Origin of the sequence: Streptococcus infantis (assembly GCF_047463315.1) — a bacterium.
Lineage (GTDB): Bacteria > Bacillota > Bacilli > Lactobacillales > Streptococcaceae > Streptococcus > Streptococcus infantis_AB.
This window is the reverse complement of sequence record NZ_JASHEB010000003.1, coordinates 1-57,671: the sequence shown is the minus strand read 5'-3', so window position 1 is coordinate 57,671 and position 57,671 is coordinate 1. Positions and strand designations below refer to the sequence as shown.

Annotated in this window: 50 protein-coding genes and 1 tRNA gene (1 of these 51 running past the window's edge); 38 read left to right on the top strand and 13 right to left on the bottom strand. The window is 40.6% G+C overall.

The window, feature by feature from the left end:
• On the top strand, positions 1-462 hold the 3' portion of the coding sequence (locus tag QM857_RS03905; RefSeq protein WP_414275123.1) for an ABC transporter substrate-binding protein. Its footprint begins 102 nt before the window's first position; 462 of the gene's 564 nt are visible here — the last part of the coding sequence; the start codon falls outside the window, past its left edge; the stop codon is at positions 460-462.
• Positions 463-643: 181 nt separating this feature from the next.
• On the opposite strand, the gene QM857_RS03900 is transcribed toward QM857_RS03905, so the two are convergent.
• A complete protein-coding gene (locus QM857_RS03900) occupies positions 644-1,177 on the bottom strand; it encodes a hypothetical protein (RefSeq protein WP_414275122.1) in 534 nt (177 codons plus the stop codon).
• Positions 1,178-1,415: 238 nt separating this feature from the next.
• Here QM857_RS03900 and QM857_RS03895 point away from each other — a divergent pair, with 238 nt between their 5' ends.
• The 3 genes from QM857_RS03895 (at position 1,416) to QM857_RS03885 (ending at position 5,119) form a co-directional block, all read left to right on the top strand.
• Complete coding sequence (locus QM857_RS03895) at positions 1,416-2,075, top strand: hypothetical protein (protein ID WP_254726722.1); 660 nt, start codon at positions 1,416-1,418, stop codon at positions 2,073-2,075.
• A 656-nt stretch (positions 2,076-2,731) separates the two neighbouring features.
• Positions 2,732-4,021, top strand: a complete 1,290-nt coding sequence (locus tag QM857_RS03890) for a DUF308 domain-containing protein (RefSeq protein WP_414275121.1) — start codon at positions 2,732-2,734, stop codon at positions 4,019-4,021.
• Positions 4,022-4,030: 9 nt separating this feature from the next.
• A complete protein-coding gene (locus QM857_RS03885; RefSeq protein WP_414275120.1) occupies positions 4,031-5,119 on the top strand; it encodes an AI-2E family transporter in 1,089 nt (362 codons plus the stop codon).
• 271 nt (positions 5,120-5,390) lie between these two features.
• Here the strand turns inward: QM857_RS03885 and QM857_RS03880 are convergent, their stop codons facing one another.
• The 3 genes from QM857_RS03880 to QM857_RS03870 all read right to left on the bottom strand — a co-directional run bounded on the left by QM857_RS03880 (position 5,391) and on the right by QM857_RS03870 (position 8,708).
• Positions 5,391-5,906, bottom strand: coding sequence for a DUF308 domain-containing protein (locus tag QM857_RS03880; protein WP_049509307.1), 516 nt, complete (start codon positions 5,904-5,906; stop codon positions 5,391-5,393).
• Between the two features lie 650 nt (positions 5,907-6,556).
• On the bottom strand, positions 6,557-7,702 hold the full coding sequence (locus QM857_RS03875) for a low temperature requirement protein A (RefSeq protein WP_000209242.1): 1,146 nt from the start codon (positions 7,700-7,702) through the stop codon (positions 6,557-6,559).
• Between the two features lie 163 nt (positions 7,703-7,865).
• Positions 7,866-8,708: an aldo/keto reductase gene (locus QM857_RS03870; RefSeq protein ID WP_414275119.1), complete on the bottom strand. Its 843-nt coding sequence runs from the start codon at positions 8,706-8,708 to the stop codon at positions 7,866-7,868.
• Positions 8,709-9,251: 543 nt separating this feature from the next.
• Here QM857_RS03870 and QM857_RS03865 point away from each other — a divergent pair.
• Positions 9,252-9,791: a DUF6609 family protein gene (locus QM857_RS03865; protein WP_414275118.1), complete on the top strand. Its 540-nt coding sequence runs from the start codon at positions 9,252-9,254 to the stop codon at positions 9,789-9,791.
• A 219-nt stretch (positions 9,792-10,010) separates the two neighbouring features.
• Here QM857_RS03865 and QM857_RS03860 read toward each other — a convergent pair whose 3' ends face one another.
• The 3 genes from QM857_RS03860 to QM857_RS03850 form a co-directional block, all read right to left on the bottom strand.
• On the bottom strand, positions 10,011-10,424 hold the full coding sequence (locus tag QM857_RS03860) for a helix-turn-helix domain-containing protein (RefSeq protein ID WP_414275277.1): 414 nt from the start codon (positions 10,422-10,424) through the stop codon (positions 10,011-10,013).
• Between the two features lie 95 nt (positions 10,425-10,519).
• A tRNA-Lys gene (locus tag QM857_RS03855) sits at positions 10,520-10,592 on the bottom strand.
• A gap of 262 nt (positions 10,593-10,854) precedes the next feature.
• Positions 10,855-12,126, bottom strand: a complete 1,272-nt coding sequence (locus QM857_RS03850) for a replication-associated recombination protein A (protein ID WP_414264331.1) — start codon at positions 12,124-12,126, stop codon at positions 10,855-10,857.
• Between the two features lie 115 nt (positions 12,127-12,241).
• Between QM857_RS03850 and QM857_RS03845 the strand changes: the two genes are divergently transcribed.
• From QM857_RS03845 to QM857_RS03815, 7 genes are all read left to right on the top strand, one after another.
• Positions 12,242-12,712, top strand: coding sequence for a DUF3013 family protein (locus tag QM857_RS03845; protein WP_006150882.1), 471 nt, complete (start codon positions 12,242-12,244; stop codon positions 12,710-12,712).
• Positions 12,713-12,721: 9 nt separating this feature from the next.
• Complete coding sequence (locus tag QM857_RS03840) at positions 12,722-13,150, top strand: NUDIX hydrolase (RefSeq protein ID WP_004250760.1); 429 nt, start codon at positions 12,722-12,724, stop codon at positions 13,148-13,150.
• 137 nt (positions 13,151-13,287) lie between these two features.
• Positions 13,288-14,238 carry a 50S ribosomal protein L11 methyltransferase gene (gene prmA, locus QM857_RS03835; RefSeq protein WP_006150835.1) on the top strand — a complete coding sequence of 317 codons (951 nt, stop codon included), beginning with the start codon at positions 13,288-13,290 and terminating at the stop codon, positions 14,236-14,238.
• Position 14,239: 1 nt separating this feature from the next.
• The gene (locus QM857_RS03830) at positions 14,240-14,983 is read left to right on the top strand and encodes a 16S rRNA (uracil(1498)-N(3))-methyltransferase (RefSeq protein ID WP_414275117.1); all 744 of its coding nucleotides are present in this window, start codon (positions 14,240-14,242) and stop codon (positions 14,981-14,983) included.
• A gap of 10 nt (positions 14,984-14,993) precedes the next feature.
• Positions 14,994-16,790 carry an oligoendopeptidase F gene (gene pepF / locus QM857_RS03825; RefSeq protein WP_414275116.1) on the top strand — a complete coding sequence of 599 codons (1,797 nt, stop codon included), beginning with the start codon at positions 14,994-14,996 and terminating at the stop codon, positions 16,788-16,790.
• Positions 16,791-17,038: 248 nt separating this feature from the next.
• Positions 17,039-17,830 (top strand): DUF2785 domain-containing protein, encoded by a 792-nt coding sequence (locus tag QM857_RS03820; protein ID WP_414275115.1) that lies wholly within the window; start codon positions 17,039-17,041, stop codon positions 17,828-17,830.
• A gap of 109 nt (positions 17,831-17,939) precedes the next feature.
• Complete coding sequence (locus tag QM857_RS03815; protein WP_006150854.1) at positions 17,940-18,608, top strand: MIP/aquaporin family protein; 669 nt, start codon at positions 17,940-17,942, stop codon at positions 18,606-18,608.
• Positions 18,609-18,697: 89 nt separating this feature from the next.
• Here QM857_RS03815 and trxA read toward each other — a convergent pair whose 3' ends face one another.
• The 3 genes from trxA to QM857_RS03800 form a co-directional block, all read right to left on the bottom strand.
• Positions 18,698-19,012 carry a thioredoxin gene (gene trxA / locus QM857_RS03810; RefSeq protein ID WP_001029581.1) on the bottom strand — a complete coding sequence of 105 codons (315 nt, stop codon included), beginning with the start codon at positions 19,010-19,012 and terminating at the stop codon, positions 18,698-18,700.
• A gap of 14 nt (positions 19,013-19,026) precedes the next feature.
• Positions 19,027-19,248, bottom strand: coding sequence for a DUF4649 family protein (locus tag QM857_RS03805; protein WP_223333888.1), 222 nt, complete (start codon positions 19,246-19,248; stop codon positions 19,027-19,029).
• Between the two features lie 94 nt (positions 19,249-19,342).
• A complete protein-coding gene (locus tag QM857_RS03800; protein ID WP_414275114.1) occupies positions 19,343-19,723 on the bottom strand; it encodes a MarR family winged helix-turn-helix transcriptional regulator in 381 nt (126 codons plus the stop codon).
• A 181-nt stretch (positions 19,724-19,904) separates the two neighbouring features.
• Here QM857_RS03800 and QM857_RS03795 point away from each other — a divergent pair, with 181 nt between their 5' ends.
• Both QM857_RS03795 and QM857_RS03790 read left to right on the top strand, forming a co-directional pair.
• Entirely contained in the window at positions 19,905-20,279 is a 375-nt protein-coding gene (locus tag QM857_RS03795; protein ID WP_004250774.1) for a CidA/LrgA family protein, read from the top strand.
• The gene (locus QM857_RS03790) at positions 20,276-20,971 is read left to right on the top strand and encodes an LrgB family protein (RefSeq protein ID WP_414275113.1); all 696 of its coding nucleotides are present in this window, start codon (positions 20,276-20,278) and stop codon (positions 20,969-20,971) included. Before QM857_RS03795 ends, QM857_RS03790 begins: the two co-directional genes overlap by 4 nt.
• 82 nt (positions 20,972-21,053) lie before the next feature.
• Here QM857_RS03790 and QM857_RS03785 read toward each other — a convergent pair whose 3' ends face one another.
• Genes QM857_RS03785 through QM857_RS03775 form a run of 3 tightly spaced genes read right to left on the bottom strand, consistent with a single transcriptional unit; the run spans position 21,054 to position 22,865 of the window.
• The gene (locus QM857_RS03785; protein WP_414275112.1) at positions 21,054-21,785 is read right to left on the bottom strand and encodes a hypothetical protein; all 732 of its coding nucleotides are present in this window, start codon (positions 21,783-21,785) and stop codon (positions 21,054-21,056) included.
• Positions 21,786-21,800: 15 nt separating this feature from the next.
• Complete coding sequence (locus tag QM857_RS03780; protein ID WP_263394366.1) at positions 21,801-22,496, bottom strand: ABC transporter ATP-binding protein; 696 nt, start codon at positions 22,494-22,496, stop codon at positions 21,801-21,803.
• Positions 22,497-22,499: 3 nt separating this feature from the next.
• Complete coding sequence (locus QM857_RS03775) at positions 22,500-22,865, bottom strand: GntR family transcriptional regulator (RefSeq protein WP_006149409.1); 366 nt, start codon at positions 22,863-22,865, stop codon at positions 22,500-22,502.
• A 143-nt stretch (positions 22,866-23,008) separates the two neighbouring features.
• On the opposite strand from QM857_RS03775, the gene nrdR reads away from it, so the two are divergent.
• From nrdR to QM857_RS03655, 24 genes are all read left to right on the top strand, one after another.
• Positions 23,009-23,482: a transcriptional regulator NrdR gene (gene nrdR / locus QM857_RS03770; protein ID WP_004250782.1), complete on the top strand. Its 474-nt coding sequence runs from the start codon at positions 23,009-23,011 to the stop codon at positions 23,480-23,482.
• A complete protein-coding gene (locus QM857_RS03765) occupies positions 23,483-24,652 on the top strand; it encodes a DnaD domain protein (protein WP_263394367.1) in 1,170 nt (389 codons plus the stop codon).
• Positions 24,653-25,549 carry a primosomal protein DnaI gene (gene dnaI, locus QM857_RS03760; protein WP_414275111.1) on the top strand — a complete coding sequence of 299 codons (897 nt, stop codon included), beginning with the start codon at positions 24,653-24,655 and terminating at the stop codon, positions 25,547-25,549.
• Positions 25,546-26,259 carry an NADPH-dependent oxidoreductase gene (locus tag QM857_RS03755; RefSeq protein WP_414275110.1) on the top strand — a complete coding sequence of 238 codons (714 nt, stop codon included), beginning with the start codon at positions 25,546-25,548 and terminating at the stop codon, positions 26,257-26,259. The genes dnaI and QM857_RS03755 overlap by 4 nt, the downstream gene beginning before the upstream one ends.
• A 13-nt stretch (positions 26,260-26,272) precedes the next feature.
• A complete protein-coding gene (gene der, locus QM857_RS03750; RefSeq protein ID WP_414275109.1) occupies positions 26,273-27,583 on the top strand; it encodes a ribosome biogenesis GTPase Der in 1,311 nt (436 codons plus the stop codon).
• 191 nt (positions 27,584-27,774) lie between these two features.
• A complete protein-coding gene (locus tag QM857_RS03745) occupies positions 27,775-28,617 on the top strand; it encodes a TPM domain-containing protein (protein WP_414275108.1) in 843 nt (280 codons plus the stop codon).
• A gap of 39 nt (positions 28,618-28,656) precedes the next feature.
• Complete coding sequence (locus tag QM857_RS03740; protein ID WP_414275107.1) at positions 28,657-29,250, top strand: LemA family protein; 594 nt, start codon at positions 28,657-28,659, stop codon at positions 29,248-29,250.
• A 178-nt stretch (positions 29,251-29,428) separates the two neighbouring features.
• Positions 29,429-31,942, top strand: a complete 2,514-nt coding sequence (secA, locus tag QM857_RS03735; protein WP_414275106.1) for a preprotein translocase subunit SecA — start codon at positions 29,429-29,431, stop codon at positions 31,940-31,942.
• An 80-nt stretch (positions 31,943-32,022) separates the two neighbouring features.
• Positions 32,023-33,054 carry a 3-deoxy-7-phosphoheptulonate synthase gene (locus tag QM857_RS03730; protein WP_414275276.1) on the top strand — a complete coding sequence of 344 codons (1,032 nt, stop codon included), beginning with the start codon at positions 32,023-32,025 and terminating at the stop codon, positions 33,052-33,054.
• 1 nt (position 33,055) lies between these two features.
• Complete coding sequence (locus QM857_RS03725; RefSeq protein WP_178894569.1) at positions 33,056-34,087, top strand: 3-deoxy-7-phosphoheptulonate synthase; 1,032 nt, start codon at positions 33,056-33,058, stop codon at positions 34,085-34,087.
• A 45-nt stretch (positions 34,088-34,132) separates the two neighbouring features.
• Positions 34,133-34,495: a holo-ACP synthase gene (gene acpS / locus QM857_RS03720; RefSeq protein WP_025173302.1), complete on the top strand. Its 363-nt coding sequence runs from the start codon at positions 34,133-34,135 to the stop codon at positions 34,493-34,495.
• Positions 34,485-35,588: an alanine racemase gene (gene alr / locus QM857_RS03715; protein WP_414275105.1), complete on the top strand. Its 1,104-nt coding sequence runs from the start codon at positions 34,485-34,487 to the stop codon at positions 35,586-35,588. The genes acpS and alr overlap by 11 nt, the downstream gene beginning before the upstream one ends.
• A 24-nt stretch (positions 35,589-35,612) precedes the next feature.
• Entirely contained in the window at positions 35,613-37,628 is a 2,016-nt protein-coding gene (gene recG, locus QM857_RS03710) for an ATP-dependent DNA helicase RecG (protein ID WP_414275104.1), read from the top strand.
• Between the two features lie 310 nt (positions 37,629-37,938).
• On the top strand, positions 37,939-38,922 hold the full coding sequence (locus QM857_RS03705) for an acetylxylan esterase (RefSeq protein ID WP_414275103.1): 984 nt from the start codon (positions 37,939-37,941) through the stop codon (positions 38,920-38,922).
• A gap of 346 nt (positions 38,923-39,268) precedes the next feature.
• The gene (locus QM857_RS03700) at positions 39,269-42,760 is read left to right on the top strand and encodes an SIALI-17 repeat-containing surface protein (protein WP_414275102.1); all 3,492 of its coding nucleotides are present in this window, start codon (positions 39,269-39,271) and stop codon (positions 42,758-42,760) included.
• A gap of 290 nt (positions 42,761-43,050) precedes the next feature.
• On the top strand, positions 43,051-43,749 hold the full coding sequence (locus QM857_RS03695; protein ID WP_414275101.1) for an N-acetylmannosamine-6-phosphate 2-epimerase: 699 nt from the start codon (positions 43,051-43,053) through the stop codon (positions 43,747-43,749).
• Positions 43,750-43,865: 116 nt separating this feature from the next.
• Positions 43,866-45,182 (top strand): ABC transporter substrate-binding protein, encoded by a 1,317-nt coding sequence (locus QM857_RS03690; protein WP_414254028.1) that lies wholly within the window; start codon positions 43,866-43,868, stop codon positions 45,180-45,182.
• A gap of 237 nt (positions 45,183-45,419) precedes the next feature.
• Complete coding sequence (locus QM857_RS03685) at positions 45,420-46,286, top strand: carbohydrate ABC transporter permease (protein WP_053092415.1); 867 nt, start codon at positions 45,420-45,422, stop codon at positions 46,284-46,286.
• A 16-nt stretch (positions 46,287-46,302) separates the two neighbouring features.
• On the top strand, positions 46,303-47,142 hold the full coding sequence (locus QM857_RS03680) for a carbohydrate ABC transporter permease (protein ID WP_006153157.1): 840 nt from the start codon (positions 46,303-46,305) through the stop codon (positions 47,140-47,142).
• 200 nt (positions 47,143-47,342) lie between these two features.
• Positions 47,343-47,795: a YhcH/YjgK/YiaL family protein gene (locus tag QM857_RS03675; protein WP_414254027.1), complete on the top strand. Its 453-nt coding sequence runs from the start codon at positions 47,343-47,345 to the stop codon at positions 47,793-47,795.
• A 20-nt stretch (positions 47,796-47,815) separates the two neighbouring features.
• Complete coding sequence (locus tag QM857_RS03670) at positions 47,816-48,466, top strand: DUF624 domain-containing protein (RefSeq protein ID WP_414254026.1); 651 nt, start codon at positions 47,816-47,818, stop codon at positions 48,464-48,466.
• Positions 48,467-48,629: 163 nt separating this feature from the next.
• The gene (locus QM857_RS03665) at positions 48,630-49,547 is read left to right on the top strand and encodes a dihydrodipicolinate synthase family protein (RefSeq protein WP_414259700.1); all 918 of its coding nucleotides are present in this window, start codon (positions 48,630-48,632) and stop codon (positions 49,545-49,547) included.
• A 15-nt stretch (positions 49,548-49,562) separates the two neighbouring features.
• Positions 49,563-50,447: an ROK family protein gene (locus QM857_RS03660; RefSeq protein ID WP_178894575.1), complete on the top strand. Its 885-nt coding sequence runs from the start codon at positions 49,563-49,565 to the stop codon at positions 50,445-50,447.
• A gap of 311 nt (positions 50,448-50,758) precedes the next feature.
• On the top strand, positions 50,759-57,671 hold a 6,913-nt coding region (locus QM857_RS03655; protein ID WP_414275100.1), incomplete at its 3' end, for an alpha-L-fucosidase.

Here is a 57,671-nt window from a genome sequence, read left to right as displayed (position 1 = left end):
GCTTCAAACCAAAAGGAAACAACAAGCAAGGTGACTACAGAGTCCGCAAGTAAAACTGAAGCAGGTCAAAAAGAGGAGCAGAAGTCAGAAACAAATAGTGCGACAGAAGCTACAACCACTCAAGGAGAACAAACGGAAGATAAGCAAAAATCACAAGAGGCTTACGCTAAGTTTGCAGGGACTTGGGAAAACTACGCGGGAACAACTGCAACAGTCACAGCAGATGGGATTGTAACAATCCAAAGTGCAAATGGAACCTTTAAATACGAAATGGGTCAAGTAGAGGAAAAAGATGGCTACTACTCAACAGGTATTCATCTTGTCGGTGGTGGACAAGGGGCACGACTGATCTTTACCCCAGCTGGAGTCCAAAATGAAGTGACAGGTACAGACGGTAGCCAAGACGTCTTGTCTATCGGTCAATCTGTAAGCGACAAAGATAACCAATTTTACCGTAACTAAAAAGATCAATCAGAAGTAAGGGTGGTGAAATATCCTTGCTTTTTTAAAGTTTTCGATGTATAAATTTTTAAACATCCAAGTTTACAATACGTTTAAGTTGGATGATAAACCAGTCCATTTTAAAGCGTATGTAGTGAATCGCTAACAATACAAAAAGCCCTGATGTAGGGCTTTTTTCTTGCTAATATAAGAAATCGATTCCGTAGTTTTCTTTTAGATAGGTCGCCAACTCGGCTTTTTCTTCCTCTCTAAATCGACAGAGGCTAAGGGCGAGACGCAATTTCAGGGCACTTGTATCGATGATGGCGTTTGACTTTGAAATATCTTCTAGCTGGGTCACTTCTCTCAAATCGAAGTCTAAATAGTAAGCCTTGCTGTTGACATGGTCAGGGTCACTGACATCCACTTCAACATACGATGCTCGCAACAATTCTTCTTTTGGGATAAAGATTTCTTTTGAGAAAAATAACCCAGGATAGACATAAATACCTTCAAAGGTGAATTCAAAGGAAAGCCTGCGACTAGTCAGTCTTTTGATGCCTGCAATCGCTGCATAGATAGCAGCGAAAAAGAGGATGGTTGGGACTACAGTAAGAAGACTAAGCTGGGAAAAGTCGATCAATCCATGCGCGAGGAAAAAGAAAAATTGAAAGAATACACCCGCCGCAAAGACTAGATAGCCGACACCGACAAATTTTGAATAATAGATTTTCATAGAAACCTCCAGATATAGAATTGAACTCTCCAACGCTTTTTCAGTAGAAGTCGTAAAGATCATGCAGAGTTAAAATTTTAGGTATTCCCATCATATCCTATGGAGCGAAGTTCTGTCAACCTTTTAGCAAGATGTGGCTCTTAGCTATCTTATGACCTAGCAAGTTGGTTTATGGTATACTAGGATAATAAAATTCCAAAATTTGAAGACTTGTTTTCATAAATAGAAAGAGGTCAATATGTTTTTTCTGAGACGACGTCGTGTCTTTATCGGCGAATGCAATGGTCAGGCTGTTTATTATGACCAAAAGACAGGAGAGGCTTTAGCTGCTCCAAAGAGTAAGTTGCTCAATACTGAAAAAGCTGGTGAAACGAATTCTTTTATTCCTGAATTGGTAATTCTCTTACTAGCAGGTGGACCTGCAATTTCGGGCTTCTTTTCCCTCAAGTTTATTGGTGTCTATAACTGGTTCAGTCTAGCCTGTATTCTTCTATTTTGGTTGATGCAGTTTTCCTTGTTGGTTGCTATACTTGAACGAGCACTTTATAAAAATGTTCGAAAGGCCCAGCCAACGACAGAGAAAGTCTTTTTCTTTGCAGCATCTCATAATTTGTTTGTAAAAAACCAGTTTGATCCTAGACAACTGTCTGCTTTACCTTATCGATTTGCCCGCTTTGTAGTAAATATAGTGTCTATCTATTACTTTTTGTATTTCTTGATTCTTCCTCTAAAATTTGGCCAACCGATTGGTGATGAAGGCTATGGTTTGTGGTTTGCTGGCTTGTTATTCTTTTCAGTATTTCTTTTGTATAACCAAAACAATCCAGTTCGCTTTGTGAAGATTATGAGATTATACAGCCAAGGAAAAGTACGATTTAAGGAAGAAGTGGAACATTGAGAAACTATCTTGGGATTCTGCTAAATATCTAGAGAAAATCTTTTAGAAAAACAAAAAAGCCTTGTAAATCAAGGCTTTTTCCTGTTGTTTAGATGCCCCCTGCAGGCTCTTTGAAAGAAACTTAGAAAAATCTAAAATGAAATTATTTCAAAATGGGGTAAAAGCAAAATTTCCCTCCCTACTTTCTCAATTATTCCTAATTTTAGTTCCAAAAAGCTTCAATTCATAATCTAATTATAATATGGGTAATGGGTACTATCTTATTACATTCAGATTTTTGTTCTTTTCAAAGCGTTATGAGGACTTGAAACTTCTTTTATGATTTTTAATTAGTAAAATGTTGAACTATAGGGAATATTGTGTCATAATAGGTAATAGATGAATAATTAATAGATTGGAAATAATGCTTTCTTACCTTAACAAGTTGAATTGGTTATACATTTTTTCGTCGCAATTGTGTCTATCTCTCGAGTTTAGCTAGTTTTTATAAGCTCTGGTTTCTAATCAATATAACAAATTTTAGAAGTGCATAAGACAAGATGGTGACATTGCTACAGTCAGTCGCCATGTCTTGCTGGCACAGGCTGTTTGTGCCGTCAGCTATTTACCAGTCAATTTGATCAAAGGGCTTAATTATTATTTTTGAAAGGTCTTTTATGGAAAAAATTCTTTCTTTAGGTCTGACAGGTAAGAAATTACTTGCTCAGGGGTTCTTGTTTGTTCTGCTAGGTCTCATCTTGATGGTCACGGGGACTTGGTTGCCAGTAAAGGTTATTCGACTGGTTCTGTTTTTAGCTTGGATAGCAACGGTCTTAGATTTAGTATTACGTATTTTCAAAAAAAGTCAGTCAACGGACACCTTGGGAGTTGCACTGGTTAAATTGTTAGTGCTGGGATATTTGCTTGGCTCCAATCTTGCGACGGATGTGCCGATTTATATTTTGGCTCTTGTGATTGGAATTTCTCAGATTTTTCATGCTAGTATCAACCTTGTCACCTATGTTCTCTACCGCAAAAACAAAATTCGACCTCGTTTTCGTCTCTTACTAGATGGACTCGTACTAGTTTTTCTTGGTGGGACTAGTCTTTTGTCCTCTACAGGAAATTCTGTCTTTCAACTCTTTGTATTAGGGGCTTATTTTTTCCTTTATGGTGTGTCCAATATCCGTGATGGTTTCTTGTTTGAGGAGGAAATTGGGAAAAACCATCTCAAACGTCGTGTAAGAATGAGCTTACCTATTGTCCTAGCCGCTCTCATCCCTGCAAGTACTTTAGCAAAAATCAACAAATTCATGCAGGAAAATGCTGATGAGAGAGAGGATATCCATCTTGGAATGGTGAAGTCTGGTAAGACAGCGGAGCTTGAAATTTTTGTTCATACAGCTGAGACCTCTCTGTTTTCGGCAATTGGTCATGTGGATATCTGCTATCAAGGCCGTGTTATTTCTTATGGAAACTATGATCCGTCATCTGAGACCTTATTTGGTATGGTTGGAGATGGTGTTTTATATTTTTGCGACCGTGATAAGTACATTGATCTATGTAAACGTGAGAGTCAAAAAACGCTTTTTGGTTACGGAATAGATTTGACACCGGAAATGGAAGAAGCGGTTCAGGAAAAATTAGCTGAATTAAAACAACTAACGATTCCTTGGGAGCCAAGCGCAGATAAAATTAAAACGGAAGATGGTAAGGAAGACTACACCTACGCTTATAAAATCAGACATGAGACGGATGGGGAACTTTATAAATTTATCAAATCTAAGTTTAAATCCTACTTTGTCTTGTCCACAAACTGTGTGCTCTTAGCTGATACCATAGTCGGTCAGGCTGGCACCGATATCCTCTCACCCAAAGGATTTATCGCTCCAGGAACTTACCAAGCCTACCTTAATCGAGAGTTTGAAAAACCAAATAGCATAGTCGTATCTAAACATGTTTATTAAGGAGAATTTATGAACTTAGTAAAAAAATACACCCCGTTAATACTTTTTATAGGGCTGGTTGCTCTTGTAATTCTGAATGCATCGAGCTTTATATCAGGAGCAATCTCTCTCTTTGATGTAATATCAACCTTGATTTATGGTGCTGTTATTGCTTTTGTGCTTAATGTTCCTATGAAAAAAATTGAACAGTACTTAGTTAAATTGAAGGTAAAGGCAGAGTTGCGTCGTCCGATTGCCATGGTACTTGTTTTCCTAGCTCTTATCTTAATCGTGATTGCTCTTTTGGTTTTGGTGCTGCCAACCCTAGCCCAGACTATTAGTCAGCTGGGAACAGTCCTTTCAACAGTCCTTACTCAACTTGGGAAATTGCTAGGCAGCTCGGAATTTGTAACCAAAGACATGTTGTCAACTATCGTATCAGGCATACAGGGACAATCTAGTTCTATTAGCCAAGCTTTGATAGGTTTTTTATCAGGTCTGACTAGTAATATCGGCAATATTTTTTCAAGTTTGATGAATGCCTTTTTGATTATAGTCTTCACCTTTTTATTTTTATCCAGTAAGGAACATTTGGCAGCGATGACGAGTCGACTTCTAAAAGTTTTTCTTTCAGAGAAGGTGGTGATAAAGTTGACTTACATTGGACAAGTAGCACTAGAGACTTATGACCAATTTTTGATGAGTCAGCTGATTGAAGCAGTTATCATAGGAGTTATGATAGCGGTTGGTTACAGCGTGTTTGGGATACCCTATGGAGTAATGACAGGTATCTTTGCAGGAGTGCTATCGTTCATTCCTTATGTAGGGCCTATGATTGCTTGTGTTGTGGGAGCGATTTTTATCTTCACAGTGAGTCCTACTCAAGCCTTACTTTCTCTTCTTCTATATCAAGTTATACAGCTGATTGAAGGAAACCTTATTTATCCTAGAGTTGTAGGTCAGTCTATTGGTTTGCCAGCTATTTTCACGCTTGCGGCTGCTAGTATTGGAGGCAATCTCTTTGGCTTACTTGGGATGATATTCTTTACACCGATATTTGCTGTTATCTATCGATTGGTTAAAGAATTTGTCGTTGCAAAGGAAAATCAGGTAGATTGAGAAAGACTGAATTTAATAAGATATACTAAGAAGAGAGTGAAAGATTCTCTTCTCTTTTATTTTTAAATACTTTGCTACAAAAAGCTATTGGACGTAAAAAAGCCTTGATTTCAAGGCTTTTTCCTGTTGATTTAGATGCCCCTACAAGGGCTCGAACCTGCGCCCCATAGATTAAGAGTCTACTGCTCTACCAACTTAGCTAAAGAGGCAATAGAAAAAGCTGAGAATGTAACTTCCCAGCTATTTTAATATGCCCAAAATGGCAGCTAGATTATTTACGAAAGGCATCAAGGATATAGGTGAAACCAACAATTAAAAATGCAAAGGCAACGACATAAACGACAAAGACACTTGTAGCTACTGGATTGAACAAAATCACTAGACCTAGTAAAAATGCAAGCAACGCTATCCACATGATATGGTTGCCAATAATAGGGAAAATCAATCCCAGACGATTGCCTTTAAAGAAAACTATAATGGCTTCTACAATTAACCAAATCCCTAAAATAATTGGAATGACAACTGGCAGCGTCACAAAGCCATAGGCAACGAGGTAAAGAGCTAAGAGAAGATTAACAATCCCTTGGAAAAGATGAGCTGGTGAGCGAAGCTCTTTTGGTACAGAGAAATAGCCTAAAATAGCTGCTATGGAAGCAACCAGTAAACCAAATGCAATCCACCAGCTGTAAGCAACAAGATTAGCTACTGGGTCTGTAAATAGAAAGAGTGCTAAAAGGACAAAAATAACTCCTGCAAGGAATAGCGATAAACGATTAGAAAATTTCATTTCAATACCCCCTATATAGTATAGTATAGTTTGTTAATAAAACTATTGTAGTTATTTTTATAGAAAATGTCAATAAAATAAATAAACAATTTGGAAGTTTCAGTCTGATTCATGAAAAGAAAATCAGTTTTTATCATTTTGAAAATAAAAAGAGAAGATAAAATTTGTCTTCTCTACATGAAAATATTGTATGGCATCAAAGCAAAAGTAACTGGCTTTACACTATTTGTTAAGATGTAATTTGATTCAAAAAGAAAAGATAGATTTAAAAGTGGGGCAAATCAGTTATAGATAAGCAAAAAAGCCTTGATTTCAAGGCTTTTCCTGTTGATTTAGATGCCCCCTGCATGAATTTGTAAGAACTTTTCATATTGAAAATAAACAAAAATGTTGAAATATAGCTGATTTTAGGGAAATACTTTTAGGTATTTTCAATGTCAGGATTTAAAAATGGGGCAAAAGTGGGGCAAAAACGAATGACTCACATTTGGTTTGAAAATCTATAATACCTAATGATTATGCCATACTAGATATATAGTGTTGTTATAAATAAATGTCAGTGCGAGTTCAAATCGGAGGATAAAATGGAAAAACAAATTAATGAAAAAAAAGCCTTGGAAAACCAAGGCTTTTTTAATGCTATAAACTCATTAAAAGAACCCCCAGTTAGATTTGGAATATTTTTTATTCTGTGTCACATAAAAATAAATAAAATGAATGGCTATAGCTAGAGTAAAAATGGTTGCAATACTCAACACTGTTATAGGATTAGAAGCGAAAAGCAAAGAGAGAATCAAGGCAGCCAGATAGAGTGTCGCTTGAGCACAGTAGTAACTTCTCGGATAGCGAAGATAGTTTTTGTTATAGGGCCCATTTGCTAGGACAGCAGCTTGGAAGAGGCCAATTCCGATATAAAAGAAGCTGATTGCAACGAGAAGATTAGCCTCGGGATTCAGGAGATAACCCATCGAAACTGTCATCAACATAAGCCCGATGAAAATAGGATAGTGACTATAAATTACAAATAATCCCTTTTGACTAGATCCTTCATCAATAGCATGGTCAAATTCGCCAAAATAAAACAAGAACAGGGAAAGCATGATAACGAAATTGAGAACCGAATAAATCGAGAAATTCTCGACTGTAAAGAAGCTAGCTAGCCCAACAACCATCTCTCCAAACGTAATAATCACAAGAAGGGAGACGCGCTCGATTAAATGGGGAAGATTTACCTGGAAATGCTCATCTTTAGTAATCAAGAAAATTGGCACAATAAATGTTAGCAGAATACTAGCAATAAAGATATAGACTCCAACGTAAATAGGAAAAAGAGCTGCCAGATAGACTCCTAAACTTCCTAGACCTGTTAACCATAGAAAACCTTTGATACTTTCCCGATCAGTATTATCGGTTGATTTTCTAAAAAATTCAACCAAATATTGAAAAAATAAGGTAAGGGTCAATGTACCAACAGCCCAACAGGTATAATAGAACCATTGTTGCCAATTGTATCCAATCATATTGGACATAAAGAGCATAAGTCCCATGTTGATAAACATGATTACCATGTTAAATAACGAGTTTGTTCCATAGCGATTGGTATAAATGGTTTGAATCATCCAGGAATTGATGATAACCATGACAGAGATGAAGAAATCAAGTAAAGAATCCCAAGCCACAACACCGCTATGAAGAGGGTGAATTAAAGCAGTTGCTTTTGAAATTGCAAAAACAAACACTAGGTCATAAAATAGTTCTGAAAATTCTACACGTTTATGCTTAATAAGAGTTGTCATCTTAAGTCCTTTCTATTCTAGAAGTACAATTTATTATAACAGAAAATGGTAATGAGAGAAAAGGATATGCTTAAATAACTTCATGTGACGCGAATTGTCAAAATCTTGACTTCTTTTGTCATTTACTTGAAAAAGCAACCCTGACGAGTTGATTAAAATCCTATTAAAAATTAACTTTGTCAGGATCATCCTGAGTTTTGATGCCTTGAATCTTATCCAAGACCGCCATATCTTCCTCTGATAAGTCGAAGCCGAAGATATCCAAGTTAGCTTTTATATTTTTAGGTGTCACAGACTTAGGTAGTGGCAAGAAACCTTTTTGAAGGCTCCAACGCAGAGCAACTTGTGCCACAGATTTACCGTTACGTTCAGCCACTGCTTCAACATCTTCATTTCCAAAAATGCTACCTGTACCTAGTGGACTATAGGCTTCAAGAAGGATATCGCGCTCTTGGCAATAGGCAACTAAGTCTTTTTGGTCACAACCTGGAGCCAAGAGGATTTGATTGACATGTGGCACAATTTCAGCTGTTTCAAGAAGAGCTTCTAGGTGATGTTGCATAAAGTTAGACACACCGATAGCACGCACCTTACCTTCTTTGTAGGCTTCTTCCATTGCCTTCCAAGCGCCTGCATTACCAGACTTCCAAGCATCATTCTCACGAAGCGCCTTTGGATTAGGCCAATGGATAAGCAAAAGATCCAAATAATCCACACCTAATCTTTCGAGAGACTCATCGATAGAAGTCTTAGCCAACTCGTAATCGTGCTTATCATTCCAAAGTTTGGTAGTTAGGAAAATATCCTCACGTGCCACATTACTATCAGCAATCGCCTTACCTACAGAAACCTCGTTACCGTAAATTTGTGCGGTATCAATATGTGTGTAACCCGCCTTAAGTGCGAAGCTAACGCTGTTATAGGCCTCTTCACCTTCAGCAATTTGCCAAGTTCCAAAACCAATTTTAGGAATAGCAACCCCATTTGCAAGTGTATATGTTTCCATGATTTTCACCTCTTCTTTTTTAATAGTACTATGTTAAAAAAGATAAGGCAAAAATGCAAAGATTTGCTACGGCCATTATTATGAATAGTTCCTTACTTCTTTTTCCGATGTTCGTAACAGCTTTTGGAGATATTATTACATGGGAAGAGAATGAATTTGTAAGAACTTTTCATATTGAAAATAAACAAAAATATTGAAATATAGCTGATTTTAGGGAAATACTTTTAGGTATTTTCAATGTAAATATTTCAAAATGGGGCGAAAGTGGGGCAAAAATAACGAATGACTCATAAAGGTTTCCTAATCTCTAACCTTTTCTGACAACAGGTTGCTCAACTTCTAACTGAGAAAGTATCACTAACGGATATTGCCAGAAGACTTCGTATGAACCTCTGTTCCCTTTTATAGTAAATGCCAATACATTCTAATGGGGAATAGTAGCGAGTGAGTATGAAATCCGGCAATAGAAAAAATGCCTAAAAAATACTATAATATTAAGTAACATAGACAAATAAATTAGAATTTAGAGAGGTTTTTCGGCGAATGTTAGGATATGAAAAAAACGAAAAGTTAGAATTTAATTATAAAAAATCTTGCGGTTTGTGGTTAATTGCGGTTGCCGTAGTTATCGCAGTTGCTACCTTAATAGGTGGACAACAAATTATAAATATGCAAGTGTTTACTAGTGGTTATATAGTCTTCTTTTTTACGATTAATATGAATAAAGACTTACTAAAAAAACTATCCACTGGACCATCGACTAAATTTCAAAATAAGGTTTCTCAATACTCAATAATATTTCTGTTTATATTAATGGTTTTTTTAGGCGGTTCATTTTTTGTTACGGAGAATTGGAGATTGATATGGTTGGGGGCATTATTAGTCACAGCATTGCATTTTTTCCCATTATATTTTGTACATGGAAAATCAATGATTTTATTAGGAATTATGTGCACTATTAATATTATCATGGGGTATATTTTTTCTGATGTCCCTTTGGTACTATTTGCCTATATTGATGCAATAATTAAATTTATATTTGGAGTTTATTTGTTATTTTTTTCTAAAGCAACGAAGCAATAAATCCCAATTGTTTGTTGAACTAGCAACTTAATAAGAATAACAGAGGAACAGTAAATCGGAAAAAGGTTTACTGTTTTTCTTTGCTCAAAATACTTAGCTTGTGAAATCATATTTCTCCCTCCTTCTGACATATTTAGTCTAACAAAAAAGCCGTCGGGAAAACGGCTTTCGAAGATAAGATTATACAACAGAAAAGCGAGGTTATCCTCGCTTTTTTATTTAATCCAATAGCTCCTTATTTTCAATTAAGAGTTCTAGTGGAGATTTTTCTCTTGCTACAATAAAACCAGGTTCATATTGGTTATGAAGTGTTCTTTTCTGAGAAGTTGGATCAATATACAACTCATCTCCATCTTCTGTGTATAGTTGGTTGCCTCTTGTTAGGTAAAGTAAATCTTCTAAGTGCTGTCCATTAGTATGTAGGAAATGCTCGATGTATTTGACAGCTTTTAAAATCTCACTTACTTTATCAGAGTATTCATTAGATTCAAGAACACTCTTTTCTAACTCAATCTCTTTACTAGTTCCAAATAGTTGGGTTGGAGTTGCATTAAAATATTCTGCTATCTTATCCAAATTTGCAAAGGTAGGATAGCTTTTTTGTTTTTCGTAATCAGAGATGTCTGGAAAGATTGCTCATAAAAAAATGTGGGGCAAATGATGGGGCAAATCAGTTATAGACAAGCAAAAAAGCCTTATAAATCAAGGCTTTTTCCTGTTGATTTAGATGCCCCCTACAGGGCTCGAACCTGTGACCCATAGATTAAGAGTCTACTGCTCTACCAACTGAGCTAAGGAGGCAAATAAAAAGCTGTATTGGTGCCGAAACTTCACGGTTTGTATTGAACCCGCGCAATTAAGCAGGTGGGCAACTCGCTCTAACTGAAGCTGTTTCCGTGTGAGACGGCCTACATGCTGTTAGAAGACTTTTGTTTCCCTAATAATACAAAAAATAGTCGGTCAACACTTAAATGTGAAGTCGTACACCACAGCGTTTCTATGATTATATGATACCACTTTTTCAAAAAAAATCAAGGGAAAATTAAAAATTTTGAAAAGGATTTCACGAGTTTCGTAATTTATCAATGGTTTCCTTGCGTTGAGCCAGGGCCCGTTCGTATTTTCCACTATCTTCTGGAGAAAAGTAGTGATGGTCACGGATTTTTTCTGGCAAGTACTCTTGCTTGACCCAGTGGCCAGGATAATTATGTGGATAGAGATAATTTTGGGCGTTCCCTAGTTCCTTGCTACCGCTATAGTGACCATCTCGCAGGTGACGTGGGATTGGTAGGTGACCGGATGTTTTAAGGTCAGCTAGGGCCTTATCCATAGCCACATAGGCTGAGTTGGACTTGGGTGAAAGTGCCAGATCAATGACGACATTGGCAATGAGGATGCGGGCTTCGGGGAATCCGATCCTTTGCGCAGCATCTAAGGCAGTTACGGTATGAATCTGGGCTTCAGGATTGGCTAAGCCAATATCTTCATAAGCAATCACAGTCAAACGACGAGCTAGGCTAGGAAGGTCACCAGCCTCTATCAAGCGAGCAGCATAGTGGAGACTAGCGTCCACATCTGAACCGCGAATAGACTTTTGAAGGGCAGAAAGGACATCATAGTGTCCGTCTCCATCCTTGTCCATAGTGATGTAGCTTCTCTGAAGACTATTTTCCATGATATCCAGTGTAATATGGTGGATACCTTTGTCAGTAGCTGGAGTGGAGAGAACTGCCAAGTCCAGCGAGTTAAAGGCAGAACGGAGATCTCCGTTGGTCGATGTTGCTATAAAATCAAGGGCATCCTCATCTAATTCAACAGGGAAATCAAAACCACGTTCAGGATCTGTCAGGGCTATTTGAATGGCCTTTTTGACGTCTTGATTGGATAAGGGTTCTAATTCAAAAATCTGAACACGGCTACGAATGGCTGGAGTGACAGAAAAGAAAGGATTTTCAGTCGTGGCTCCAATCATGATGACCAGTCCACTTTCCAAAAGAGGCAAGAGGAAGTCTTGCTTGGTCTTGTCAAGACGATGAATCTCGTCTAGTAGCAGTACAAGGCCACCTGAGAATTTAGCTTCCTCAGCGATTTCTTGGAGACGTTTTTTACTATCAACAGTGGCATTGAAGGTCCGAAAAGCATACTTAGTCGTTCCAGCGATGGCTGAAGCGATACTGGTTTTTCCGATGCCTGGAGGTCCGTAGAGTATCATAGAGGATAGGCGATTGGCTTCCACCATGCGGCGGATAATCTTGCCTGGTCCAACTAGATGCTCCTGACCGATGACCTGGTCGATGGTTTTGGGGCGCATACGAAGCGCGAGATTGTCTGGCATAGCAGTCCTTTCTAACATGGATTTTCTGATACGAATGTGGTAATATGGTAGTATCTATTTTAGCATATTTCCGAGTATTCGGGGCGATTAAAGAGTCGTATAGAAAGAGGACAAAATGACAACATACGGATTTTTAGATGTTTTACAAGAAGAGTTGGACAAGAACTTTCCTTTTGATTATGAGATTAGCTGGGATAAGCGCAATCATGCGGTTGAAGTGAGTTTTTTGCTAGAGGCACAAAATGCTGCGGGGGTGGAGATGGTAGATGAAGACGGAGAGGTTTCGTCAGATGATATCCTTTTTGAAGAAGCGGTACTTTTTTACAACCCTGCCAAGTCAATAGTTAATGAGGAAGACTATCTGGCAGTCATCCCTTATTTGCCGAAGAAAGGTTTTTCTCGTGAGTTTTTAGCTTATTATGCGCTATTTCTTAAAGATACTGCAGAGGTTGGACTAGATGCCCTCATGGACTTTTTGGAAGACCCAGAAGCAGAAGAATTCGTCATGGAATGGAACCAAGAAGTCTTTGAAGAAGGAAAAGTTGGATTGGAAGAAGGAGAATTTTACCCTTATCCGAGATATTAGGAGTCTAGCATGGAGCTAGAGATTTCTGATTTCACAGGCTGCAAGATTGCCTTACTTTGTGGAGATAGTGTCCTAACTATTCTGCGTGATGACAAGCCCAGCATTCCTTGGCCCAATATGTGGGAGTTGCCAGGTGGAGGTCGTGAAGGGGACGAAACTCCTTTTGAGTGCGTAGCGCGTGAAGTTTTTGAAGAGTTAGGGATTCATCTAACTGAAGATAACCTGCTTGGGAGTAAGGTCTACCCAAGTATGCTTTTTGAGAGGAAGCAGTCGGTCTTTATGGTTAGTCAGTTAAGTCAAGAACAATTTGACAGTATCGTCTTTGGAGATGAAGGCCAGGGCTATAAATTGATGAGCATTGATGAATTTCTTGGCTCAGATAAGGTTGTACCTCAGTTGCAAGAGAGATTAAAAGATTATTTAAAAGTAAGTGATTAGAAAGGACGGTTCGGTTAAATTTCTAAACTGAACCCGCCCTAAACACTGTGCCAAAAAGATAAACTTCTCTTAAACATAAGTGTCTTAAGAGAGTTTCCTATTTTGGCTTTGTGTTTTATGGGCTTGGTATCTTAATTATGGAAACATGGCAAGAGTTAAAAGTAACGGTTAAGCGTGAGGGGGAGGAGCTAGTCTCTAACCTCCTGATTGAGCTAGGCGCCCAAGGGGTTGCAATCGAAGACAGCATGGACTATGTGGGTAATGTGGACCGCTTTGGTGAGATTTTTCCTGAGGTGGAGCAACAGGAAGAAATCGTGGTGACAGCCTACTATCCTGAAACGGTGGATGTGGCAGCGGTTGAAGCGGACTTGCAGGCTCGCTTGGCAGAATTGACAGATTTTATGGATCTGGGAGAGGTCAAGATGGGCACGACTGCCTTGGCTGAGGAAGACTGGGCCGACAACTGGAAGAAATACTATGAACCAGCTCGCATTACCCATGACTTGACCATCGTGCCATCATGGACGGACTATGAAGCGACGGCGGGCGAAAAGATTATCAAGCTAGATCCAGGTATGGCCTTTGGGACAGGTACGCATCCAACCACTAAGATGAGTCTTTTTGCCTTGGAGCAGGTCCTTCGTGGTGGTGAAACGGTGATCGATGTGGGGGCAGGTTCAGGGGTTCTTTCCATTGCTAGCTCTCTACTTGGTGCTAAGGAAATCTTTGCCTATGACCTAGATGATGTAGCAGTTCGGGTCGCTCAGGAAAATATTGAGCTCAATCCTGGCATGGAAAACATCCATGTGGCACCAGGCGATTTGCTTAAAGGCGTGGAGATTGAGGCAGACGTCATCGTGGCCAACATCTTGGCGGATATCCTCATTCATCTGACGGATGATGCTTATCGCTTGGTCAAGGATGAAGGTTACCTCATCATGAGTGGCATTATCAGGGACAAGTGGGACATGGTCCGTGAGTCAGCAGAAGCAGCTGGATTTTTCCTTGAAACTCATATGATTCAAGGAGAATGGAATGCCTGTGTCTTCAAGAAAACCAAGGATATTTCAGGTGTGATTGGAGGCTAGCATGCAGCAGTATTTTGTCAAGGGGAGTGCAATCTCTCCTGTCACTATCGAGGACAAGGAAACCAGCAAGCACATGTTTCAGGTCATGCGTTTGAAAGAAGAGGACCAGGTTACCTTAGTTTTTGATGATGGTATTAAGCGCTTGGCGCGCGTGATAAATGTAGAGGCGCGTCAGTTGGAGCTGATTGAAGAATTGGCTGACAATGTAGAATTGCCAATTCAAGTGACCATCGCATCAGGCTTTCCCAAAGGAGATAAGCTAGAGTTTATCACTCAAAAGGTGACGGAACTGGGTGCTAGCCAGATATGGGCCTTTCCCGCAGACTGGTCAGTCGCCAAGTGGGACGGCAAGAAATTGGGTAAAAAGGTCGAGAAACTAGAAAAAATCGCCCTTGGTGCTGCCGAGCAAAGCAAGCGGAATCTAGTCCCAAGTATTACCCTTTTTGAGAAAAAGGCAGACTTTCTAGCCCAACTGGATCAGTTTGATTCTATTGTGGTGGCTTATGAAGAGTCAGCTAAAGAAGGAGAATCAGCTGCACTTATACAAGCAGTTGCTGAGCTTGAAAAGGGAGCCAAACTGCTCTTTATCTTTGGTCCAGAAGGAGGTCTCTCACCTGCAGAAATTGAATCTTTTGAAGCTAAAGGAGCAGTTCTAGCAGGACTTGGGCCTCGCATCCTACGAGCAGAAACAGCACCGCTTTATGCCTTATCAGCCATCAGTGTTTTGTTAGAATTAGAGAAATAAGAGGAAAAAGATGGAACAAAAACACCGTTCAGAATTTCCTGAAAATGAACTTTGGGACTTAACAGCCCTATATCAAGACCGTGAGGATTTCTTGCGTGCGATAGAGAAGGCGCGTGAAGACATCAATCAATTTAGCCGTGACTACAAGGGCAATCTTCACACTTTTGAGGATTTTGATAAGGCCTTTGCAGAATTGGAGCAAATCTATATCCAGATGAGCCATATTGGTAATTATGCCTTTATGCCTCAGACGACAGATTATAGCAATGAAGATTTTGCCAATATCGCCCAAGCTGGAATGGACTTTGAAACAGATGCCAGCGTAGCCTTGACCTTCTTTGATGATGCCTTGGTGGCAGCAGACGAGGAAGTCTTGGACCATTTGGGTGAATTGCCTCACTTGACTGCAGCCATTCGTCAGGCCAAAATCAAAAAAGCCCACTATCTAGGGGCTGATGTGGAGAAGGCCTTGACTAATCTTGGCGAAGTTTTCTACAGTCCACAGGATATTTACACCAAGATGCGAGCTGGGGATTTCGAAATGGCTGACTTTGAAGCCCATGGAAAAACCTACAAAAACAGCTTTGTGACCTATGAAAATTTCTACCAAAATCACGAGGATGCTGAAGTTCGTGAGAAATCTTTCCGTTCCTTCTCAGATGGACTACGTAAGCACCAAAATACAGCTGCGGCAGCCTATCTTGCTCAGGTAAAGTCTGAGAAATTGTTGGCAGATATGAAAGGTTATGACTCAGTATTCGACTATCTTTTGGCTGAGCAAGAAGTGGACCGTGCCATGTTTGACCGCCAGATTGACCTCATCATGAAGGACTTTGCGCCAGTTGCTCAGAGATACCTCAAGCATGTTGCCAAGGTGAATGGTCTTGAGAAGATGACCTTTGCTGATTGGAAATTGGACTTGGACAATGCTCTCAATCCAGAGGTTAGCATTGATGATGCCTATGATTTAGTTATGAAATCAGTCGCACCTTTGGGTCAAGAATACAGTCAGGAAATCGCTCGCTATCAAGAAGAGCGCTGGGTTGACTTCGCTGCTAATAGTGGCAAGGATTCTGGTGGTTATGCAGCTGATCCATATCGTGTGCATCCATATGTCCTCATGAGCTGGACAGGTCGTTTGAGCGATGTTTATACCTTGATTCATGAAATTGGGCATTCTGGTCAATTTATTTTTTCGGATAATCATCAGAGCTACTTCAATGCCCACATGTCGACCTACTATGTCGAAGCACCGTCAACCTTCAATGAATTGCTGTTAAGTGATTACTTAGAACACCAATCTGATGACCCACGTCAGAAACGCTTTGCCTTAGCTCATCGCTTGACGGACACCTACTTCCATAACTTTATTACCCATCTCTTGGAAGCAGCTTTTCAACGTAAGGTATATACGTTGATTGAAGAAGGTGAGACCTTTGGAGCAAGTAAACTCAACAGCATTATGAAGGAAGTCTTGACGGATTTCTGGGGAGATGCCATTGAGATTGATGATGATGCGGCACTGACTTGGATGCGCCAAGCTCACTACTACATGGGTTTGTATAGTTACACTTACTCTGCCGGTCTTGTAATTTCAACTGCTGGCTATCTCCATCTGAAACAATCAGAAACTGGAGCTGAAGACTGGCTCAATCTCCTCAAGTCAGGAGGTAGCAAGACACCACTTGAGTCAGCTATGATTATCGGAGCAGATATCTCTACAGATAAACCACTCCGTGATACCATCCAGTTCTTGTCAGAAACAGTTGATCAGATTATTGCCTATAGTACCCAGTTGGGGGAGTAAAGGAATAGAAAGGTTGTTTTAGAATAATGCTCTTGGGATTATTAATTGTCATTATATTTGGTTTAGCTGTAGCTATTTTCAAAAATGCAGTTGAAGGTCGTGATGTTAGATTTGAACTTGCTGTAGAGTTGATACTGATAGTTATTTACTTCATTTTAGACCAGTTATCCCAGATTCTATTTCCTTAAGAATTTAGTATAAAGTCATCTGCGGATGATTTTTGATAACTCATAAAAAGAGGTGGGCAGATGTATCAAGAGTTGAAAAGAAAAGCAATAGAAGCAAAACCGAGTTATCGTCAAAAAGAACTCCAGTGGTTGCTTGATCATTTAGGATATCCCTCTCCAGAAATTCGCGATGAATTGGTTTTTACCAGTCTGGCTAGGGGGATTCAAGAAGAATTATTTACAAAGGAGCAATTTCAGTTTATTGCTACTAGGATTACTTCTGATGGTGGCCTAGATAAAGAGATTGATAAGACAGGAGTTTCAACGCTTGAACGTTCTTTTAGGGCACTTATTTATGCCAATCTCTTATCTGCCGATGGCAACCAACACTCTCTTTATTATCAAGTGCTTAAAATTGACATCAGAAATACGATGCTCAACCAAGGTTTGCATTACCTTGAAAAAGAAGAGGATACGACAGGTTTTTCAGGTCAGTATGGTTGGGTACATGCTTTTGCTCATGGGGCTGATCTTTTGACTGAAGTTGTTTGTCATCCAGACTTTCCTAAAAACAGAGTTCATGAAGTATTTGACATACTTGGCCAACTATTTAAAAGAATTACGATTCGGTTTATAGATGATGAGGATTGGCGCTTGGCCAGAGTGCTTTATGAACCTATTTTGCAAGGCAAGGTGGAGCAAGCGACACTGGCTTCTTGGATAAAGTCACTTGATTTCCCGATAGAAGAGAGGGAAGATTTTTATAAATTTTCCAATTTCAGATCTTGTCTCTTAGAAGTCTATGTTCAACTCGACCAGAGAAATAGTTTACAAGATGACTTGAAAAAAGCTATTCAATCTTTTCAATATTAGATATCGATTATTAAATGCGAAAACTTGCACAAAATTTTCAAGCACATTTCTTGAAACCCTTTCCTTCTTCTGATAGACTAATACATAGTTTGAAAAAAGGAGACTTATCATGAAAAAATTTGTTGCTGAATTAATCGGTACTTTTATGCTTGTGTTCATCGGAACAGGAGCTGTTGTTTTTGGAAATGGTGTTGAAGGACTTGGACACCTTGGGATTGCTCTTGCCTTTGGTTTGGCAATCGTAGTCGCAGCCTTCTCAATTGGAACTGTTTCAGGTGCTCACTTGAACCCAGCTGTTTCTATCGCTATGTTTGTAAACAAACGTTTGTCATCTTCAGAGCTTGTAAACTACATTCTTGGTCAAGTAGTTGGTGCTTTCCTTGCATCTGGAGCTGTATTCTTCCTCTTGGCAAATTCAGGTATGTCAACTGCAAGTCTTGGTGAAAATGCCTTGGCAAATGGTGTAACTGTCTTTGGTGGTTTCTTGTTTGAAACAATTGCAACTTTCTTGTTTGTTTTGGTAATCATGACTGTAACATCAGCAAGCAAAGGTAATGGTGCTATTGCTGGTTTGGTGATTGGTTTGTCATTGACTGCTTTGATTCTTGTTGGATTGAATATTACTGGCCTTTCAGTAAACCCAGCTCGTAGCTTGGCCCCTGCTGTATTGGTGGGTGGCGCAGCTCTTCAACAAGTTTGGATTTTCATCCTTGCACCAATCGTTGGTGGAGTTCTTGCAGCTCTTGTTGCTAAAAACTTCCTTGGAACTGAAGAATAATTGAAACGCAAAAAGCCTACTCTTCACATTGGAGAGTAGTTTTTTTGTATATTAAAATCCCCCACGATAAGAGGTGAGGGATTTTATAATTAACTCAATTCAGCAACGATTGCTTTGATTTGTTCTGCAGTGTGAACACCAGCAACTTGTTTGACGACTTGTCCATCTTTCTTGAAAAGAAGAGTAGGGATAGACATGATTCCAAATGCACGAGCTGTGTTTGGATTTTCGTCAACGTCCATTTTAACGATTTTCAAAACATCTTCTGAAAGTTCTTCAGACAATTTGTCCAAAATTGGACCTTGCATACGACATGGACCACACCAAGTTGCCCAGAAGTCTACCAAGACCAATCCGTCTTTAGTTTCTTGTTCAAATGTTGCATCTGTAATTGCTTTTGCCATAGTATTTCTCCTTTTTAGTTATATTGGCTTAAATCTTGTTTCATGAGATAGAAGAAAACATCCCCATAAGTCCCATGGTAGTCCAGAACATGACCATTGTAGGTTAGTTTTTGGACAGGGTAATAGTCGGCGACACCAATCAGGCAGGCATGTTGAGAACGTTCAAATTCTTCGTATGAATCGAAGGTCATGGTTCTCTCTTGCTTGCTGGCGTCTAAATAAGTGATTTCAATCATAGGATTCTCCTTTGCTAAATCATGTCTTCATTTTACTCCTCAGAAAAAGGAATGTCAAGAAAATTGATTGCGCACGCAAGTTTTTTTGAAAAATTTAGAACAACCAGTCTGCTTTTGTAGCTAGGCTTTCTTCGACTGCTTTTTGTAGATAAGCAAGAGTCGTCTGGCCCTCACTAGTGAGGCAGATAAAACTAGCTCGCTTGTCCTGGTCACAACATCTCCGACTAAGTAAAGCACAGTTTTTGGCTTCTAGGCGTGCCACCATCCGTGATACAGCACTAGGGCTCAGATGAAGTTTATCTGGCAAGTCAATCTGTCTCAAAGATTTTTCTTGAGCCTGATTTAAAAAGTGCAAGAGATAGAATTCTTTGAGCGTAAGACTCTGTTCACTCTGCTCAGCGATCGTTTGCTCTAAAATAGCTTCTAGCTCTACTTGTCGGCGGTTGAAGTCGAACCATTTTTCCAAGTAAGTCATGTTAATCTCCTTTCCTCTATAATAGATGTAAATGGATTTTTGCATCTAAGATGCTTGCGCACGCAATTAGTATACAACTTTTTAGATGAGATAGCAAGAAGGATGTTTCTTGTGTATTTCCTTGAAATTTTCTGAAAAAGTAGTAAACTGGTATGCAGAAAGTCTATTTGTGGAGTAAACGATGAAGTTATATGTTCAGTTAATGATTCTCTTTGTCATTTCACTGATTGGTGAGGGAATATCTAGCTTTTTCCATTTGCCTATCCCTGGAAGCATTATTGGTTTGATTATTTTATTTTTAGCCTTGCAGTTCAAGTGGTTGCGGGTACGTCATGTCAACATGGTTGGGAATTTTCTCCTGGCTAATATGACTATTCTATTTTTGCCTCCTGCAGTTGGGATTATGGAGAAATTTGATGTGATTGCTCCCTATTTATTGCCCATTGTCTTGATTGTCTTTTTTGCAGCAGTTATCAATATTATCTTGATTGCGTTGGTCGTTCAGTTTATCAAAAAGCGTTATGAAGGTGATTACGAAGAAAGAGGTGCTAAATGAGCGAATTTGTATCCAATCCACTTTTTGGGATAGCCTTGTCTATCCTGGCCTATCTCGGGGGCATGATTATCTTTAGACGATATCCTCATCCTCTGACGACTCCCTTGCTGCTAGCGACTTTATTTATCATAGCATTTCTGAAATTGACGGGTATTTCCTATGTTGACTATTATCAAGGTGGGGTTTATCTGAATAACTTGATTGTACCTTCGACAGTAGCACTTGGGATTCCTCTCTATAAAAGTTTTCACCTCATGAAGCACCATGTTAGAAGTATTCTGCTAGGTAGTCTTTTAGCAGTCATCGTAAATACCACTTTTACAGCACTAGTCGCCAAATTTTTCGGCATGGATTTCTTCTTGGCGATTTCGCTTTTTCCTAAGTCAGTAACGACTGCGATGGCAGTTGGGATTACGGATAAACTTCAAGGGATCACAACAATCACCTTGGTAGTGGTCGTAGCAACTGGCATTCTGACTAGCGTTATTGGACCAACACTTTTGAAATGGCTAAAAATAGACGACCCAGTAGCTGTTGGACTGGCCCTGGGAGGAACAGGTCATGCGGTTGGAACTGGGACAGCCTTCCGTTACGGATCAGTCGCTGGTGCCATGGCTGGTTTGGCAATCGGTGTCACAGGTCTGCTGTATGTCTTTATCAGTCCCATCGTAGCTGGTTTAATATTGAGTTAAAGGTCAAGTATTTCTTGGCCTTTTATCTGTTTAATTAAGAATAAAACACCCCCAGCAAATTTTTTTGCTAGGGGGTTATTGATTATTGAAGGTTAACTTTATTCTTTAAGATATAGTAGGTGCCGAGATAGAAGCCGACGCTAAGGATTAAGTCCTTGAAAATTTCAAAGGATAATACCCAATTGTAGTCGAAATCGATGCGAAGATTTAGGGTGATAAAACCAAGGACTATTTGGATAGCGATGTAGGCGACAACCGCAAGAGCTGTACGGTATTCATTAAAGAGTTGACTGATAGAGATAGAAAAGTAGATACAAAGGATACTTGCAAGAGTGTTAACGATATAGGAAATCAAGGCTAACCAGAAATCATCTTGATAATTTTTGAGAATAAAATCGGCAACGTTGGATATTAAGACGTCTGGTTGAATCATGGACATGATGATGTAAAGACTAAAAAGGAAAACCACTGTACTTGCCAAAGACCAAACAAAGGCTCCAAGAAGTTTAGCGGAGAGGATCTGGTGTTCAGATACTGGCAGGGTGAGAGTTAAATAGCCACGACGATCGTAAACGCTTCCCTTAAATCGTTGAATAATCAAAATCAAGGTTGAGATACTCAAAGTAATAACCAGACCCCCAAAAACCAGAGATAGAAATACTAACATGACAACACCCTTGTCTTGATAATAGGTACTAGTGAGGGTGCTGCCCTGAATTCCTATGATGACAGATAGGGATAGTACAGCAGCATAGAGGGCTAAAAACCATTTGTTGACATTTTTAAATTCATAACGAACTAAATTCCAAAACATAAGAATCTCCTTTAACTAGGCTTTGAATTCGTGACGGAAGAGCTGGTCGATAGACTCTCCTGATTCGTAGCGAATATCATCCACATTTCCTTGACGGACAACTTTTCCATCCTTGAGGAAGACAATCTCATCCAAGATTGGTTCGATGTCTGAAATCAAGTGAGTTGAAATCAAGACAGTCGAAGTTGGAGAGTAGTTGTTGATGATGGTGTTCAAGATGTAGTCACGAGCTGCAGGATCGACACCACCGATTGGTTCGTCAAGGACGTATAGACGAGCATCACGACTCATGACAAGGATTAACTGAACCTTTTCTTTGTTCCCTTTTGAGAGTTTCTTGAAACGGCTATTCTCGTCGATGCCAAGGTCACGAAGAAGACCTTGAGCACGCTCCAGATTGAAATCTTTATAGAAGGTCTTGAAAAAGGTAAGAGCTTCTTTGACCTTCATCTGTTCGTTGAGATAGGTCGTATCAGGTAGATAAGAAACGATAGCCTTAGTTGCTGGGCTTGGTTCCATATCGTTGATAAGAATACGCCCACCATCAGGTTGTAACAAGCCGTTGATTAGTTTAATCAGGGTTGTTTTTCCAGAACCGTTTGGGCCAAGGAGACCCACAATCTTTCCTGCTGGAATTTCAAGGGAAACATTTTGAAGAGCAGGGCTTGCTCCATAGAATTTTGAAACATTTTCAAACGTTAACAAGGTCATAGTCTAAACTCCTTCAATATAATCTCTCAAAACAGTTGGTAGTTCTTCTTTTTCATAGCCAAATTCTACCATGCCTGTTACAAATTGCTGCAGCTGTTCTTCTGATAGTTGCTTCCGAGATTGGAGGATTAAGTCCAAGTCCTCGGTGACAAAACGCCCTGCAGTCCGCTTGGTGTAAACGAAGCCTTCTCTTTCTAAGTCTGATAGGGCGCGTTGGATGGTATTAGGATTGACGCCAGCCTCGCTAGCCAGTTCTCTGACAGTTGGCAGTTGTTGGTTGGGTTCTAGTTTATGGGAAACGATTTGCAGTTTGATCTTATCCATTATCTGCAAATAAATGGGTTTGTTGTTATCAAATGTCCAGGACATCACGGTCTCCTTTCTACAATTTCTTTTTGTGTCACTTAAATAATACAACTAAACAAAAAACTTGTCAAGCCAAAAGGAGAATTATTTTGGGAATTGCTTAAAAAAATGGTATAATGAAAAGAAAACGACAAGGAGGGGAAGGCATGCGTTGTCCAAAATGTGGCGCTACAAAATCAAGTGTTATCGATAGCCGTCAGGCTGAAGAAGGAAATACTATCAGAAGAAGACGTGAGTGCGAAGAATGCCAACATCGTTTTACGACCTATGAACGTGTAGAAGAAAGAACGCTAGTTGTGGTCAAAAAGGATGGCACACGGGAGCAGTTCTCAAGAGATAAAATCTTTAATGGGATTATTCGTTCAGCTCAAAAACGTCCGGTGTCTAGTGATGAGATTGGCATGGTGGTCAATCGTATCGAACAAAAACTCCTCAGTCGCAATGATAATGAAATTCAGAGCGAAGATATTGGTTCGCTCGTCATGGAAGAGTTAGCTGAACTCGACGAAATCACATACGTTCGTTTTGCTAGTGTCTATCGTAGCTTTAAGGACGTGAGTGAGCTCGAAAATCTTCTCAAACAAATTACGCAATCTTCAAAGAAGAAAAAGGAAAAATAAATGAAGCCTAATGATCGTTTTTCTTTTCTAAAGAATAATCGGGTGTCGCAAGATCCCACAACTTTGGTGCAGTGCTACCTCCCGATTATCGGTCAGGATGCGCTGAGTCTTTACCTTTATACCTTAGCTTTTTGGGATGATGGACAAAAAGAACACCTTTTTGCAGCTATTCTCAATCATCTCAATTTTGGGATGGACAGGCTTTTAAAGGCTTTTAAAATCTTATCAGCCTTCAATTTGGTTACCCTCTATCAAAAGGGTGACGGCTATGAACTTGCTATTCATCCAACGCTTTCTAGCTCAGATTTCTTGCATCATACGGTTTATCGTACCTTATTGGAGAAAAAAATCGGTGAGCCAGCAGTTTCTGATTTTCGCCAAGAGTCTGCAGGTGGAGAGCCTTTGACCGTTTCTTTGAGTCAGGCCTTTCCAGAGATAGAAGACATGGCTAGTCATGATGAGACACCAGTAAAAGCTGATTTTAAAAATGATTTTGATTTGGAGCATTTTCGTCAACTTATGGCGAGAGACAATCTTCGTTTCCAAGATGAACAGTCAGATGTCTTAGAGCTATTTAAAATCTCTGACGAGAAAAAATGGACTTGGTTTGAGACCTATCAATTGGCTAAGGCGACAGCTGTTTCACAAGTTATTTCTGTCAAGCGTATGCGTGAAAAATTAGCACAAGAGTCTGTCTCTTCGGACTTTAGTCCCCAAGAAGCGACCATTATCCGAGAAGCTAAAAGTAAGACTGCCCTGCAATTTTTAGCGGGTATCAAACAAACCTTAAATGCTGGAATTATCCAAGCCGAACGCGATTTATTAAAGCAGATGGCAGATTTAGGCTTGCTTGATGAAGTTATCAATGTCGTTATCCTCTTGACCTTCAACAAGGTTGATTCTGCCAACCTCAATGAAAAATATGCCATGAAAGTGGCCAACGATTACTCTTATAACAAGATCAGAACTGCTGAAGAAGCTGTACTTCGAATCAGAGAGAAGAATCAAAAGGGGCAAGAACAAAAATCAGCGAAAAAAAGTCAAGCAAAAACTAATGTTCCTAAATGGAGTAATCCAGAATATAAAAATGAAACCAGCGAAGAAACTCGCTTGGAGTTAGAACGCAAGAAAAAAGAAATGTTAGATCGATTAGGAAAAGGAGGAGACTAGATGGAAAGTGTAGGAGATGTGCTTAAAGGTCATCCCAGCCGTTTTCAATACCAGGACCTGGTCCAGCAGATTGTAAAAGATCCTGATGTTGCGGTTTTTATCCAGAAGGAATCTCTCAGTCAAGAGGAATTGAATCGTAGTATCTCTAAGTTTAACCAATACATCACCGAGCGAGATAAGTTTCTTCGCGGAGATACTGACTATATCGCGCGTGGCTATAAGCCCATTCTAGTTATGAATCATGGTTACGCAGATGTATCCTATGAGGAAACTCCGGAACTGATTGCGGCTGAGAAGGAAGCGGCTATCAAGAACCGTCTCAGACTGATTAATCTTCCAGCTAGTCTTAAAAAAGCTAGTTTGGCTCAAGTTGATTTGGATGATTTGGGACGTTTGCCAGTTTTTGAAAAGCTCTTTACCTTTGTTGAGCAATATCCAGAAGTCCGTAAAGGTCTCTATCTCTATGGCGACTTTGGAGTTGGGAAGAGCTTTATAGTAGCTGCCCTAGCCCATGATTTATCAGAAAAACGTGGTGTTTCATCAACCCTTCTTCACTATCCTAGCTTTGTCATTGATGTCAAAAATGCTATCGGTGATGGGAATGTTAAGAATTTGGTAGATGAAATCAAGCAAGCTGAAGTCTTGATTTTGGATGATATTGGCGCCGAGCAATCAACGCCTTGGGTTCGTGATGAAGTCTTGCAAGTCATTCTCCAATATCGTATGCAGGAAGATTTGCCAACCTTCTTTACCTCAAATTTCAATTTTGAAGATTTGGAAAAACATTTTGCTAAAGGTAAGAACGGAAACGATGAAACATGGGAAGCTAGACGCGTTATGGAGCGTATCCGTTATCTTGCAGAAGAAACACGACTTGAAGGAGAAAACCGCCGATGAGTGAAACAATCACCTTAATGAAATCTCATACTTCGGTTCGCAGATTTAAAGAAGAAGCGATTCCTCAAGAAGATTTAAATACCATTTTGTCTGCAGGACAAATGGCTTCTTCTTGGAAAAATTTCCAATCTTATTCTGTGATTGTAGTCAGAAGTCAAGAAAAGAAAGATGCTCTTTTTGAGCTGGTTCCTCAGGAAGCGATTCGTCAGTCTGCTGCCTTCCTTCTCTTTGTAGGAGATTTAAACCGTGCAGAAAAAGGAGCTCGTCTCCATACGGATACTTTCCGACCTCAAGGAGTGGAAGGTCTCCTGATTACTTCTGTGGACGCAGCCTTGGCTGGGCAGAACACCTTGCTTGCAGCAGAAAGCCTGGGCTATGGTGGAGTAATCATCGGTTTGGTGCGTTACAAATCTGTTGAATTGGCAGAATTGTTCAACCTTCCTGACTATACCTACCCAGTTTTTGGGATTGCACTCGGTGTGCCAAACCAAAATCATGATGTAAAACCAAGATTGCCACTCGAAAATGTTGTTTTTGAGGAAGAATACCAAGAACAAACAGCTGAGGCTATTGAAGCCTATGATCGTGTGCAGACTGAATATGCAGGAGCTCGTGCGACTACTACTTGGAGTCAACGTCTTGCAGAGCAATTCGGTCAGCCTGAACCAAGCTCAACTAGAGAAAATCTTGAACAAAAGAACTTATTGTAGAAAGTGAGAAAACATGGCCTTACCAACTGTTGCCATCGTAGGACGTCCCAATGTTGGGAAATCAACCCTGTTTAACCGTATTGCAGGGGAACGCATCTCAATCGTAGAAGATGTCGAAGGAGTAACACGAGACCGTATCTATGCTACTGGTGAGTGGCTCAACCGTTCTTTTAGTATGATTGATACTGGAGGGATTGACGATGTTGATGCTCCATTTATGGAACAAATCAAGCATCAGGCAGAGATTGCCATGGAAGAGGCAGACGTCATCGTCTTTGTCGTTTCTGGAAAAGAAGGAATCACAGATGCAGACGAATACGTAGCTCGTAAACTCTATAAGACACATAAACCTGTTATCCTCGCAGTCAACAAGGTTGACAATCCAGAGATGCGAAATGATATCTATGATTTTTATGCACTAGGCTTGGGTGAGCCACTGCCAATTTCATCTGTGCATGGGATTGGTACAGGGGATGTATTGGACGCTATCGTCGAAAATCTCCCACACGAAGTCGAAGATGAAAATCCAGATGTCATTAAATTCAGCTTGATTGGTCGCCCAAATGTCGGAAAATCTAGCTTGATCAATGCCATTTTGGGAGAAGATCGCGTGATTGCCAGTCCTGTAGCTGGTACCACTCGTGACGCCATTGACACTCATTTTACAGATGCAGATGGCCAAGAATTTATCATGATTGATACGGCTGGTATGCGTAAGTCTGGTAAAGTTTATGAAAATACTGAGAAATACTCAGTTATGCGTGCTATGCGTGCTATTGACCGTTCGGATGTGGTCCTGATGGTCCTCAATGCAGAAGAAGGCATCCGTGAGTATGACAAGCGTATCGCAGGTTTTGCCCACGAAGCTGGTAAAGGGATGATTATCGTGGTCAATAAGTGGGATACCCTTGAAAAAGATAATCACACCATGAAAAACTGGGAAGAGGATATCCGTGAGCAGTTCCAATACTTGCCTTACGCACCGATTATCTTTGTGTCAGCTCTTACCAAGCAACGTCTTCACAAATTACCTGAAATGATCAAACAAATCAGCGAGAGTCAAAATACTCGTATCCCATCAGCTGTCTTGAATGATGTGATTATGGATGCTATTGCCATCAATCCAACACCGACAGACAAAGGGAAACGCCTTAAGATTTTTTATGCGACTCAAGTGGCAACCAAACCACCAACCTTTGTTATCTTTGTAAACGAAGAAGAATTAATGCACTTCTCATACTTACGTTTCTTGGAAAATCAAATCCGCAAGGCCTTCGTCTTTGAGGGAACACCGATTCATCTGATTGCAAGAAAGCGAAAGTAAAATGATAAAAAGAAGAAGGTTTTCAGACCTTCTTTTTTGTAAATGACACCGAGAACTTAGAGCTGAATTTGTCATCAAATTAACATGTTTTCCTGGTCCTTGTCATGGTTTTGTAATGAAAAGGGACTTTCTTTGTAAAAGTCAAAATGCTATAATTCTCTAAACAATTTTCCTTGCATAAGGAGGTTATTATGAAAAAAGATAGATTGTTAAAGAATCGTTTCGTGGTGCATCTACTTGGATTGCTGATGGCATTTTTTTTCCTATCAGGATTCACTGCACCTGAAAAACCAGACTATGGTATTTATGATCCAAATCATTATTTGACAGAGGAAGTAGTTACTCAAATTCGTGATTTGAATGAAGCCAATAGTCAAAAGGCAGAAAAGCTTCAAATAGGTGTCTATATCGTAGATAGTCTGGAAGGAGAAAGCATTGAAACGGTGGCTAATGAAACTGCCAGGGCTTGGAAGATAGGCTATTCAGGAGATAATTTTGGAAGTCTCATTGTAGTAGCTGTCCAAGACCGTAAATCAAGAATTGAAACCAGTAATAACACCGCCATTAGAATAACGGACTATCAAACCAAGCAGATCTTGGCAGCCAGCCGTACAGATTTTAAAACCGGTGACTATAGTAAAGGAATTCTAGCGATTGCCAAAGGCTTGGACAATCAGTTTTATAGAGGAACCGGAACCTTCTCGTCTGATGAAGACTCCGCTGATATCAAACGTTATTCCGAAAGTATCAGTGGGAAAAAATCTAATCGAGATAGAACTAGTTCATCAAACCGCCGTCAAAAAAATGACCCCATAAAAGATTTCTTTATGTTCCTGACGGTAATATATTTCGTTGGAGTCATTATTGCCATTATCAGAGGTAGAGGTGGCGGAGGGAGAGACTCCTCTGACGGCGGCTGGTGGTTTAGTGACTCATCCGATTCGGGTTCATCTTGGTCTGACTCAGGCTCAGATTCTTCTAGTAGCTGGGACGGTGGTGGCTTTGATGGTGGTGGTTCATCTGATGATTGGTAATGTTCGTATGTAATTTAAAGAAATAAGTAGGTTTAAGAAATGAAAAATAAAGGAATTATTTATGTATTAAGTATTTTACTGACTATTCTCTTGCTAGGTGGATGCTCAGTAGTAGGTACCTATAATGGTCTTGTATCAGAGCAAACCAAGGTTGAACAAGCTCAAGCAAATGTAGCGACAGCCCTTCAACGTCGTTCAGACTTGATTGGAAATCTGGTAGAGTCTGTAAAGGGACAGATGAACCATGAGACAGAGGTCTTTACCCAGATTGCAGAAGCACGTGCAAAAATTGGGAATGGCTCGGTTACTTCAAAGGAAAACCAAGAGGCTCAAGGTGAGTTGAGTTCAGCTATTTCACGCCTGCTTGTGTTGACGGAGAACTATCCTGAGCTTAAGAGCAATCAAAATGTGGAACAACTCATGACGGAGTTGGCTGGGAGTGAAAATCGTATCTTTGTAGCCCGCAAGGATTACAACCAAGCTGCAACAGAATACAATCAAAAATTAAGAAGCTTCCCAACAGTTCTTTTTGCTAACATGATGAACTTTAAAGAGGCAGAAACCTTTAAAGAAAGCGAAGAAGCCAAGACAGCTCCAAAGGTTGATTTTAGCACTTCTACAACTAAAGAATAGGCTTGAAATTTCTAAAAGAAAATCAATGATTAGCAATAGTTTGAACATTTACAAAAGAAGGCTCTAAATGAGCTTTTTTAGCTTGTATAAACACGGATTCTTTCTTGAAAAAGCTGGGCAAATATGCTACAATAAAAAGAACATTCTAAAATATTCAGAATTTAAAGTAAGGAAAAAAATGGCAAATTTATTAAAAACAATCATCGAAAATGATAAAGGGGAACTCCGCCGCTTAGAAAAGATGGCTGATAAAGTCCTCAAATACGAAGATGAAATGGCTGCTTTGACAGATGAGCAGTTGCAAGCTAAGACAGAAGAATTTAAGCAACGTTATCAAAATGGTGAAACGCTTGATCAACTCTTGTACGAAGCCTTTGCGGTTGTACGTGAGGGAGCTAAGCGTGTTCTTGGACTTTTCCCATACAAGGTTCAGGTTATGGGTGGTATCGTTCTTCACCACGGTGACGTTCCAGAAATGCGTACAGGGGAAGGGAAAACCTTGACAGCGACAATGCCTGTTTACCTAAACGCTCTTTCAGGTAAAGGTGTACACGTAGTTACCGTCAACGAATACCTTACAGAACGTGACGCGACTGAGATGGGTGAGTTGTACTCATGGCTTGGTTTGTCAGTAGGGATCAACTTGGCTGCGAAATCTCCAATGGAGAAAAAAGAAGCTTATCTCTGTGACATTACGTATTCAACAAACTCAGAAATTGGTTTCGACTATCTTCGTGATAACATGGTTGTTCGTGCGGAGAACATGGTTCAACGCCCACTTAACTATGCCTTGGTCGATGAGGTTGACTCTATCTTGATCGACGAAGCTCGTACACCATTGATCGTTTCAGGAGCTAATGCAGTTGAAACGAGTCAACTCTACCACATGGCTGACCACTTTGTGAAGTCTTTGGATAAAGATGACTACATCATCGACATTCAGTCTAAGACAATCGGTTTGTCTGACTCAGGTATTGACAAGGCTGAAAGCTACTTCAAACTAGAAAACCTTTATGATATCGAAAATGTGGCTTTGACTCACTTTATCGACAACGCCCTTCGTGCCAACTACATCATGATTCTTGATATTGATTATGTGGTCAGCGAAGAACAAGAAATCTTGATTGTCGACCAATTTACAGGTCGTACCATGGAAGGTCGTCGTTACTCTGATGGTTTGCACCAAGCGATTGAAGCTAAAGAAGGTGTGCCAATCCAAGACGAGACTAAGACATCAGCATCGATCACCTACCAAAATCTTTTCCGTATGTATAAGAAATTGGCAGGTATGACAGGTACTGGTAAAACAGAAGAAGAAGAATTCCGCGAAATCTACAACATTCGTGTTATTCCAATTCCTACTAACCGTCCGATCCAACGTATCGACCATTCAGACCTTCTCTACGCTAGTCTCGATGCAAAATTCAAGGCTGTAGTAGAAGATGTTAAGGCGCGTTACCAAAAAGGTCAACCAGTCTTGGTAGGTACTGTTGCCGTTGAAACCAGTGATTTTCTTTCTAAAAAATTGGTTGAAGCAGGCGTACCTCACGAAGTGCTGAATGCTAAAAACCACTACAGAGAAGCACAAATCATCATGAATGCTGGTCAACGTGGTGCGATCACTATCGCAACAAACATGGCCGGTCGTGGTACCGATATTAAGCTTGGTGAAGGTGTTCGTGAGCTTGGTGGACTTTGTGTTATCGGTACAGAGCGTCATGAGAGCCGTCGTATCGATAATCAGCTTCGTGGACGTTCAGGTCGTCAAGGTGACCCAGGTGAGTCACAATTCTACTTGTCGCTCGAAGATGATTTGATGAAACGTTTTGGTTCAGAACGTTTGAAAGGTGTCTTTGAACGTCTCAACATGTCTGACGAAGCCATCGAATCTCGTATGTTGACACGTCAGGTCGAAGCAGCGCAAAAACGTGTTGAAGGAAATAACTACGATACTCGTAAACAAGTCCTTCAATATGATGACGTTATGCGTGAACAACGTGAAATTATCTACGCACAACGTTATGAAGTTATAACTGCAGAACGTGACTTGGCTCCTGAAATTCACGCTATGATTCGCCGTACGATTGGACGAATTGTCGATGGCCATGCTCGTTCTAAACAAGATGAAAAGCTTGAAGCAATCTTGAACTTTGCCAAGTACAACTTGCTTCCAGAAAATTCGATTTCACTTTCAGATCTAGAAGGTTTGTCAGACCAAGCTATCAAGGATGAATTATACCAACGTGCATTGAAAGTCTACGATAGCCAAGTTGCTAAACTTCGTGACGAAGAAGCAGTGAAAGAATTCCAGAAAGTCTTGATTCTACGTGTTGTAGATAACAAGTGGACTGACCATATCGATGCCCTTGATCAGTTGAGAAATGCTGTTGGTCTTCGTGGTTATGCCCAAAACAACCCTGTCGTAGAATATCAAGCGGAAGGCTTCCGTATGTTTAATGATATGATTGGTTCGATTGAGTTTGATGTGACTCGCTTGATGATGAAAGCACAAATTCATGAACAAGAACGACCACAAACCGAACATCATATTAGTACGACAGCAACTCGAAATATTGCTGCCCAACAGACAAATCTTCCAGCTGATTTGGACCTCAGTCAAGTAAAACGTAATGACTTATGCCCATGTGGATCTGGTAAGAAATTTAAAAACTGTCACGGTAAACGACGTTAAGAATGACTAATTTTCAGGCGGATGCCTAGTGAAAAGTGAATTTTCGCTTGGCGTCCGTTTGCTTTATAAGGAGATGAATGATGGTATTTACAGCAAAAAGCCCTAAAATTAATATTGAAGAAGTTCGTAGTTTGTCAAAATTAGAAGGACAAGCGCTGGCCAATAAACAGCAACGCGATCAAGAGCTTGAAGCGATTATTCGTGGGGAAGACCAACGTATTTTGTTGGTGATTGGTCCTTGTTCATCTGACAATGAAGAAGCAGTTCTCGAATATGCTAAGCGTTTGTCAAAACTGCAAGAAGAAGTCAAAGATCGTGTCTTTATGGTCATGCGTGTCTACACTGCTAAACCACGTACTAACGGTGACGGATATAAGGGCTTGATTCACCAACCAAATGCCAAAGAAGCACCTAGCCTCATCAATGGAATCAAGGCAGTTCGTCATTTGCACTACCGTGTTATTTCTGAAACAGGAATGACAACAGCTGATGAGATGTTGTACCCAGAAAACCTTCCATTGGTTGATGACTTGATTTCTTACATGGCAGTTGGAGCCCGTTCAGTTGAAGACCAACAACACCGTTTTGTAGCCAGTGGAGCAGATTTCCCAACAGGATTTAAAAATCCAACATCAGGAAATCTCAATGTGATGTTCAACGGTATTTATGCAGCGCAAAATAAACAAAGTTTCCTTTTCCTAGGGAAAGAAGTCGAAACTACTGGAAATCCTTTATCGCATGCTATCCTTCGTGGAGCTCTTAACGAGTACGGGAAAAACATTCCTAACTACTACTACGATAATTTGATGGATACTATTGCCCAGTATGAAAAGATGGGACTTGAAAATCCATTTATCATCATTGATACCAACCATGATAACTCAGGTAAACAGTATATGGATCAGATTCGTATCGTTCGTCAGACTCTGATTAACCGCGACTGGAATGAAAAGATTAAAAAATATGTCCGTGGTTTCATGATTGAGTCTTATCTAGAAGACGGTCGTCAAAATGAACCAGAAGTCTTTGGAAAATCTATCACCGATCCATGTCTAGGATGGGAAAATACCGAAGCTCTTGTTCGCGAAATCTACCAAAGACTAGGAGACTAATATGGCATTTATCGAGAAAGGTCAAGAAATCGATATTGAAGCGATTAAGGCGGAAACACAGCTATCTGCAGAAGCATTGCAACATAAGGAAAGTCGTGACCAGGAACTAGCAGATATCATTTCAGGTAAGGATGATCGTATCCTTCTGGTCATTGGGCCTTGTTCGTCTGATAATGAAGAAGCAGTACTTGAGTATGCTCGTCGTTTGGCAGACTTGCAGAAAAAAGTGGCGGATAAGATTTTCATGGTTATGCGTGTATATACTGCAAAGCCACGTACCAATGGAGATGGCTACAAGGGCTTGGTTCATCAGCCAGATACTTCGAAGGCTCCAAGCTTGATTAATGGTTTGCAGGCTGTTCGTCAACTTCATTATCGAGTGATTACAGAAACCGGATTGACTACAGCAGATGAAATGCTGTATCCAGCCAATCTGGTCTTAGTTGATGACTTGGTGAGTTATCATGCAGTAGGTGCGCGTTCAGTAGAAGACCAAGAACACCGTTTTGTAGCTTCGGGAATTGACGCACCAGTAGGGATGAAAAACCCAACTTCTGGGAATCTATCTGTGATGTTTAATGCCGTTTATGCAGCACAAAACAAACAAACCTTTCTCTTTCATGGCCAAGAAGTTGAAACCTCAGGAAATCCCTTGGCTCACGTCATCCTTCGCGGTGCTTTGAATGAATACGGGAAAAATGAACCTAACTTCTACTACGAAACTCTTCTAGATGCTATTGGACGTTACGAGTCTATGGGGCTCGAAAATCCCTTTATCATGATTGATACCAACCATGATAATTCAGGGAAACAATATATGGAGCAAGTTCGAATTGTTCGTCAATCTTTGCTCAATCGTGACTGGAATGAAAAAATCAAGAAGACAGTTCGAGGCTTCATGATTGAATCCTACTTAGCAGATGGTCGCCAAAACCAGCCAGAAATCTTTGGACGTTCCATTACAGACCCATGTTTAGGATGGGAAAACACAGTTGCCTTGGTAGAAGAAATCTATACTACCTTAACAAAATAAGTGAAAAGGATGGAGTTGGGGGTATCTCAACTCCTTTTGATAAAAATGATAGTTGGACACGGAATTGATATTGAAGAATTAGCTTCCATACAAAATGCAGTTGAAAAAAGAAAAGGTTTTGCCCAGCGTGTCTTGACAGACAAGGAAATGGAGCGCTTTTCCAGTCTCAAAGGTCGCAGACAGGTCGAGTATTTGGCTGGTCGTTGGTCAGCTAAAGAGGCTTTCTCAAAGGCTATGGGAACGGGAATTGGGAAGTTGGGCTTTCAAGACTTGGAAATCTTGAACAATGAAAGAGGAGCTCCCTACTTCAGCAAATCCCCGTTTTCAGGAAAAGTTTGGCTATCAATCAGCCATACAGATCAGTTTGTGACAGCTAGTGTTATTTTGGAGGAGAATCATGAAAACTAGTCCACATAGACCAACTAAAGCCCTCATCGATCTGGGAGCTATCCGCTACAATATCCAACAAATGGGAGCGCACATTCCCAAAGATACCCTCAAATGGGCAGTTGTAAAAGCCAATGCCTACGGACACGGAGCGGTAGCTGTTGCAACAGCCATTCAGGATGATGTTGACGGCTTTTGCGTTTCGAATATTGATGAAGCCATCGAACTCCGTCAGGCAGGTATCGCTAAGAAGATTCTTATTTTGGGAGTATCTGAGGTTGAATCTCTTTCACTGGCTAAGGAGTATGCCATTACCTTAACAGTGGCAGGATTGGGATGGGTCCAGAAACTCATAGCTACAGAGCCAGACTTAGCTGGTTTAACCGTTCACCTTAAGATTGACTCAGGTATGGGACGAATTGGTTTTAGAAGTGCAAGCGAGGCCGCACAAGCTCAAACTTTACTCAAGGAACATGGAGCAAATGTTGAGGGAATCTTTACCCATTTTGCAACTGCAGATGAAGAGTCAGATAGCTACTTTAAACAACAGTTGGAATGTTTCAAGGGAATAATCGCAGGCTTGCAAGAAGTCCCTGAACTAGTCCATGCGAGTAACTCCGCAACTACTTTATGGCATGCGGAAACGATTTTCAATGCTGTTCGCATGGGGGACTCTATGTATGGTCTCAATCCAAGTGGACAAGTTTTAGAATTGCCTTATGAACTAAAACCAGCCCTGACTTTGGGAACAGCCATCGTTCATGTCAAAACAGTAGAGGCTGGAGCTTGTATGGGCTACGGAGCGACCTATCAGGCAGACAGTGAACAAGTTATTGCCACCTTGCCAATCGGTTATGCGGATGGTTGGACACGAGATATGCAGAATTTCTCAGTGCTGGTGGATGGACAATTGTGCCCCATTGTAGGGCGTGTATCCATGGACCAAATCACCATTCGCTTACCTAAGCTTTACCCATTGGGTACCAAGGTAACTTTAATTGGCTCAGACGGTGACAAGGAGATTACTGCAACAGATGTGGCAGTCTACCGAGGAACGATTAATTATGAGGTAGTTTGTCTCCTCAGTGATCGAGTTCCAAGAGAATATTATTAAGAAACAGAAGGAAAGGAGAGGAGCATGAATTTACATCAACCCTTACATGTCTTGCCTGGTGTGGGACCAAAATCTGCAGAGAAATATACCAAACTAGGAATTGAAAACCTGCAAGACCTCTTGCTTTACTTTCCTTTCCGTTATGAAGATTTTAAGACCAAGCAGGTGCTAGAGCTAGAAGACGGTGAGAAGGCAGTCCTGTCTGGTCAGGTGGTGACGCCAGCTAGTGTTCAGTATTATGGTTTTAAGCGCAATCGCCTACGCTTTAGCCTCAAGCAGGGGGAGGTTGTGTTTGCCGTTAACTTCTTTAATCAACCCTACCTGGCTGATAAGATTGAGCTAGGAGCGACTCTAGCTGTCTTTGGCAAGTGGGATCGTGCTAAGGCTAGTCTAACAGGGATGAAGGTTTTAGCCCAAGTGGAGGACGACCTTCAACCAGTCTATCGTCTCGCACAAGGTATCAGTCAAGCAGGACTTGTTAAGGCCATCAAGACCGCCTTTGATCAAGGACTGGATCTCTTGATAGAGGAAAATCTCCCTCAGTCTTTGCTAGATAAATACAAACTCATGCCCCGAAGTCAGGCTGTGCGTGCCATGCATTTTCCTAAGGATTTGGCAGAATACAAGCAGGCTCTCCGTCGAATCAAGTTTGAGGAGCTCTTTTATTTCCAAATGCAATTACAGACCCTCAAGTCTGAAAATAAGGTTGATGGAAGTGGCCTGGTCTTGAATTGGTCCCAGGAAAAACTAACGGCAGTAAAAGAGAAGTTACCCTTTGCTCTGACCCAAGCCCAAGAAAAAAGCCTGCAAGAAATCCTAACAGATATGAAGTCGGACCACCACATGAATCGACTCTTACAAGGTGATGTAGGAAGCGGGAAGACAGTGGTTGCAGGTCTTGCCATGTATGCTGCTGTAACGGCTGGTTACCAGGCTGCCCTCATGGTTCCAACAGAGATTCTTGCAGAGCAGCATTTTGAAAGTCTAGAGAGTCTCTTTCCTGATTTGAGATTAGCTCTCCTGACAGGGTCACTGAAAGCTGCAGAAAAACGCAAGGTCTTGGAAACCATTGCTAAGGGGGAAGCCGATGTGATTATCGGAACCCATGCTCTTATACAAGACGGCGTGGACTATGCCCGACTCGGCTTGATTATCATCGATGAGCAACACCGCTTTGGTGTAGGGCAAAGGCGTATTTTACGGGAAAAAGGTGAAAATCCAGATGTCCTCATGATGACGGCAACTCCCATACCACGGACCTTAGCCATCACTGCCTTTGGGGATATGGATGTTTCTATTATTGACCAGATGCCAGCAGGGCGTAAACCCATCGTAACGCGTTGGATCGAGCATGAGCAATTACCACAGGTCTTGACTTGGTTGGAGGGTGAGATTCAGAAAGGCTCCCAAGTCTATGTGATCTCTCCTTTGATTGAAGAATCTGAAGCCTTGGATCTTAAAAATGCCATTGCTCTGTCAGAAGAGTTAACAACTCATTTTGCTGGGAAAGCAAAAGTTGCCCTCTTACATGGAAAGATGAAGAGTGATGAAAAAGACCAGATTATGCAGGAATTCAAAGAGAGAAAGACAGATATCTTGGTTTCTACAACGGTTATCGAGGTCGGGGTCAATGTTCCAAATGCAACAGTCATGATTATCATGGATGCTGATCGCTTTGGACTTAGTCAACTTCATCAACTTAGAGGTCGTGTCGGTCGTGGGGACAAGCAGTCCTACGCAGTTCTAGTGGCCAATCCAAAAACTGATTCTGGGAAAGACCGCATGCGTATCATGACAGAAACGACCAATGGTTTTGTCCTTGCAGAAGAAGATTTGAAAATGCGAGGTTCTGGTGAAATTTTTGGGACCAAACAGTCAGGTTTACCAGAGTTTCATGTGGCTGATATCATCGAAGATTTCCCAATTCTTGAGGAAGCCAGAAAGGTAGCCAGCTATATCAGCTCCCTACCTAATTGGAGAGAGGATCCAGAGTGGCACATGATTACTTTAAATCTAGAGAAGAAAGAATATCTGGATTAAGCTTTTTCTAAGATAATGTTAAGTTTGCTTTTAGGGTGAGTATCTATACTAGAGTCATCAAAAAGAAACGAGGACTCTCTCATGACGATTCAAGTGACTTATCAAAAGACATTTCAAAAGGAAACCCAACCTTCTCCTAAATACTAAGAAAAGAGCGAAATCGCTCTTTTTTATTTTTTTTAAAACTACTTTCAGAGGGATTCTTGCTGGGGGCGGACATTAAATCCACTTTCCGTTTCCCTTTCTTTCTTGCATTGCTTCCCCATATGTGCTACAGTTATGATAACGGTTACAAAAAAAGGAGAATTCTATGAGAAATCCAGCATTAGTAGAAGAAATGAAAACATATAAAGGAAGAGATGAAGTACCTCAGGATTTTGATGCTTTTTGGGATGGTGAGATTGACAAGGTTTCGGTCTTGCCAGATTACCAACTAGAGGAACGTGACTTTCATATTCCAAATGTTAAGTGCTATGAGTTAACCTTTAAAGGTACACGTGATGGCCTTGTCTATGCGCGTGTGGTCTTACCAAAATCAGAAGAGAAAGTGCCAGTCATTTTCCACTTCCATGGTTATATGGGACGTTGTTGGGATTGGACAGATATGCTAGCCTTTACCGTCGCTGGTTATGGGGTTGTATCGATGGATGTTCGTGGGCAATCTGGATACTCACAAGATGGCTTACGTTCGCCTCTTGGAAATACAGTTAAGGGTCAAATCATCCGTGGTGCAGTAGAAGGAAAAGAGCAACTCTTCTATAAGGATGTCTATCTAGATATTTATCAATTGATTGAGATTGTCGCTAGCTTACCACAAGTGGATGAGGAGCAGTTGGCTAGTTATGGAGCTTCGCAAGGAGGAGCCTTGGCTTTAGTAGCTGCTGGTCTCAATCCACGTATCAAGCGAACAGTTGCCATCTATCCATTCTTGTCAGACTTTAGACGAGTGCTAGAAATTGGGAATACCAGCGAAGCTTATGATGAGCTTTTTCGTTACTTTAAGTTTCATGATCCTTTCCACGAAACAGAAGAGCAGATCATGGAGACACTTGGCTATATCGATGTGAAAAATATTGCCCATCGAATAAAAGGGGAGGTGAGAATGATTACAGGGCTTGATGACGATGTCTGCTATCCAATCACCCAGTTCGCTATTTACAATCGTTTGACTTGTGAAAAGAGCTATCGTCTCATGCCAGAATATGCCCACGAGGCTATGAATGTCCATGTCAATGACCAGGTTTACAACTGGTTGTGTGGTAGTGAGATTCCCTTTACCTATGTAGGTCATTAAAAATATGGAAAAGAGCCCTGCTAAAACAGGGCTTTCTTTGTTGAGGAGTACAGAAAGTAGTTTCAAAAAGTTTGAAACATAGAAATATATCTGAAAGTAAATTCTATTATAGTTTATTAAGGCTATTATTTAGAATATTTATTATATAATAGGTGTAACATCAAGTCGAAAGGAGTAAAATGGTTGCTTACTGGAAGGAAGTAAATAAAGGCAGCCACATTTCAGATGAAAAAGAATGGGGAAACCCATCAATAATACAGTTTCTTTCTTGCTCAAAGTCCTAGGGGCTAAAATTTTTAAGCAAAAAAGAAAGCGCTTTATTTTTGTGAAAAATGGAAGGAAATATATGACAAAGAGAGATTTTGAACGGAAACAACGTTTTGGAATTAGAAAATTTACAGTAGGAGCTGCATCAGTAGTCATTGGGGCAGTTGTTTTTGGTGCGTCGCCAGTTTTAGCTCAAGAAGCTCCAGCAACCAGTGGTGAAACAGCTGGACAAGCTTTGCCAGAATTGCCAAAAGAAGTAGAATCAGGAAATCTGGCTAACATAGATAAGGAACTTGCTGATAAGTTGGCAGCAGCGACGGACAAAGGAACAGAAGTTAACCGTGAGGAGCTACAAGCAAATCCAGGTTCTGAAAAACCAGCAGAAACTGAAAAACCAACAGAAACTGAAACTCCAGCAGCAGAAACTGATAAGACAGAAGAAACTGAGAAACAAGAAGCTATCGCTCGTGATTATTACTCAAGAGAATTGGAAAATGTTAATACTGTCGTAGAAAAAAATGACCTTGTCATTAATGCAGCTAATAATCAGCGAGATGATCTTACAAGTGACTTAGAGAAACTAAAGAAACTTCAAGATGCAACAGTGCATATGGAGTTCAAACCAGATGCATCGGCACCACGTTTTTACAATCTTTTCTCTGTATCAAGTGATACCAAGGAAAATGAGTACTTCACTATGTCAGTCTTTGATAATACAGCCCTTATCGAAGGTCGTGATGCAAATGGTGCGCAATTCTATGATAAATACACCGATGCGCCATTAAAGGTTCGCCCAGGTCAGTGGAATTCAGTTACCTTTACTGTGGAAAAACCAACAACTGAAGTCCCTACTGGAAGAGTTCGTCTATATGTAAATGGTGTCTTGTCTAGAACAAGTCTAAAATCTGGGAAATTCATCAAAGATATGCCAGATGTTAACCACGTTCAAATCGGAGCAACCAAACGAGGAAGTAAGACAGTTTGGGGCTCAAATCTACAAGTTCGTAATTTAACAGTCTATGACCGCGCCTTAACACAAGATGAAGTTCGAACACGAAGTCAATTATTTGAAAGAGGAGACTTGAAGCAAGAACTTCCAGAAGGGGCTGAGATTTCTAAAAAAACAGATGTCTTTACAGCGGGTACAAATGGGCAGTCAAATCCAGATGGTATTAATAGCTATCGTATTCCAGCCCTCCTTAAGACTGACAAGGGAACTTTGATTGCTGGTGCTGACGAACGCCGCTTACACCACTATGACTGGGGTGATATCGGTATGGTCGTTAAACGAAGTGAAGACAAGGGCCAAACATGGGGCGATCGCATCACTCTTACAAATCTACGTGACAATCCAAAAGCCAAGGATCCAAACATTGGTTCACCAGTAAACATCGATATGGTTCTGGTCCAAGATACGGAAACTAAACGAATCTTCTCAGTTTACGATATGTTCCCAGAAGGTAAAGGAATCTTCGGAATGTCTTCTGAAAGAGAAGTTGCCTATAAGGAAATTGATGGAAAAACGTATCAAATTCTATACCGTGAAGGAGAAAATGGAGCCTATACTATTCGTGAAAATGGTGTTGTCTACACACCAGATGGTCAGGCAACGGATTACCGTGTTGTTGTAAATCCTGTCAAACCTGCTTATAGTGATAAAGGCGATCTTTATCAAGGTGAGCAACTACTAGGAAATATCTACTTTACAAGCAATAAAACTTCTCCATTTAGAATTGCTAAAGACAGCTACCTATGGATGTCTTATAGTGATGATGATGGTAAGACTTGGTCTGCACCACAAGATATTACTCCAATGGTCAAAGCTGATTGGATGAAATTCTTAGGTGTGGGACCTGGAGTGGGAATTACCCTCCAGAATGGACCTCATAAAGGTCGGATTGTTGTCCCTGTCTATACGACTAACAGAACTAACCACCTCAACGGATCTCAATCATCTCGCATCATCTATTCAGATGATCATGGTAAGACTTGGCATATGGGTGGCGGTGTCAATGACAACCGTACACTTCATGATGGAACAGTAGTTGATTCAAGCAACATGAACAATTACTACGCTCAAAATACAGAATCTTCTGTTGTTCAATTGAACAATGGTCAGTTGAAACTCTTTATGCGTGGTTTGACTGGTGATTTGCAAGTTGCGACAAGTAATGATGGTGGTATTACATGGGACAACAATGTAGCACGCTATGATGTACCTGATGTTTATGTTCAAATGGCGGCGACTCATACGGTTCAAGATGGTAAAGAGTATATCCTTCTAGCAAATGCTAATGGACCAGGTCGTAAGAATGGCTACATTCGAGTGGCTCGCGTAGAAGAAGATGGCGAGTTGACTTGGTTACACCATCATTTGATTCAAGAAGGTGAGTATGCTTATAACTCACTTCAACAAATTGGACCAAAAGAATTTGGTCTCTTGTATGAACATCATGAAGCGGGTGGCAATCCTTATACTCTATCCTTCAAGAAATTCAACTGGGATTATCTAACTAAAGAGAGACTTGCTTCTAAAGAGGTGAAAGTTACAACGGCTATGGAAAAATGGCCAGGCATTATTGCTATGGAATTTGATTCAGAAGTCTTGGTAAATCAAGCTCCAACTCTCAAATTAGCTAATGGTAAGACTGCAACCTTCATGACTCAGTATGATACGAAGACTCTCCTATTTACAATAGCTCCTGAAGATATCGGTCAAAAAGTTACAGCTATTGAAGCGGGTGCAATTGAAAGTATGCATAACTTGCCAGTATCTGTGGTAGGTACTAAACTTACGAATGGTTTTAATGGTGACGAACCGGCAATCCATGAAGTCCCAGAATTTACAGGTGGTGTCAATGGCGACGAAGCAGCTGTAACAGAACTTCCTGAGTACACTGAAGCTATTGGAACTGCAGGTGATGAAGTAGCACCAACAGTAGAAATTCCAGAATTCACAGGTGGCGTCAATGGCGACGAAGCGACTGTAACAGAGCTCCCTGAGTACACTGAAGCTATTGGAACAGTAGGCGATGAAGCAGCACCAACAGTAGAAGTCCCTGAGTTTGAAGGTGACGTAAATGGTGAAGCATCATCTGAATCTGAGCTCCCTGAATACTCTGCTCCTAGCGCAACAGTAGGCGACGAAGCAGCACCAACGGTGGAAATCCCAGAATTCACAGGTGGTGTCAATGCAGTCGAAGCTGCAGTTCATGAGCTTCCAGAATTCACAGGCGGAGTAAACGCAGTTGAAGCGCTCAAAAATGAGCTTCCAGAATTTGCAGGTGGAGCAAATGCAGTTCAAGCCCTTAAGCATGAACTTCCAGAATTCACAGGCGGAGTCAATGCAGTCGAAGCAGCCAAGAATGAACTTCCGGAATATAAGGTTGAAGAAAAACCGCTTGTAACTCTAGTGGCACAGCAAGATAAGACATATCAAGCTCCAGCAGCTCAACCACAACAACCAACCCTCCCAGCAACAGGAAGTGAGGTTTCTACTCCTCTAGTATCTGTAGGAATGGTTGGAATACTTCTCGGCTTGTTTGGAATGGCTAAGAAAAAAGAAGATTAATGGCAACATTGAATCTAAAAAGTCTCTATAAAAAGGTTTAGACTTATATTAGAAGGGTCTGTAACGTTCATTCGTTACAGGCTCTTTATTTGCAGAAAGCGAAGATTCTAGTGGGGATAAGTGGATGGAAGGCGATTCAAACTCAGGTATTTCTCCCTGAAACTACTTTCAGGAGATTCTGTTTCATAAAATTGTTTTGAAACTTCAATCTATTCTAGTACAAGTTATTGAAAGCGCTTTAAAAATGATATATAATAGGCTCATAAGAAAAAAGAAAAGGAGGAAAGTGGATGCCACAGATCAGTAAAGAAGCCTTGATTGAGCAGATTAAAGATGGAATCATCGTTTCTTGTCAGGCACTTCCTCACGAACCGCTTTATACAGAAGCGGGGGGTGTAATGCCCTTGCTAGTCAAAGCGGCTGAGCAAGGTGGAGCAGTCGGTATCCGAGCAAATAGTGTTCGGGATATTAAGGAAATCAAAGAGGTCACAAATCTTCCGATTATCGGAATTATCAAACGTGATTATCCGCCACAGGAACCATTCATCACAGCTACTATGAAAGAAGTTGATGAACTAGCAGCTCTAGATATTGAGGTAATCGCTCTAGATTGTACAAAGAGAGAACGCCATGATGGCCTAGAGATTCAAGAATTTATCCGTCAAATCAAAGAAAAATATCCAGACCAACTCTTGATGGCTGACACAAGTACCTTTGAAGAAGGACTAACAGCAGTTGAAGCAGGAATTGACTTTGTTGGAACAACCTTGTCAGGCTACACATCTTATAGCCCGAAAGTGGATGGTCCAGACTTTGAATTGATTAAGAAACTTTGTGATGCAGGAGTAGACGTCATCGCAGAAGGTAAGATTCACACACCAGAACAGGCTAAGCAAATCCTAGGTTACGGAGTGCGAGGCATTGTAGTTGGTGGCGCTATTACTAGACCAAAAGAGATAACGGAACGATTTGTTGCGGGTCTCAAATAAGACAATTAAAACACGAGGAGAGTGGTTGATTAGTAAAACAAAATGTAAACGTATACAAAGTTGTCAATGCTCATTATCCGTTTCGGATACGCTTATCATCATTTAGGAGAATACTAATGAAATTTAGAAAACTAGCTTGTACAGTACTTGCGGGTGCTGCTGTCCTATCTCTTGCTGCTTGTGGCAAATCAGACGCTAAAAAAGACGCTGCAAGTGATGCAGGACAAACTGAAATCACTTGGTGGGCTTTCCCAGTCTTCACTCAAGAAAAATCTGGTGACGGTGTAGGAACTTATGAAAAATCTATCATCGAAGCTTTCGAAAAAGCAAACCCAGATATCAAAGTTAAACTAGAAACAATCGACTTCAAATCTGGTCCAGAAAAAATTACGACAGCTATTGAAGCTGGAACTGCTCCAGATGTACTTTTCGATGCACCAGGTCGTATCATTAATTACGGTAAAAATGGTAAATTAGCTGAATTGAATGACCTCTTTACAGATGAATTTGTTAAAGATGTTAACAATGAAAACATCATTCAAGCAAGTAAGGCTGGTGATAAAGCATACATGTATCCAATCAGTTCTGCACCATTCTACATGGCTATGAACAAGAAAATGTTGGAAGATGCTGGTGTAGCTAACCTTGTTAAAGAAGGTTGGACAACTGATGATTTTGAAAAAGTCTTGAAAGCACTTAAAGACAAAGGATACACTCCAGGTTCATTGTTCAGTTCTGGTCAAGGGGGAGACCAAGGAACACGTGCCTTCATCGCTAACCTTTACGGCGGTTCTGTAACAGACAAAGAAGTTACTAAATACACAACTGACGATCCTAAGTTCGTCAAAGGTCTTGAAAAAGCAACTAGCTGGATTAAAGATGGTTTGTTGAACAACGGTTCACAATTTGACGGTGGAGCAGACATCCAAAACTTTGCAAACGGTCAAACATCATACACAATCCTTTGGGCACCAGCTCAAAACGGTATCCAAGCTAAATTGTTGGAAGCAAGTAAAGTTGAAGTGGTAGAAGTTCCATTCCCATCTGATTCTGGCAAACCAGCTCTTGAATACCTTGTAAACGGATTTGCAGTATTTAACAACAAAGATGAAAAGAAAGTTGCTGCTGCTAAGAAATTCATCCAATTCATCGCTGATGATAAAGAGTGGGGTCCTAAAGACGTAGTTCGTACAGGTGCCTTCCCAGTTCGTACTTCATTTGGTAAACTTTACGACGATAAACGTATGGAAACTATCAGTGGTTGGACTCAATACTACTCTCCATACTACAACACAATCGACGGATTTGCTGAAATGAGAACTCTATGGTTCCCAATGCTTCAATCAGTATCTAATGGTGACGAAGAACCTGCTGCAGCTTTGAAAACATTCACTGAAAAAGCGAATGAAACAATCAAAAAAGCAGCTAAATAATAAGCCCTAAATAAAAAGTAAAATCCCCCCTTTTCCCTGTGCACATCTGTGTACGAAAAGGGGGAGTTTTGTTTGAAAAATGTAAGGAACTGACAGGTCAAAATTAAAATGAAGTTCTTACATAGGCTTTTCTTGGAAAAAATTTCATTTTGATTTTACATCAATGTCAGACAACAATCAAAAAAACAAAAACTATTTGAAAGTGAGGTGCCGACTGTGAAAGTCAATAAAATTCGCATGAGAGAAACAATTGTTTCTTATGCCTTCTTAGCACCAGTATTAATCTTCTTTACCGTCTTTGTCCTAGCTCCAATGATCATGGGATTCATCACTAGTTTCTTTAACTACTCGATGACTAGCTTTGAGTTTGTGGGACTTGACAACTACATCCGCATGTTTAAAGACCCTGTCTTTACAAAATCTTTGATTAATACCGTAATCTTAGTTATCGGATCTGTACCAGTCGTTGTACTCTTCTCACTATTTGTGGCATCACAAACTTACCAACAAAATGCAGTTGCTAGATCCTTCTATCGTTTCGTATTCTTCCTTCCTGTTGTAACAGGTAGTGTTGCCGTAACGGTTGTATGGAAATGGATTTATGATCCTCTATCAGGTATTTTGAATTTCGTGCTTAAGTCAAGCCATATCATTAGCCAAAACATTTCTTGGTTAGGAGATAAAAACTGGGCTTTGATGGCGATTATGATTATTCTTTTGACAACCTCAGTTGGTCAGCCAATCATCCTTTACATCGCTGCAATGGGTAATATTGATAACTCACTTGTAGAAGCGGCGCGTGTCGACGGAGCTACTGAGTTACAAGTTTTCTGGAAGATTAAATGGCCAAGCCTCCTTCCAACAACTCTTTATATCGCAATCATTACAACAATCAACTCATTCCAGTGTTTCGCTTTGATTCAGCTTTTGACTTCCGGTGGTCCAAACTACTCAACAAGTACACTTATGTACTACCTATATGAGAAAGCCTTCCAATTGACTGAGTATGGTTATGCCAATACTATTGGTGTATTCTTGGCAGTTATGATCGCTATCGTCAGCTTTGTTCAATTTAAAGTACTTGGAAACGACGTAGAATATTAATAGAAAGGAGACAGCTATGCAATCTACACAAAAGAAACCTTTAACAGCCTTCACTGTTATTTCAACTATCTTCTTGCTTTTATTGACTGTACTGTTTATCTTTCCATTCTACTGGATTTTGACAGGTGCATTCAAATCACAACCAGATACCATTATGATTCCACCACAATGGTTCCCTAAAGCTCCAACAATGGAGAACTTCCAACAATTGATGGTTCAAAACCCAGCCTTGCAATGGATGTGGAACTCAGTCTTCATTTCATTGGTAACAATGTTCTTGGTTTGTGCAACCTCTTCACTAGCAGGTTATGTATTGGCTAAGAAACGTTTCTATGGACAACGCATTCTCTTCGCTATCTTTATCGCTGCCATGGCTCTTCCAAAACAAGTTGTCCTTGTACCATTGGTACGTATCGTCAACTTCATGGGAATCCATGACACTCTTTGGGCGGTTATCTTGCCTTTGATCGGATGGCCATTTGGGGTTTTCCTCATGAAACAGTTCAGTGAAAATATTCCAACAGAATTGCTCGAATCTGCTAAAATCGATGGATGTGGTGAGATTCGTACTTTCTGGAGCGTAGCCTTCCCTATTGTGAAACCAGGATTTGCAGCTCTTGCAATCTTCACCTTCATCAATACATGGAATGACTACTTCATGCAATTGGTAATGTTGACTTCACGTCAAAACTTGACTATCTCACTCGGGGTTGCGACTATGCAGGCCGAGATGGCAACTAACTATGGTTTAATTATGGCAGGGGCTGCTCTTGCAGCTGTGCCAATCGTAACAGTCTTCCTTGTCTTCCAAAAATCCTTCACTCAAGGGATTACTATGGGAGCTGTCAAAGGATAATACTCTGCGAAAATTGAATATAGTACAATCTGTTTATCAGTATGCAGAAGTATAATTGATAGACTAAGAGAATACAGGAAATATAAGTGTCTACAAAATGGAGGAGAGTTGGTTGCTTCACGAAGTTTTGTTAGACACTTATAAACTTACTGGCTAGACATCTTATGTCTGAAGGTAACAATCAGGTAAAGGAAATTACTATGATTTTTGATGATTTAAAAAACATTAGCTTTTACAAGGGAATTCACCCAAATCTGGACAAGGCTATTGACTATCTCTATGAGCATCGTAAAGATACTTTTGAATTAGGTAAATACGATATTGATGGAGATAAGGTCTTCTTAGTTGTACAGGAAAATGTTCTCAACAAAGAAGAAAATGATCGCTTTGAGCACCATAAAAACTATGCAGACTTGCATTTGTTAGTTGAAGGACATGAATATTCTAGTTACGGTTCTCGTGTAAAAGACGAGGCTGTAGCCTTTGACGAAGCTAGCGATATCGGCTTTGTTCATTGTCATGAACAATACCCACTTTTATTGGGTTATCACAATTTTGCAGTCTTTTTCCCAGGTGAACCTCATCAGCCTAACGGTTATGCAGGTATGGAAGATACAGTTCGCAAATATTTATTTAAAATTTTAATCGATTAGTCAGTTAGGAGGAGCAAACAATGGCACATAAAGGATCTGGATTGATAAAAGCGGCATTCGATACGGATAACTTTCTGATGCGTTTTTGCGAGAAGGTTTTAGATATTGTGACGGTGAACCTACTCTTTGTTGTGTCTTGTTTGCCTATTGTGACAATCGGAGTAGCAAAAATCAGTCTCTATCAGACAATCTTCGAAGTTAAGGGTAGTCGTCGAGTTCCTGTTTTTAAAACGTATATGAGAGCTTTTAAGCAAAATTTGAAATTAGGCCTCCAGTTAGGTTTGTTGGAACTAGGAATTTTTCTGATTAGCGTGGTTGACTTATCACTATTTTGGAGTCAAACTGGTGTTGCCTTTCAACTCATTAAAGCTATTTGTTTGGGAATTCTTATATTTTTAACACTAGTTATGTTGGCTAGCTATCCAATTGCTGCACGCTATGAATTAACTTGGAAAGAAGTGCTCCAAAAGGGCTTACTTTTGGTAAGTTTTAACTTCGTTTGGTTCTTCTTGATGCTTGCGATTATTTTGTTAATCATTATGCTTCTCTATCTATCAGGCTTTACTCTAGTGCTTGGTGGTTCAGCATTTCTACTCTTTGGCTTTGGTCTACTTGCCTTTTGCCAAGCTGGATTAATGGAAAAATTGTTTGCTAAATATCAAGCAGATTGAAAATAATATGAAACTACTTTCAAACAAGAAAAGCTATGGGAGATGAATAGAAATTAAAATCTAAGTGGCTGAGATGTATTGAAAGCGCTTTTTACAAGGTGTATACTAAAATTGTAAAAAATCAACTGCTCAAAGCAGAAAAAAGAAATCTTAGGAGAAATCTATGTCAGATTTAAAAAAATATGAAGGTGTCATTCCTGCCTTCTACGCATGTTATGATGATGCAGGTGAAGTTAGCCCAGAACGTACTCGTGCCTTGGTGCAATACTTCATTGATAAAGGTGTTCAAGGGCTTTATGTCAACGGTTCTTCAGGTGAATGTATCTACCAAAGCGTAGAAGACCGCAAATTGATTTTGGAAGAAGTCATGGCAGTAGCTAAAGGCAAGTTGACTATCATTGCTCACGTGGCATGTAACAATACTAAAGACAGTATCGAACTTGCTCGCCATGCTGAAAGCTTGGGAGTAGATGCTATCGCAACAATCCCTCCAATTTACTTCCGTTTGCCTGAGTACTCAGTAGCAAAATACTGGAACGACATCAGTGCAGCAGCACCAAATACAGACTATGTTATCTATAACATTCCTCAATTGGCAGGAGTTGCTTTGACTCCAAGTCTTTACACAGAAATGTTGAAGAACCCACGTGTGATTGGTGTTAAAAACTCTTCAATGCCAGTTCAAGATATTCAAACTTTTGTTAGTCTTGGTGGCGAAGATCATATCGTCTTTAATGGTCCAGATGAACAATTCCTCGGTGGTCGTCTCATGGGTGCTAAAGCTGGTATTGGTGGTACTTATGGTGCTATGCCAGAACTCTTCTTGAAACTCAACCAATTGATTGCAGATAAAGACCTAGAAACAGCGCGTGAATTGCAATATGCAATCAACGCTATCATTGGTAAATTGACTGCTGCACATGGAAACATGTACGGTGTTATCAAAGAAGTCTTGAAAATCAATGAAGGGCTTAATATCGGATCAGTTCGTTCTCCACTTACACCAGTGACCGAAGAAGATCGTTCAGTTGTAGAAGCAGCTGCTCAATTGATTCGTGAAACTAAGGAGCGTTTCCTCTAATCAACAGGAGGCTTTATGACTAATTTCGTTGCAATTGATATTGGTGGAACTAATATCAAATACGGTTTAATTGACCAAGATGGACAACTTGTAGAGTCTAACGAAGTAGCGACTGAGGCTCATAAGGGTGGTCCACACATCTTACAGAAAACAAAAGATATCGTAGCTAGCTATCTAGAAAAAGGACCAGTGTCAGGTGTAGCCATTTCCTCAGCGGGAATGGTTGATCCTGATAAGGGTGAAATTTTCTATGCTGGTCCACAGATTCCAAATTATGCTGGAACCCAATTTAAAAAGGAAATTGAAGAAAGCTTTAACATTCCTTGTGAAATTGAAAATGATGTTAACTGTGCAGGGCTTGCTGAAGCTGTCTCTGGTTCAGGAAAGGGTGCAAGTATTACCCTTTGCTTGACAATTGGGACTGGTATCGGTGGTTGCTTAATCATTGATGGCCAAGTTTTTCATGGCTTTAGTAATTCTGCCTGTGAGGTTGGTTATCTGCACATGCAGGATGGAGCTTTCCAGGATTTAGCGTCTACGACAGCTCTTGTTAAGTATGTTGCAGACGCACATGGAGATGAAGTGGAACAGTGGAACGGTCGTAGAATTTTCAAAGAAGCTACCGAAGGCAATAAACTCTGTATGGAGGGGATTGACCGTATGGTGGATTACCTTGGTAAGGGTCTCGCAAATATTTGTTATGTTGCCAATCCAGAAGTTGTCATCCTTGGTGGTGGCATTATGGGGCAAGAAGCAATTTTGAAACCAAAAATCCGTAAGGCTTTGAAAGATTCGCTTGTTCCAAGTTTGGCAGACAAGACTCGACTTGAATTTGCCCACCATCAGAATACTGCTGGTATGCTCGGAGCATATTATCATTTCAGAACCAAACAGTCCTAAATTGGCTTTGCCAATTTAGGTTTTTTTGGCAGGAAAAAAGTTAGGTAAAACTTTAATAAAACTTTGGAAGCCCTTGCATTTCTTGGAATAATATAGTATATTTATTATACTGAGAAATCTCGAAAAAGCGTTTGTAAAATCAAGTCATTTTTTTATTCAGAAAAAATGTAAGCGATTTCTAAAATGAATTTAAACAGAAGATAAGAGTGGGAGGAAGAAGAGTTTTAAAGTAGGTACTGAGAAATAAAATTGTCGCCAGAGAAACTGGGCTCTTGCAGTAGCTGACTGCTTTTGTTCATTAGGAGAATTTGATGAAACAGTATTTTTTTGAAAGAAGTCGTATATTTAGTATTCGTAAACTAACGGTTGGTGTAGCCTCTGTGGCAGTTGGACTGGCTTTTTTTGCATCTGGAAATGTTGCCGCTAACGAAGTTGTGACAGAGCCAAAACTGGAAGTAGAAGGTCAAGCAAAAGAAGTAATCGATGTTGATAAAGAAAAAGCGGAAGCAGTTAAGGAAACTAAAGAAGTAGTGAGTCCTGTTAAAGAAGAAGTTGCTAAACAAGCATCTCCTGCTACAGAAAAAGTAACAGAAGAGACTAAAACTACTGAAGAGGCTGGAGATTTACTTCCAGAAGAAATTCCTGACCGTGCTTATCCTGATACGCCAGTGAATAAAATTGATACTTCAGCTATTGTATCAGAAAAGGATAGCCCGAAAGTAGAAACTAAGAGTATTCTAAAAGCTGAAGAAGCAAGTGCAACTGGAGGAGAGAAAGAAAATAGAGCCATTATCAATGGTGGTCAGGATCTCAAACATATTGACTATGAAGGACAACCAGCTACATCTGCGACTATGGTTTATAGCATTTTTAGCTCTCCACTTGCAAATGGTGGGAAGCAGGATTATCTCAATTCTGGCTCTGGTATCTTTGTTGCACCAAATATTATCTTGACAGTAGCACACAACTTCTTAGTCAAGGATGCGGATACCAATGCGGGATCTATTCGTGGTGGTGATACTGCTAAATTCTACTACAATGTCGGTTCAAATAGTCCCAAGGTAAGATCTTTGCCAAACTCAGGAAAGACGGTTATTTTCAAGGAAAAGGATATCCATTTTTGGAATAAAGATAAGTTTGGTGAAGGTTACAAGAATGACCTAGCCTTGGTCGTAGCACCTGTTCCACTTCAAATCGCTAGTCCAAATAAGGCCGCAACCTTCACTCCTCTGGCAGAGCATCGGGAATACAAAGCTGGAGAACCTGTTAGTACCATTGGTTATCCTACAGATTCAAGCTCACCAGAATTGAAGGAGCCGATTGTTCCAGGACAGTTGTATAAGGCTGACGGTGTTGTTAAAGGTACTGAAAAATATGATGATAAGGGAACAGTAGGTGTTACCTATCGTTTGACTTCTGTATCAGGCCTTTCTGGTGGCGGTATTATCAACGGTGATGGCAAAGTCATCGGAATTCACCAACGTGGTACTGTTGACAATATGAACATTGCTGAAAAAGATCGTTTCGGAGGAGGTTTGGTCTTATCTCCAGAACAACTAGCTTGGGCTAAAGGCATCATTGAAAAATACGGTGTCAAAGAAGGCTGGTATCAAGGCGATAACGATAATCGCTATTACTTTGATTCAAAAGGACAATTACTCAGAAATACCACAGCTGTCATTGGTGGAAACAAGTATGCCTTTGACAATAGCGGTCTTGCTACCCTAGTTGAAGGCGTTGACTACGGCCGTGTAGTTATCGAACATGTGGACCAAAATGATAACCCAGTCAAAGAAAACGATACTTTTGTAGACAGGGCAGAAGTTGGTGCACAATTCAATTATAACTACAAATCGGAAATTGAAAAAACAGATTTCTACAAGAAGAATAAAGAAAAATATGAGATTGTTTCAATTGGTGATTCTCCAGTCAATAAACAATTGAAAGACGCTTGGAATGAGGATCATAGTGTTGTGAGCAAGGCTCCTGCAGGAACTCGTGTCATTAAAGTAGTCTATAAAGTTAACAAAGGTTCCTTTGAGGTTCACTATCGCCTGAAAGACTCTGATAAAGAGTTGACGACTGCAGATGTGGACAATAACGAAGGTAAAGAATACGATGTTTCCTTTGTTCATAAATTCCAATCTAAAGAAATTGCAGGTTATCGTGCAGTCAATGCAAGTCAAGAAGCAACTATCAAGCATAAAGGGGTGAATGAAGTTATTTTTGAATACGAAAAGATTGAAGATCCAAAACCAGCAACTCCTGTAACTCCAGTGGTTGATCCAAAAGATGAAGAAACAGAAATTGCTGCTTACGGTCCACTTCCAAGCAAGGCTCAATTGGACTACCATAAAGAAGAATTGGCTGCCTTCATCCACTATGGTATGAATACCTATACTAACTCTGAGTGGGGGAACGGTAGAGAAAATCCTCAAAACTTTAACCCGACTAACCTTGATACAGACCAGTGGATTAAGACATTGAAGGACGCTGGATTCAAACGAACAATTATGGTTGTTAAACACCATGATGGATTTGTAATCTATCCTTCTCAATATACAAAACATACCGTAGCTGCTAGTCCATGGAAAAATGGTAAGGGTGACCTTCTTGAAGAAATCTCAAAATCAGCAACTAAGTATGACATGAATATGGGTGTGTACCTATCACCATGGGATGCAAATAATCCAAACTATCACGTGAATACTGAAAAAGAGTACAACGAATACTACCTTAACCAACTCAAGGAAATCCTTGGCAATCCTAAATACGGGAATAATGGTAAATTCATCGAAGTATGGATGGACGGTGCGCGTGGTAGTGGAGCTCAAAAAGTAACCTATACCTTTGACAAGTGGTTCGAGTACATCAAGAAAGCTGAAGGGGATATCGCTATCTTCTCTGCTCAACCGACAAGCGTACGTTGGATTGGTAATGAACGTGGGATCGCTGGAGATCCAGTTTGGCATAAAGTCAAGAAAGCTAAAATCACCGACGATGTGAAGAATGATTATCTCAATCATGGAGATCCAGAAGGAGATATGTACTCAGTTGGTGAAGCAGACGTTTCTATCCGTTCAGGTTGGTTCTACCATGACAATCAACAACCAAAATCAATCAAAGATTTGATGGATATTTACTTCAAGTCTGTTGGTCGTGGAACGCCACTTCTACTCAATATTCCACCAAATAAAGAAGGTAGATTCGCAGATGCAGATGTCGCCCGCTTGAAAGAATTCCGAGCAACCTTGGATCAAATGTATGCGACTGATTTCGCTAAGGGTGCAACAGTTACTGCAAGCTCTACTCGTAAGAATCACTTGTATCAAGCAAGCCACCTAACAGATGGTAAGGATGATACCAGCTGGGCACCAGCAAATGATGCTAAAACGGGTGAATTTACTGTCGATCTTGGTCAAAAGAGACGCTTTGACGTAGTCGAACTCAAAGAAGATATCGCTAAAGGTCAACGTATCTCTGGCTTCAAGGTTGAAGTTGAGCTCAATGGACGTTGGGTACCATACGGGGAAGGGTCAACTGTTGGTTATCGTCGCCTTATCCAAGGTCAACCAGTAGAAGCACAAAAGATTCGCGTGACCATTACTGGTGCACAAGCGACACCTATTTTGACAAACTTCTCTGTTTATAAGACACCAAGCAGTATTGAGAAAACAGACGGCTACCCTCTAGGATTGGATTACCATTCAAATACAACAGCTGATAAAGAAAATACAACTTGGTATGACGAATCTGAAGGTATCCGCGGAACATCTATGTGGACAAACCAAAAAGATGCTAGCGTCACCTACCGTTTCACTGGAACAAAAGCATATGTAGTATCTACAGTGGATCCAAACCACGGTGAAATGTCAGTTTACGTGGATGGTCAAAAGGTTGCAGACGTTCAAACCAATAATGCATCTCGTAAACGTAGCCAGATGGTTTATGAAACAGATGATTTGGCTCCAGGTGAACATACCATCAAACTTGTTAACAAGACTGGTAAACCTATTGCGACTGAAGGTATCTACACTCTTAACAATGCCGGCAAAGGTATGTTTGAGATGAAAGAAACAACTTATGAAGTTCAAAAAGGTCAACCGGTTACTGTAACCATTAAGCGTGTTGGTGGTAGCAAAGGAACAGCAACAGTCCATGTTGTAACAGAACCAGGAACAGGGGTTCATGGTAAAGTGTACAAGGACACAACAGCTGACTTGACTTTCCAAGATGGTGAAACTGAGAAAACAATCACGATTCCAACAATTGACTTTACAGAGCAAGCTGATTCAATCTTTGACTTCAAAGTGAAAATGACTAGCGTTTCTGATAATGCCCTCCTTGGTTTTGCTTCAGAAGCTACGATTCAAGTGATGAAGGCAGAACTACTCCAAAAAGACCAGACAAGCTATGACGATCAAGCAACTCAGCTTGACTATAGCCCAGGTTGGCACCATGAAACCAATTCATCAGGTAAATACCAAAACACTGAGTCTTGGGCATCATTCGGTCGATTGAATGACGAGCAAAAGAAAAATGCTAGTGTAACAGCCTACTTCTACGGAACAGGTCTTGAGATCAAAGGATATGTGGATCCAGGACATGGTATCTACAGAGTAACGCTAGACGGTAGAAAAGTCGAGTATCAAGATGGTCTAGGGAATGCGTCTGAATACAACGGCAAGAAGTACTTCAGTGGTACAGCTACTACCCGTCAAGGTGGTCAGACTCTCGTTCGTTTGACTGGGCTTGAAGAAGGTTGGCATGCTGTAACCTTGCAATTGGATCCAAAACGTAATGATACTACGAGAAATATTGGTATCCAAGTTGACCAGTTCATCACTCATGGTGAAGCTAGTGCTCTTTATACCAAAGCAGAGTTAATCCAAGCCATGAAGAGCTGGAAGGATGAGTTGGTTAAGTTTGACCAGACAAGCTTGAAGAATACTCCAGAGGCACGTCAAGCCTTCAAGTCAAACTTGGCTAAATTGTCTGAGCAACTTTCAGCAAGTGATGCCAATGCACAAGAAGTTCTGAAAACAGCAACAGCTTTGCAAACGATCCTTGATAAGGAAGAAAATTATGGCAAAGATGATACGCCAACACCAGAACAGCCAGAAGAACCAAACTATGACAAAGCTATGGCAAGTCTGACCGAAGCGATTGAAAGGAAAACAGCTGAGCTCGGTGATGACAAGGAAGCTAAGAAGAAGCTAGTTGCATTAACAGAGCAAGCCTTGACAGCCATCCAAGAAGCTAAGACTCAGGATGCAGTAGATAAGGCCTTGCAAGCTGCTTTAGCATCCATCAATGAGCTTCAAGCGACTCCGAAAGAGGAGCCGGCTCCAGAAGAACCAAAACAGCCAGAAGAACCAAACTATGACAAGGCTATGGCAAGTCTGACCGAAGCGATTGAAAGAAAAACAGCTGAACTCGGTGATGACAAGGAAGCTAAGAAGAAGCTAGTCGCACTAACAGAGCAAGCCTTGACAGCTATCCAAGAAGCTAAGACTCAGGATGCAGTAGATAAGGCCTTGCAAACAGCTTTGGCATCTATCAATCAGCTTCAAGCGACTCCAAAAGAGGAACCAACTCCAGAAGATCCAAAACAGCCAGAAGATCCATCAAAACCAGAAGAGTCTAAAGTTGACTACCATAAGGCAATTGCAGATTTGACTGAAGCTATTGAGAAAAAAGCAACAGAACTTGCCGATGATGTAGCTGCTCAGGAAAAACTTGTTGAACTTGGAGAACAAGCTCTTGCGGCTATCCAAGAAGCGAAGACCCAAGATGCTGTTGAAAAAGCCTTGCAAGACGCGTTGGTATCCATCAATAAGCTTCAAGCAACTCCAAAAGAGGATCCAGCTCCAGAAGAACCAACACAACCAGAGGAACCAGCAAAACCAGAGGAGCCAAGCAAGCCAGAAGAACCAGCAAAACCAGAAGAACCAACACAGCCAGAGGTACCAAGCAAACCAGTAGAGCCTAAGCTTGACTACGATAAAGCTATGGCAAGCTTGTCCGAAGCCATTAAAAGTAAAACAGCTGAGTTAGGTGATGACAAGGAAGCTAAGAAGAAACTAGTTGAACTAGCAGAACAAGCCTTAGCTGCTATTGAAGAAGCCAAAACTCAGGATGCAGTAGATAAGGCCTTGCAAGACGCTTTGACATCTATCAACAATCTTCAGGCGACACCAAAAGAGGAGCCAGCAAAACCAGAAGAGCCAGCAAAACCAGAAGAGCCTGCAAGACCAGAAGAACCAAGTAAGCCAGAAGAACCTGCAAAACCAGAAGAACCTGCAAAACCAGAAGAACCAACACAGCCAGAGGTACCAAGCAAACCAGTAGAGCCTAAGCTTGACTACGATAAAGCTATGGCAAGCTTGTCCGAAGCCATTAAAAGTAAAACAGCTGAGTTGGGTGATGACAAGGAAGCTAAGAAGAAACTAGTTGAACTAGCAGAACAAGCCTTAGCTGCTATTGAAGAAGCCAAAACTCAGGATGCAGTAGATAAGGCCTTGCAAGACGCTTTGACATCTATCAACAATCTTCAGGCGACACCAAAAGAGGAACCAGCTCCAGAAGAGCCTGCAAGACCAGAGGAGCCAAGTAAGCCAGAAGAGCCTGCAAGACCAGAAGAACCAAGTAAGCCAGAAGAGGAAGTGAAACATTCAAATCTTCCAACTGAAGGTGTTAAAGAATTGAGTGCAACTCAACCAAGCCTTGAAGTAACGACAGATCCGATTGCCTTCAACACTATTCGTCGTGAAAATTCTCTCTTAGCTAAAGGTAAGGAACAAGTCGTTTCTGAAGGAAAAGACGGACAAGTAACGACCTATGTAGAAGTTGACGGCAGCGATCGTAAGGTTGTTAAGGTTGAACGTGAGGAAGCTCAAGACCGCATCGTTGAAGTAGGTACTCAAGAAGGAACTGCTGTGCCATCAGAAGGCGTTATGAATTTGGACTTTAACCTACCAAATCTAAAAGTAGAGAAAGAACCAATCGCCTTCAAGACTGTTCGCCGTGAGAATGCTGATTTAGCTAAAGGTAAGGAACAAGTTGTTTCTGAAGGAAAAGACGGACAAGTAACGACTTATGTAGAAGTTGACGGCAGCGATCGTAAGGTTGTTAAGGTTGAACGTGAGGAAGCTCAAGACCGCATCGTCGAAGTTGGAACTAAGGAAGAAAGTCCATCAACTGATAGCACATTGAAGATCTTGA

Bases quoted from the DNA above. Each gene is read 5' to 3' on its own strand.
- QM857_RS03900 (WP_414275122.1), bottom strand. From the start codon at position 1,177: ATGAAAATCTATTATTCAAAATTTGTCGGTGTCGGCTATCTAGTCTTT.
- QM857_RS03895 (WP_254726722.1), top strand. From the start codon at position 1,416: ATGTTTTTTCTGAGACGACGTCGTGTCTTTATCGGCGAATGCAATGGT.
- QM857_RS03890 (WP_414275121.1), top strand. From the start codon at position 2,732: ATGGAAAAAATTCTTTCTTTAGGTCTGACAGGTAAGAAATTACTTGCT.
- QM857_RS03885 (WP_414275120.1), top strand. From the start codon at position 4,031: ATGAACTTAGTAAAAAAATACACCCCGTTAATACTTTTTATAGGGCTG.
- QM857_RS03880 (WP_049509307.1), bottom strand. From the start codon at position 5,906: ATGAAATTTTCTAATCGTTTATCGCTATTCCTTGCAGGAGTTATTTTT.
- QM857_RS03875 (WP_000209242.1), bottom strand. From the start codon at position 7,702: ATGACAACTCTTATTAAGCATAAACGTGTAGAATTTTCAGAACTATTT.
- QM857_RS03870 (WP_414275119.1), bottom strand. From the start codon at position 8,708: ATGGAAACATATACACTTGCAAATGGGGTTGCTATTCCTAAAATTGGT.
- QM857_RS03865 (WP_414275118.1), top strand. From the start codon at position 9,252: ATGTTAGGATATGAAAAAAACGAAAAGTTAGAATTTAATTATAAAAAA.
- QM857_RS03850 (WP_414264331.1), bottom strand. From the start codon at position 12,126: ATGCCAGACAATCTCGCGCTTCGTATGCGCCCCAAAACCATCGACCAG.
- QM857_RS03845 (WP_006150882.1), top strand. From the start codon at position 12,242: ATGACAACATACGGATTTTTAGATGTTTTACAAGAAGAGTTGGACAAG.
- QM857_RS03840 (WP_004250760.1), top strand. From the start codon at position 12,722: ATGGAGCTAGAGATTTCTGATTTCACAGGCTGCAAGATTGCCTTACTT.
- prmA (WP_006150835.1), top strand. From the start codon at position 13,288: ATGGAAACATGGCAAGAGTTAAAAGTAACGGTTAAGCGTGAGGGGGAG.
- QM857_RS03830 (WP_414275117.1), top strand. From the start codon at position 14,240: ATGCAGCAGTATTTTGTCAAGGGGAGTGCAATCTCTCCTGTCACTATC.
- pepF (WP_414275116.1), top strand. From the start codon at position 14,994: ATGGAACAAAAACACCGTTCAGAATTTCCTGAAAATGAACTTTGGGAC.
- QM857_RS03820 (WP_414275115.1), top strand. From the start codon at position 17,039: ATGTATCAAGAGTTGAAAAGAAAAGCAATAGAAGCAAAACCGAGTTAT.
- QM857_RS03815 (WP_006150854.1), top strand. From the start codon at position 17,940: ATGAAAAAATTTGTTGCTGAATTAATCGGTACTTTTATGCTTGTGTTC.
- trxA (WP_001029581.1), bottom strand. From the start codon at position 19,012: ATGGCAAAAGCAATTACAGATGCAACATTTGAACAAGAAACTAAAGAC.
- QM857_RS03805 (WP_223333888.1), bottom strand. From the start codon at position 19,248: ATGATTGAAATCACTTATTTAGACGCCAGCAAGCAAGAGAGAACCATG.
- QM857_RS03800 (WP_414275114.1), bottom strand. From the start codon at position 19,723: ATGACTTACTTGGAAAAATGGTTCGACTTCAACCGCCGACAAGTAGAG.
- QM857_RS03795 (WP_004250774.1), top strand. From the start codon at position 19,905: ATGAAGTTATATGTTCAGTTAATGATTCTCTTTGTCATTTCACTGATT.
- QM857_RS03790 (WP_414275113.1), top strand. From the start codon at position 20,276: ATGAGCGAATTTGTATCCAATCCACTTTTTGGGATAGCCTTGTCTATC.
- QM857_RS03785 (WP_414275112.1), bottom strand. From the start codon at position 21,785: ATGTTTTGGAATTTAGTTCGTTATGAATTTAAAAATGTCAACAAATGG.
- QM857_RS03780 (WP_263394366.1), bottom strand. From the start codon at position 22,496: ATGACCTTGTTAACGTTTGAAAATGTTTCAAAATTCTATGGAGCAAGC.
- QM857_RS03775 (WP_006149409.1), bottom strand. From the start codon at position 22,865: ATGTCCTGGACATTTGATAACAACAAACCCATTTATTTGCAGATAATG.
- nrdR (WP_004250782.1), top strand. From the start codon at position 23,009: ATGCGTTGTCCAAAATGTGGCGCTACAAAATCAAGTGTTATCGATAGC.
- QM857_RS03765 (WP_263394367.1), top strand. From the start codon at position 23,483: ATGAAGCCTAATGATCGTTTTTCTTTTCTAAAGAATAATCGGGTGTCG.
- dnaI (WP_414275111.1), top strand. From the start codon at position 24,653: ATGGAAAGTGTAGGAGATGTGCTTAAAGGTCATCCCAGCCGTTTTCAA.
- QM857_RS03755 (WP_414275110.1), top strand. From the start codon at position 25,546: ATGAGTGAAACAATCACCTTAATGAAATCTCATACTTCGGTTCGCAGA.
- der (WP_414275109.1), top strand. From the start codon at position 26,273: ATGGCCTTACCAACTGTTGCCATCGTAGGACGTCCCAATGTTGGGAAA.
- QM857_RS03745 (WP_414275108.1), top strand. From the start codon at position 27,775: ATGAAAAAAGATAGATTGTTAAAGAATCGTTTCGTGGTGCATCTACTT.
- QM857_RS03740 (WP_414275107.1), top strand. From the start codon at position 28,657: ATGAAAAATAAAGGAATTATTTATGTATTAAGTATTTTACTGACTATT.
- secA (WP_414275106.1), top strand. From the start codon at position 29,429: ATGGCAAATTTATTAAAAACAATCATCGAAAATGATAAAGGGGAACTC.
- QM857_RS03730 (WP_414275276.1), top strand. From the start codon at position 32,023: ATGGTATTTACAGCAAAAAGCCCTAAAATTAATATTGAAGAAGTTCGT.
- QM857_RS03725 (WP_178894569.1), top strand. From the start codon at position 33,056: ATGGCATTTATCGAGAAAGGTCAAGAAATCGATATTGAAGCGATTAAG.
- acpS (WP_025173302.1), top strand. From the start codon at position 34,133: ATGATAGTTGGACACGGAATTGATATTGAAGAATTAGCTTCCATACAA.
- alr (WP_414275105.1), top strand. From the start codon at position 34,485: ATGAAAACTAGTCCACATAGACCAACTAAAGCCCTCATCGATCTGGGA.
- recG (WP_414275104.1), top strand. From the start codon at position 35,613: ATGAATTTACATCAACCCTTACATGTCTTGCCTGGTGTGGGACCAAAA.
- QM857_RS03705 (WP_414275103.1), top strand. From the start codon at position 37,939: ATGAGAAATCCAGCATTAGTAGAAGAAATGAAAACATATAAAGGAAGA.
- QM857_RS03700 (WP_414275102.1), top strand. From the start codon at position 39,269: ATGACAAAGAGAGATTTTGAACGGAAACAACGTTTTGGAATTAGAAAA.
- QM857_RS03695 (WP_414275101.1), top strand. From the start codon at position 43,051: ATGCCACAGATCAGTAAAGAAGCCTTGATTGAGCAGATTAAAGATGGA.
- QM857_RS03690 (WP_414254028.1), top strand. From the start codon at position 43,866: ATGAAATTTAGAAAACTAGCTTGTACAGTACTTGCGGGTGCTGCTGTC.
- QM857_RS03685 (WP_053092415.1), top strand. From the start codon at position 45,420: ATGAGAGAAACAATTGTTTCTTATGCCTTCTTAGCACCAGTATTAATC.
- QM857_RS03680 (WP_006153157.1), top strand. From the start codon at position 46,303: ATGCAATCTACACAAAAGAAACCTTTAACAGCCTTCACTGTTATTTCA.
- QM857_RS03675 (WP_414254027.1), top strand. From the start codon at position 47,343: ATGATTTTTGATGATTTAAAAAACATTAGCTTTTACAAGGGAATTCAC.
- QM857_RS03670 (WP_414254026.1), top strand. From the start codon at position 47,816: ATGGCACATAAAGGATCTGGATTGATAAAAGCGGCATTCGATACGGAT.
- QM857_RS03665 (WP_414259700.1), top strand. From the start codon at position 48,630: ATGTCAGATTTAAAAAAATATGAAGGTGTCATTCCTGCCTTCTACGCA.
- QM857_RS03660 (WP_178894575.1), top strand. From the start codon at position 49,563: ATGACTAATTTCGTTGCAATTGATATTGGTGGAACTAATATCAAATAC.